The organism is Pseudomonas sp. S1_E05 (assembly GCF_056337105.1).
In genome coordinates this window covers 5,418,222-5,475,162 of record NZ_JBFRHM010000001.1, presented here as the reverse complement: position 1 = coordinate 5,475,162, position 56,941 = coordinate 5,418,222, and the positions used below count along the sequence as shown (strand labels likewise).

Sequence of the window (56,941 nt, the reverse complement as noted above, 5' to 3'; positions counted from 1 at the left end):
TCAACAGGATCGCCAAGTTCGGGTTCAGCAAGACGTCAATCGTGCTGTCCAGCGCCATCGAGAAGCGTGTGCCGTTGGGGCATATCGAAGGCAACGGCAAAGCCTGAAGCGACACAGTAACGGTGGGAGCCGTGTTGCGGTCAGAAACCCCGGTGCCGCTTCAGATGCTCATTGATCTTCGCCGCCGGCACTTTCTGCAATTTGCACAGCAAATCGTGGGACAGTTCGCGCAGCCCATGCTTGCCCCGCAACTCATCCGCCAGGTGCGCAGTGAGGTTCGCCGCCATCTCGGCGTCGGCCATGGCCCGGTGGGCCTTGCCGGTGTGGGGCAGGTTGGCGTAGGTGTTGAGGGTGCCGAGCTTGTGGTTGGGCGCCGCGGGCATCAGGCGGCGGGCCAGCAGCAGCGAGCAGGCAAAGTTCTGCAACCGGGTGCGTTTGATCCGCCCCAGTTCAAAGTCCCAGAACTTCTGGTCGAACGCGGCGTTGTGCGCCAGCAGCGGTGTGATGCCAACAAACTCGTTGACCTCGTTCATGACCTGTTCAGCCGACGGTGCGCTGCGCAGCATGGCATTGCTGATTCCGGTGAGTTGTTCGATGAAGGCCGGGACGCGCACGCCGGCATTCATCAGGCTTTGGTAACGCTCGACGATACGCCCCCGTTCAAGGATAACCACGGCAATTTCCGTGGCCCGGCAACTGCTGCTCGGGGAGATACCCGTGGTTTCAAAGTCGATGACTGCGATGCGTTCCAACCTGTTTCAGCTCCGTATTGATCAATTCTTGAGCAGCAAGGCGCCTTCGATGGGCACGTAGCGGGTGGCGGCGCGAATCAGCGAGTTGGCCGTCAGGCCCGGTACGCCATAAGCCACCGCTTGCACCCCGTGCTTGCTGATGATGCGCTCGAGCAGCATGTCGAAATCACCGTCACCGGAAGCCAGCACCACTTCGTCAACGTGATCGGCCGCGTCCATGATGTCCAGGGTGATGCCCACGTCCCAGTCGCCCTTGGCCGAGCCGTCGCTGCGCTGGATGTAGGGTTTGAGCTTCACGGTGAACCCGAGATTGCGCAGGATCTGCTGGAATTGCTGCTGCTTGCTGTCGCCCCGGTCGATCGCATAGGCATAGGCCTCGACGATCTCACCCTGTTTGCTGACATCAGCCCACAGCGCGGCGTAGTTGAAGTGGCAACCATAGGCCTGACGCACGGTGTAATAGAGGTTTTGAACGTCGGCGAACACCGCAATTTTTTTCACCGGTTGTCCTCAAGGCTGAATCAGCCACCTGGCACTAAAAGTTGCCCAGTATGCCAGCCTGAAGGAATGTTCCGCGAATAATCAGCCTGGAGCGCCGCAGCGCTCCAGACGAATGGCGTTTCAGACGTAGGAATCGTCGTCGCCAAAAGAATCGTCACCGCTGTAATCAGCGTCGGAATAACCACCCTGATCGTAGGCATTGTCAGCCACACGCTGATCATCGCCCCAACCCCCGCTGTCGCGCTGGTCGTTGACCTGAGCAGGCTCCTCGCGGATCACTTCGACCACGTCCGGCTGCTGGTTGTGGTGGAAAAGGCTGCTGATGCCCTGCGCCAGCATTACACCACCCGCGACACCGGCGGCCGTTTTAAGCGCGCCACCGAGAAAACCACTGCCCGCGGGCGCTTGCGGCGCGTAGTTGGAGGGCGGAGCTGCGTAGGTCTGTTGAGGCGGTGGCGGGTTGAACGACGAACGCCCTGGCTCACGCCAGCCGCCGCTGGAGGGCGGAGCACTGGGTGCCGGTGCTTCCCGGGAGCTGCCCCCAAAGATACTCGACAGGAAGCCTCCCCCACTCGACGGCGTAGCAGGTGCCTGCGCCTTGGCCGATTGCAGCTCAGCTTGCAATTGCCGGACTTGTTCCTCGAGTTGCTTGTTCTGCCCGTCGAGGCTTTTGATCGCCGCTTCCTGTACCAGGATCGCCTGGGTCATGAAATAACCCGCCGTCGGTTGGCGAGTCAGGTGCTCCTTGATCCGCGCCTCGGCCTGAGCATCGCGCGGGGCTGCGTCCGCTTCGGCTTGTTGCAGCCGGGAAAACAGTCCATCGATCAGGGTTTGTTCTTCGCTGTTCATGGCGACCTCTTAGATTGCCTGGGAAATCAGTGCCCTTCTCCTGAGAGGATACGGTGCCTGACCTTAATGGAGGCTGAAACAACTTGATTCAATATCCTTTACCGAACGTTTACGTATGCGCCCCAAGCGCTCGCATCGGTTAAAGTGGGCCACTGCTTCCCACCTGCGATACCGACTGATGAATCCGTTCGACGTACTGCGCGACTCTTTGTATTTCTTCAAACGCAATCTGAAACAGATCGTGCAGCTGTGCCTGCCACTGGTGATTTTCGAGGCACTGCTGCAACAGGTGGTTGATCGCTCCACCGAGCCAGACAGCTTCCCGGGCATCAGCGTGATCGTCGGCTTGCTGGTGTATCCGCTGTACACCGCCGCACTGATCCTGTTTCTCGATGCTCGCAGCCGTGGTGAATCACCGCGCAACCGCGATTTGCTGGCGATGTCGGCGAGCCTGTGGCCGCGCTTTGCCCTGCTGACGGCGCTCAATACCCTGCTGATTCTGCTCGGCTTGTCCCTGTATTTCCTGCCGGGTATCTGGCTGATGGTGGCACTCGCCTTTGGCGAGTATTTGCTGGTCCTGCGTGGCATGGCGCCTCTGGCGGCGATGAAAGCCAGCCTGCGGCTGACGCGCGGCCATTTCCTGCGCATCCTGGTGTGCATTCTGTGTGTGATGGGGCCGTTGTGGGTACTCAAGGGCGTGACCCTGCAGGTGTATCCGGAGCCGCAAAACCCGGTGATTTCCTTGCTGATCGACAGCGCTCACAGCTTTTTGCAGTTATTTACCAGTGTGGTGTTGTTTCGCCTGTTCATGTTGATCAGCGATGTTCCCGAGAAAGTCGACCGTCCGCTGTAAGCACTCGACGGATGGGCAGGCCGTTTTCCCTCGGTTATGCTCGGGCCTTCTTTTGTAACGCTATAAGCGAGCCATGACCCGTCTACTGCGCTACACCCTGCTGGTCCTGCTGGTTGCCAGCGGCCTGATCGCCCTGCTGATCTACAGCCTGACCTGGCGCCCCGAGGCCCGGGAAATACTGCCGGTCAGTTGCAACGCCAAGGCGCCGACACTGGTGCCCGGCCAAGCGTTGAAAGTCATGACCTGGAACGTCCAGTACCTGGCTGGCAAGCGCTATGTCTTCTGGAATGACCTGGCGGCCGGCCCCGACGAACGCCCGACGGACGCCGACATGGCCTTCAGCCTCGATGAGGTGGCACGTGTGGTGCGTGACGAGCAGCCCGACATCGTGCTGTTGCAGGAACTCGACGATGGCGCCAAGGCCAGCGATTACCAGAACCAGCTCAAACTGCTTCAGGAGCGGGTCGCCGACCTGTACCCATGCAGCACCCATGCCTTCGATTGGAAAGCCGATTTCGTGCCGTTGCCACCCATCTTCGGCAGTGTCGGCCGGCAACTGGCCACACTCAGCCGCTATCAGATCGAGCATGCCGAACGCTTGCAATTGCCGGTAGCTCCCGCCAATTTCATCAGCCGCCAGTTCAATCCGAGGAATGCCCTTCAGGTGAATTACCTGCCGCAGAGCGACGGCAGCCAGCTGGCGGTACTCAACACTCATCTGGATCGCACCCGGCAGCCTGACGACACGCTGCAAAAACAGGTTGCTTCAGTGGCCAAGGTCCTCGACAAGCTCGAAAGCCGTGGCACACCGTGGTTGATTGGCGGCGACTTCAACCTGCTGCCGCTGGGCCAGTATCGACGCCTGCCCAGCGAACAACGCACGCCCTACTCCGCCGACAGCGCCTTGCACTTGCTGTGGGACAAGTACCCGATGATCCCGACCAACAACGAAGCCGGCGGGATCGACCGGGCGCGATGGCTGACGCATTACCCCAATGACCCGGGGTTGAGCGGCCCGGACCGCACCGTTGACTACCTGTTCTACAGCCCGCGGATCAAACGAGTCGCGGCGACGGTGCGGCAGGACGATACCCTGCGCATATCCGATCACCTACCGGTGATCGGGCGGTTTCTGTTGCCAGCGGCACCGTAGTGGAACTCCACAAAGGCCCTGTGGGAGCGGGCTTGCCCGCGATGGCGGCAGTAGTTTCAACATTGATGTGACTGAACCACCGCTATCGCGGGCAAGCCCGCTCCCACAAGGGAAGGCCTGTGGATCTGGAAATCAATGCACCTCCTCCAGGTCATCATGCAGCAGGCCGAAAATGTTGCGTTTCATCTCGATGAATGAGCGCTCCATGACCATGTCCAGGGTTCGCGGACGCTCGATCGGCACGTCGAGGATCTGCTTGATCCGCCCCGGGCGCGCGCCCATCACATAGACGCGGTCACCCAGCAAAATGGCCTCGTCGATGTCATGGGTGACAAACAGCACGGTCTTTTTGCTGTTGCCCCAGACCCGCAACAACAGCTGCTGCATTTGCAGGCGTGTCTGGCTGTCGAGAGCGCCGAAGGGCTCGTCCATCAGCAGAATCTGCGGGTCGTTGGCCAACGCCCGGGCAATCGCCACCCGTTGCATCATCCCGCCGGAAAGTTGCTTGGCATAGTTGTCGGCGAAGCCGGTGAGGCCAACTTCATTGACGTAGTAATCCACGATTTCCTTGCGCCGGGCCGCCGGCATGCCCCGCCGCTTGAGGCCAAACTCGACGTTCTGACGCACAGTCAGCCACGGGAACAGCGTGTAGCTCTGGAACACCATGCCACGGTCCGCACCGGGGCCGTGCACTTGCTGGCCACCGACGTAGATCTCGCCTTCGGTAGGCTCGTTCAGGCCGGCGGTGAGATACAGCAGACTCGATTTCCCACACCCCGAAGGTCCCACCAGCACGGCGAACTGCTGGTCCGGGACCTCGAACGACACTTGATCCAACGCGGTGAACACGCCACCGCCGGGTTTCTGGTATCGCAGGCTGACCTTGTCCACCTGCAAGCGCGGCGCGCCGTGCGAGGGCGTCGCCATCGGCGTGACGAGTCGTGGGTTGACGGCGGTTACTGAGCCCATGCGGTAATCCTCAGGCGAAGGAATCGGAACAGTTGATCGGTGACCAGGCCCAACAAGCCGATGATCGCGATGGCGAGGAAAATCACGTCCACCTGGAAACCGCGCATGGCTTTGAGACTCAGGTAGCCCAGGCCACTGGAAGCTGCTACCAGCTCGGCGACCACCAGGTAGGTCCAGGCCCAGCCCATGGTCACGCGCAGGGTATCGAGCACGCCCGGCAACGACGCAGGGGCGATCACGTGCAACACCGCATCACGACGGTTGGAGCCCAGGGTGTAAGAAGCGTTGATCAGGTCTTTGGAGATGCCCTTCGACACGTCCGCAATCATCACCAGTTGCTGGAAGAACACCCCGAAGATGATCACCGACACCCGCTGTTCCAGGCCGATGCCGATCCACAGAATGAACAGCGGCACGAACGAGGTGACTGGCAGGTAGCGGATGAAATTCACCAGCGGCTCGAGGAACGCCTGGACGATGCGGAAACTGCCCATCAGCAAGCCCACCGGCACCGCCACCAGCGACGAGATGATGAAACCGACCATGACCACTTCGACGCTCGCCCATACATGCTGGCCGAGCGTGCCATCGCGGCCCAGGCGGAAGGCGGCCTCGACCACCGCGCCGGGGGTCGGCAGGAACATGCCGGGCACCACGCCACCATACGACAAGCCGGCCCACAGCCCCACCAACAGCACCCAGGCCAACCCGCTCGCGCTCCAGACCACCGACACCGGCAGACCGGTCTTGGGCGTAATACAGCGGCTCAACCACGATTTGCGCTTGAACATGGGAACCTCCTACAGCGGACTGACGAAGCGGTTGTCGACCAGATCGTCATTGCTGACGTTGTAGGGTTTGCCCTGCAACTCACTCGCGGTCTCATTGGCCAGTTTGATCAGGGGTGCGCTGTCGCCCGGTTTACCCGGTGAGCCGAGGAGTTTTTCACTCATGGCTTGATCGTAGAAACGCACGCCCTGGGCGGCGGCTTCCAGCTCCTTCGGATCGGCGAGGTAACCACCGACACCCTTGGCCATGATTTTGTAGGCTTCCTGCGGATGGTCCTTGGTGTATTGCACCGCCTTGTAAAGCCCAGCCACCAGCGCCTTGACGTCTTCGGGCTGCTTCTCGATCACTGTGCAGTTGAGCGCAACGACGTCAACGATCACCCCCGGCGTACTGCTGCTGTCGATCAGCACCTTGCCCTGCTGCTTGTCACGCACCATCGACAGGTGCGGCTCCCAGGTCACGGCGGCCGGCACGCGACCGGCGATGAACGCGGTGGCGGCGTCGTCAGCGGTCATGTTCTGCACGGTGATGTCACTCATGCTCATGCCCTGTTTCTTCAGCAGGTACGACAGCCAGAACTGCGAGGTCGACCCCTCGTTCACCGCCACAGACTTGCCCTTGAGCTCTTGCAGGCTCTTGACGTCCTTGCCTACGAGCACGCCGTCGCCGCCATGGCTGTCGTCCAGTGCGGCCACGGCCTTGAAGCAGAACTGCGGACGGTACTTGAGCACTTCATCGATGGTCGACGCCGAGCCGGACAATTCACCGGACGCTTGCGCGGCCATGTACATCGACGCCTCTTCCACCACAGGCAATTCGACGGTCAGGCCGGCTTCCTTGAAATAGCCCAGATCCCGGGCCAGGTAGAGCGTGCCGTAGCCAACCCAAGTGGTATGACCGATGGACAGGGTGCCGGCCTGGGCGCCGCTCGCGACCGTGGCAGCAAGGGCGGTGACCGCCAGTGGACGGGCAACGCCGGTAAGCAAGGACTTGATCATGGAGCACTCCCAAAGCTGTTGATTTAGTTTTGTCATGGGCAGTACGACCAGCAGCGTCGGGTTGCGCTGTCGCCTGGGGTCTCTGCTGGACTTGAGGGCGTACAGCATTCGGCTGACTGGCGAGATCGATGTTGGACCAAGGGCGGGCGCAGGAAAATTAGGAAATATGTCGGTGGGAGTGATGAAAAAACTGGGTAGTGTGCGCGGGAATGGGGCGGGGTGATTGGGGATGCACAGGGTGGGGGCAAAAAGCTGAAAAATGTGCTGAATCGACTACCTTATCGCGAGCAAGCTGAACTGGCCTAATGATTTTGGACACTTCAATCGGGCGCTATGATAGCGCCCAAATCTGAGGTGTTTGGATATGCGTAAATCCTATTCGAGTGAGTTCAAGCTCAAGGCTGCCAGCATGGTGTTGGATGAAGGTCAGCCGGTTACCGAAGTCTGTGCCAGCCTGGATATCGGCCCCACAGCCCTGCGCCGTTGGGTTGATCAAGTGCAAAAAGAGCGCTTGGGCTCGACTCCGGTGGGGGCCAAGGCGATTACCGCTGATCAACGAGAAATCCAGAGACTCAAAGCTCTGCTCAGAGAGAAAGACCTGGATATCGAAATCCTAAAAAAGGCCAGTGCTCTCCTGCTTTTGGACGCCAAAGATCATTCACGCTGATCGATGAGCTGGGCGAGCAGTACGGCGTTAAAAAGTGTTGCCGGGCGTTTGGGGGCAACCGCAGTAGCTTTTACGCCTGGCGCCAGCGCCAAGGCAGAGCAAATCCTGAACGGGACAAGCTCAAAGCCGCGCTGGTCAGGCACCACAAGGCGTCCAGAGAGTCGGCCGGCGCACGTACTTTGTCCAAGGAGCTACAAGCCAAAGGGCATCGTATCGGGCGTTATATGGCTCGCAGTTTGATGCGCGAAGCTGGCATCGCTAGTCGTCAGCGCCGGCGCCATAAGTACAAGTCGCCGGGTGTGGAGGCCTTGGTGGCGCCGCACGTGCTCAAGCGAAAATTTGATGTGACGGCGGTTAATCAGGTGTGGTGTGGCGACGTGACATACATCAAGGTCGGCAAGCGGTGGATGTACTTCGCCGCCGTTTTGGATCTGTACGCTCGCAGGATCGTAGGGTGGTCGTTTTCGATGATTTCTGATGCCAACCTGACCTGCGAAGCGCTACGCATGGCGGTTGAGCTGCGCGGCCATCCCCAGGATGTGTTGTTTCATTCTGATCAAGGTTGCCAGTACACCAGCCATAAATTCCGAAATGCGCTTGTGAAACATCGGTTCAGGCAAAGTATGAGCCGTAAAGGCGAGTGCTGGGACAATGCCCCGATGGAGCGTTTCTTTGGTAGTTTGAAGTCCGAGTGGGTGCCTGAAACGGGCTACAAACTGGAGCATGAGGCCCGGGCAGATGTGCAGCGCTATGTCTCGCGCTACAACATCAGCAGGCCTCACAGCTATAACGACTACAGGTCGCCGGTCGTGAAGGAAAGATTGGCGGCGTGAACCGTAATCAGTGTCCAAGATTACTTGACCAGTTCAAGCCCGCTCCCACATTGGAACTGTGGGAGCGGGCTTGCTCGCGATAAGGTCCGCAGGACCTTCCTGCTATCTCAGAGCCGACCATACTCCTGCGCGGTGCGATCCACCGCCTTCAGCGTCTTGCCGACCAGCTCGTCGATCTCCTCGCGGCTGGCGATCAGGGCCGGCGCCATGATCATCCGTCCCAGTGTCGAGCGAATGATCACCCCCTCCTCGAAGCCGATGGTGCGGCAGCGCCAGGCAATGTCATTCTCGTTGGCGAAGCGCTTGCGGCTGGCTTTGTCTTCGGCCAGTTGCAACGCTGCAACCAGGCCCGTGCCCTGGATATCGCCCACCAGCGGGTGGTTGCCGAACACCTCGCGCAGGCACTGTTGCAGGTAGGGGCCGATGTCGTCCTTGACCCGCGTCACCACGCCTTCGTCGCGCAATGCCTTGAGATTGGCAATGGCCACCGCCGCCGCAACCGGGTGCCCGGAATAGGTCAAGCCGTGAGCGAATACGCCGCCCCGCTCCACCAGCACCTCCGCCATTTTCTTCGACAGGATCAGGCCGCCCATGGGGATGTAGCCGGAGGTCAGGCCCTTGGCGATCGACAGGGTGTCCGGCTCGAACCCGAAGTATTCGTGGGCGAACCATTCGCCGGTACGACCAAAACCACCGATCACTTCATCGGCACAGAGCAGCACGTCGTACTTGCGGCAGATCCGCTGGATTTCCGGCCAGTAGCTTTCTGGCGGGAAGATCATCCCGCCCGCACCCTGGAACGGTTCGGCGATGAAGCCGGCCACCTTGTCCGCGCCCAGTTCCAGGATCTTCGCTTCCAGTTGCTGCGCCGCCCGCAGACCGAACTCGGCGGGCGTGAGGTTGCCTTCGTGAGCGAAGAAGTAAGGTTCATCGATGTGCTCGATGTCCGGCAACATGCCACCCATTTCGTGCATGAACTTCATGCCACCAAGCGCCGTCGCGGCCAGGGTGGAGCCGTGGTAACCGTTCCAGCGCCCGATCATGATTTTCTTCTCGGGCTTGCCGAGGATTGTCCAGTAGCGGCGCACGGTGCGGATCAGCACCTCGTTGGCCTCGGAGCCGGAGTTGGTGTAGATCGCGTGGCTGTAGTGCCCCGGCAGCAGGCTGAACAAAAGCTCGGAGAGCTCGATCACCTGCGGGTGGGTGGTGTGGAAAAACATGTTGTAGTACGGCAACTGCTCAAGCTGCCGGGCGGCCGCTGCCGCCAGGTCCTGGCGACCGTAGCCAAGGTTGGTGCACCACAGCCCGGACATGCCATCGAGGTAACGTCGACCATCGTTGTCCCACAGGTGCAGGCGTTCGCCTCGGACCATTACGCGGGGTCCCTCGTCGTTGAGGGCCTTCTGGTCGACGAAGGCGTGGATGTGATGCGCGGCATCGGCAGCCTGGTAATCGCGGGTTTCACGTGGGGTGGTCATCGCCAGTTCTCCGTTCTTGTCAGCGAAGTTGAAACCAGGTGGTCTTCAACTGGGTGTATTTATCGAATGAGTGCAACGACAGGTCACGGCCGAACCCGGACTGTTTGCCGCCACCGAAAGGCACGGTCACGTCCAGGGCATCGACGCAGTTCACCGACACCGTACCTGCGCGCAATTGCCGGGCCACACGGTGTGCGCGATTGAGGTTGTCGGTCCACAACGAGGCGGCCAGGCCATAAACGCTGTCGTTGGCCAATTGCAAGGCGTGTGCCTCGTCATCGAACGGCGTAATGGCCAGCACTGGGCCGAACACCTCCTCTCGAAACAGCGCCATGTCCGGGCTGACGTGGGTAAAGATGGTCGGCTGGATGAAGTTGTCGCAGCCGTTGAACATCGCCTGTCGACCGCCGCACACCCGGGTGGCGCCCTGGCGTTCGGCCTGCTCGATGAACTGCATGATGCGTGCAGTCTGGCGGCTGTCGACGATGGCGCCAGCGCGACTCGACGGATCCAGCGGATCGCCCGGTAACCAGCTCTCGGCCTTGGCCTTGAGGCGTTCCACGAACGCGTCGTGGATCGAGCGCTCTACCAGCAAGCGCGAGTTGGCCGAGCAGACTTCGCCCTGATTGAAGAAGATGCCAAACGCAGCTTTCTCTGCCGCAAGGTCCAGGTCCTGGCAATCGGCGAACACCAGGTTGGCGCTCTTGCCGCCGCATTCGAGCCACACCTGCTTGAGGTTCGACTGCGCGGAATACTGCATGAAATACTTGCCGACCTCGGTGGAGCCGGTGAACACCAGGCAGTCGACGTCAGGGTGCAGACCCAGGGCTTTGCCCGCCTGCTCGCCCAGGCCCGGTAGAACGTTCAATACCCCAGGGGGCAACCCGGCTTCCAGCGCCAGTTCGCCCAGGCGCAGGGCGGAGAACGGTGATTGCTCGGCGGGCTTGAGGATTACGGAGTTTCCAGCAGCCAAGGCCGGGGCGAGTTTCCACGCAGCCATGTCCAGCGGAAAATTCCACGGCACCACGGCGGCGACCACACCCAGCGCTTCGCGGGTGATGGTGGCCAATACGTTCTGCGCACTCGGCGCGACCTGGTCGTAGAGTTTGTCGAGGCTTTCGGCATACCAGCGAAATACACCGGCGGCGCCCGGCACGTCGATGTTGTAGGCGTCCATCACCGGCTTGCCCATGCTCAGCGAGTCCAGCAGTGCCAGCTCTTCGCGATGTTCCAGGATAAGCTCGGCCAAGCGCAGCAGCACTTGCTTGCGTTCAGCCGGCGAGCACGCCGCCCAGGTGCCCGCCTCGAACGCCTGCCGCGCGTTGCTCACTGCAATGTCTGCGTCCTCAAACCCGCAGGCCGCCACATCGGCCAAGCGTTGCCCCGTGGCGGGATTGATCGCCGCGAAAGTCTGGCCGGACTGCGCCGCACGCAGTTTGCCTTCGATCAGGGCCTGGTAGGGAAACGCCAGTGTCGCGGCTTTCTTTTGCCAATATGCAAGCTCGAACACGTTCAAATGCTCCATGGGCTTTGATGTGCATCGATAGTCGCTCAGGCCCGAGTCAAGCAAAAATAGTAAAAATGTCTTCCCAGACCATGAAAATACTGGGCAGGTCATCTCCACCCACGTGCACGATGTGGTTATTGTTCAGGCACAACAAATACCGTCGTCAAAACGGATTCAGTCGGCGCAAAAATTGCCTGGATGTTGTGTCCATCCACCCAGAGGTTTGCCGTGGCTGCCTACAACCTGCGTCAACTGAAGTACTTCATCACCACCGTCGAATGCGGCAGCGTTGCCGAGGCCTCGCGCAAGCTGTACATCGCCCAGCCGGCGATATCCACGGCGATCAAGGGCCTGGAAGACAGCTTCGGCGTGCAACTGCTGATCCGTCATCATGCCCAGGGCGTATCCCTCACCCCCAGCGGCGCGCGTTTCTATCGCAAGGCCCAGGAACTGCTGCGCATGGCCAAGGAGTTCGAACAGAACGCACTGGCCGACAACGACGTGGTGGCCGGTCAGATCGATATCGGCTGCTTCGAAACCGTTGCGCCCTTGTACCTGCCGCAGCTGATTGCCGGTTTCTCGGCGCTGTACCCCGGCGTGAAAATCCGCATCCGCGACGGTGAACAACAGGAGCTGGTGCAGGGCCTGACCTCGGGTAGCTTCGACTTGGCGATTCTGTATGAACACGACCTCGACGCCACCATCGAAACCGAGCCGCTGATGCCGGCGCAGCGCCCTTACGCGCTGCTGCCGGCCGATCACCGCTTTGCCCAGCTCAAGCAGGTTTCACTGCGCGACCTGTGCCTGGAGCCGATGATCCTGCTGGACGTGCAACCGAGCCGCACCTACTTTGTCAGCCTGTTCGAAGAGCTGGGCCTGCAACCGCAGATCGCCTTCAGCTCACCGTCGATCGAAATGGTGCGGGGCATGGTGGGGCAAGGGTTCGGTTTCTCGATCCTGGTCACGCGCCCACATTCAGAGTGCACCTATGACGGCAAGAAAGTGGTGTGCGTGGACATCATCGAAGACGTCACCGGCTCCGGACTGGTGGCGGCGTGGCTCAAGCGCGGGCAACTGACCAAGCCGGCGCAGCTGTTCGCCGATTACTGCCGGGAGCAGTTGACGGCAAAAATCGTGCGTTGAGTTCTCTGTAGGAGCGAGCATGCTCGCGATGGAAGCTCAAGCGACGCTGGCTATCTGATGCCCAGCGTTATCGTTGACGACCATCGCGACGGTTCGACGCCTCGACATGCTCGCTCCTACAGGGGAAAGTCCGGCGAGGAGGTTACTTACGCGGCTTGGCCCGCGCCGTCGCCTCCGCCACCAGCGGATCATCCGGCCAGTAGTGCTTGGGGTAGCGTCCCTTCAAATCCTTCTTCACTTCGGCATAAGTGCTGCGCCAGAAGTTCGCCAGGTCCTGGGTCACCTGCACCGGTCGGCGCGCCGGGGACAGCAGGTGCAACTTCACCACTTGACGTCCGCCGGCAATGCGCGGGGTGTCGGCGAGGCCGAACAGTTCCTGCAGGCGCACCGCCAGAATCGGCGGTTGCTCGCTGTAGTCCAGGCGAATCGACGACCCCGACGGCACGCTCAAATGATGCGGCGCCAACTCGTCCAGGCGTTGCGGCAGTGGCCACGGCAACAGGTTGCGAACGATGCTGGACAGGTCGAGGTTGGCGAAATGACTGAGCCGCGACACTTTGCCCAGGTACGGCAGCAACCAATGTTCCAGGCCTTTGAGTAACGCTGGGTCGCTGACATCCGGCCACTCGGTTTCGTCCTTGGCGTCGAGGTCCAACTGACGCAGCAACGCGACACGCGCCTGCCACTGACGCAGCTCCGGCGACCACGGCAGCAACTCAAGCCCCTTGCGCCGCACCAGGTTGACCAGCGCCTGGCTGCGCGCAGCCTCGTCCAGCCCGGTCAAGGGTTCACGGCTGAGCACCAGCTCGCCAACCTTGCGCTGACGCTCGGCGCGCAACACGCCTTCGCGCTCATCCCAGTCGAGTTGATCGACCACCCGCACCTGTTCAGCGAGAACCGATTCGAACAGCGCCGGATCAAAATCCGCCGCCAGATAGATGCGCTCTTCACGCTGGCCCTGGCGACTGCCGAGATCGGCGATCACCAGCCACGCCTGCTTCATCAGGCTGTCCGCTTCGGCGAACAGCGCGGCGCGGCCGTTGGCGAGCCGATACTCCGCGCCCCCCGCCCGCCGTTGCTGAGCCACGCGGTCGGGGTAGGCCAGCGCCAGCAAGGCGCCCAACCAGCGCGGATGGTCTGGATCGCTCACCGGGTCGCACGCCTTGCCGCGCAGGTAACCGCGATACTGCCGAGCCAGTTGTCGGGCGCGCTGCACCCCGCCTTGGGCGCCACGGGCCGCCCGCTCTTCGCCGGACAATAGCGTCAGCCGACTGTGCAGATCGGCACCGGCACCGCGCAGAATGTCCCGTTCACCCAGCAATGCTGCGACGTCACAGGCCATCTCGGCCAGGCCCAACGCCTGGCCACGCAACAGCAAATGGGCGATACGCGGATGTGCCGGCAGTTCGGCCATGGCCTGGCCGTGGCGACTCAGAGCTTCACCATCCAGTGCGCCAAGGCGTTCGAGCAAGTCCTGCGCCTGTGCATAAGCCGCCGCGGGCGGTACGTCGAGCCACACCAACTGTTCCGGGGTCACCCCCCAGCGCCCCAATTGCAGCGCGAGACCGGCCAGGTCCGCCGAAACGATTTCAGCACTGGCATAGGCGGCCAGTTGTTCATGTTGATCTTGCGACCATAGACGATAACACACGCCGGGCTCCAGACGCCCGGCTCGGCCGGCACGCTGCGTGGCACTGGCGCGGGAGATGCGCTGGGTGTCCAGGCGCGTCATGCCGCTGCCCGGATCGAAACGCGGTACCCGCGCCAGCCCGGCGTCGATCACCACACGCACACCGTCGATGGTCAAGCTGGTTTCGGCAATGTTGGTGGCCAGCACCACTTTGCGCTTGCCGGCCGGGGCCGGGTCGATCGCAGCACGTTGCGCGGCCAGGTCCAGTTCGCCGTGTAACGGGCAGAGCAGCACCTTGGAGTCCGTGCCCAATGCGTCGGCCAATTGTTGATGCACACGACGGATCTCCGCCTGCCCGGGCAAGAACACCAGCAGACTGCCGGTTTCATCATTGAGCGCTTCGAGAACGGTCTGCACCACACGCGGCTCGATGAACTCCCCTGGCTGGAACGGTCGCCCCCAGCGCATCGCCACCGGGTACATGCGCCCTTGGCTGCGCAGGATCGGTGCGTCGTCGAGTAACCCTGCCAGTCGCTCGCCCTCGAGGGTGGCAGACATCAGCAGGATTTTCAGCGGCTGGTCGTCCCGAAACAGCGCGCGACCATTGAGGCTCAAGGCCAGCGCCAGATCGGCATCGAGGCTGCGTTCATGGAATTCATCGAAGATCAGCAGGCCCACGCCATCCAGTGCGGGGTCATCCTGCAAGCGCCGGGTCAGGATGCCTTCGGTGACCACTTCGATGCGCGTGCGGGGGCCGACCTTGCTGTCGAGCCGGATCCGATAGCCCACCGTTTCACCGACTTTTTCACCCAGCTCGCTGGCCAGCCTCTCCGCCGCAGCCCGCGCGGCCAAGCGTCTTGGCTCGAGCATCAGGATGGTCTGCCCCGCCAGCCACGCCTCATCGAGCAAGGCCAGCGGAACCCGAGTGGTCTTGCCCGCACCGGGCGGCGCTTCGAGCACAGCTTCGTGGCGTGTCGCCAACGCTTCACGCAGGGCGGGTAAAACTTCATCAATCGGCAAAGAAATCATGCTGGCTCCCAGGCAGGCCAGGCAGTATACCGGGAAGCGATCACCTTGCTGGCGAAGTGAGAGTTGTGGGAACAGCGCGCGTCAGACGTTGGGCATCAACAGGAACAGAACCATCGAAATTCTATGCAATTCCCGATCGCCAGAAACGAAGAAGCCCCGCGAACGGGGCTACAACTCAACCTGATCTCATCACCGTTTCTACTGTACGGGAGTGGAGGTTTCAGGGCGGCGACTTCAATCTACCACACAATCAAATCTGGTCAATTCCAGACTTGGCCCGCGCGACTCGCATCCATCTGCTCCATCTCCTGGTTCCACTCTATTTTCCAGCTCGCCTGCTTGGATAGGGTGGTGAGACCGGATGCGAATAAAAACAAGCAGGACCGTGCGGTCCAGGCGTATGTCCACAACATGAAAATCGCCGAGTCTCTGGTGTCGATTTTCCATGTGCTCGAAGTCGCACTCCGCAATGGCATTCAGAAAGAGATGGCAATCGAATACAAGCGAGCCGACTGGTATGAAGAATGGAGTAATACCGGCAACGCAGACCTCCAAAAACTCTACGACAAAATCGCCGGCGCCAAGCAAGAACTGCGAATACGCAAAGTCACGATCACACCTGACAACATCGTAGCGGAACTCAGCTTCGGGTTCTGGACTTCCCTCTTCAACCGCGCAACCAGCATGAGGCTTTCCAAGCCGCTGATGCGGGTTTTCTACTATTGTCCGAAGCACATGCGACAGCCGGACAACATACGAACTCGCCTGAATAAAGGCCGCAACCTGCGCAATCGATGTTTCCACCATGAGCCACTGCTTTGGCTGCCGCTGAAGGAACTCCACCGAGACACCCTCGAGGTCATCAAATGGATCGACCCCGCCTTGCACGCCTGGATCCGGTGTCATGACAGGGTGACCAACACCGTTCACGATTGGACAACCTGGAGAGATGCGCCTGATGCCGCAGCGCCGTTCTAATTAATTTTGGATGGAGCAAGACCCGGACGTAATTTACTGTGGGCATACCTTGCCGCGCCCGGTATAACGGCGAACTGCCAGGCGTTTATCACGGTCCTAACTCATACCGACGACGCTTTGTTTACCGATGACAGGAGTTTTCCCATGCGTATTCCTTTTCGCCTGATTGGCGGTGTACTGGTGGCCACCCTGCTGACCCAGGTGACGGCCTGCGGTTCGATTTTCTACCCCGACCGCCGTGGCCAGATCGACGGCAAGATCGACCCGGCGATTGCCGCGCTCGATGCCGTGGGGCTGCTGTTCTACATTATTCCCGGGCTCATCGCGTTTGCCGTGGACTTCGCCACCGGCGCGATCTATTACGCGCCAGGCGAAACCGCGCACGTGGCTCCGCAAAAGCTCCAGGAAGCCATCGGCGCCGACGGCAAGGTCGACACCCATAAGTTGCAGACCATTCTGGAATCCGAATTGGGCCGCAGCTTCCCGCTGGACGATCCACGCCTGATCCAGCACAAGGGCAGCACTCAGCAACTGGCCACGCTGGGCCTGCAACCTGCCGCGTGACACTCCCCTGAAAGGACAAGCCACTCTTATGGTTTCCAGTTCCGAACACGCCCGCCTGCTGCGGCTCGCCACTCGCGCCTCGGTGGCAGTGGCGTGCACCCTGGTCGTGACCAAAGCCATCGCGTGGTGGTTGAGCGGTTCGGTGAGCATGCTCGCCGGACTGACCGACTCGGCCCTCGACGGCGTCACGTCGCTACTCAATCTTCTTGCCGTGCATTATGCGTTGCGCCCCGCTGACGACGATCACCGCTACGGGCATGGCAAGGCTGAGTCGCTGGCGGGCATGGCGCAGGCCCTGTTCATTGGGGGCAGTGCGGTGCTGATTGCGTTGCAGGCGTTCGAGCGGATCAAGCATCCAGAACCAGTGGGCGCGCCATGGCTCAGCATCGGCGTCATCGTGCTTTCACTGGTCCTTACGCTGGCGCTGCTGGTGTTGCAACACCGGGTGGTCAAAGCCACCGGCTCCAACGCGGTGCGCGCCGACTCCCTGCATTACCGTTCAGACATGCTGCTCAATGGCAGCATCCTGGTCGCATTGGTGCTGGCCGGCTTTGGCTGGCATCAGGTGGACGCCTGGTTCGGTCTGGGGATCGCCGCGTACATTCTGTGGAGCGCAATCCAGATCGCCCGCGAAAGCTTCACCGTGCTGATGGATCAGGAGCTGCCGCCGGACGTCAGCCAGCACATGCTTGAGCTGGCATGCAGCGTGCCGGGTGTGTTGGGCGCGCATGACCTGCGCACGCGAATCTCCGGCAACCAGTGGTTTGTGCAATTGCACCTGGAGTTGCCGGGGGAGCTGACTCTGTCAGTCGCCCACGGCATCAGCGACCAGGCCGCCGCCGCAATCCACGCCGCCTATCCACGGGCTGAAGTGCTGGTGCACGCCGACCCGACAGAAGTCGTTACCAGCTCCAGGCGCTAAGCGACAAGCGTGCGCAGATTGCTTGCGGCTTACGCTTGTAGCTTTCAGCTACTCGACCCGATAACCGCGACTGCTCAAACAGTCGCCCTGGGCCTGACGGTAGGTTTGCACCACTGAAGGGGCCGGCTGGTAGGTGGCGGTGCGCGGGTCGAACCCGCTCTGCTGCACCGCGTACTGGTAGCACTCGTATCCGTCCCGGTTGACCTGCTCCGGCGACTGGCCGCTAGCCGGATAGGCCACGACGTCATAACCGTTGCCGGCCGGTTGTGGCTGCGGTTGCACGGGGGGCTCGACCACTACGTAGTCCTGGGTGTTTTCCTGATAGGCGTAATACGAACCGGCCGCGAGGAACAGCAACGCACCGCCGACCCACACTTCACGGGCGTAATCGGGCAGGTAGCTGATACGGATCCCGCGAGGCGGCTGCACCACCACATAACGCGGCCCCAGCGGGCGATACCAGTAACCGTTCGAGAAGAAGTAATCCTGACCACGATACGGCACCCGGTAGTCGCGGTCCGGGAACCGGTCGATCACGTGTCCGGGACGGTACTGCGGGCCAGGCCCCCAACCATTGCCGTGACCACTCGGGCGACCGGCCCAGGAATGATCATCGGGGCGGGGGCCGTTGTTCTGCCAGTGCTGGTTGTAATCGTTGCGCCGAGGCACGTCCTGGTAGTAGCCGCGTTGTGGCGGCTGGGTCTGGCGCACGCTGTCGGGCCGGCCCTGGATCGGCAGGTCATTGGCCGGTAACTGGGGTGGCGGCGGTGGCGGCCGAACCGGGTTGTTGTAATCGCGCGGCGGATTGTTTTGCCACTGACCACCGTTGTGCGGCTGGCCGTTGTTCTCGAACTGACGACTGTTGTCGCCTCGAATGATCTCGTTGTTCTGCGGCCGCGGTGGGTTGTGCTGCGGGTTATTCTGCGGGCGCGGTTGATTGTTGCCGCCATTGCCCTGATTGTTGCCCTGATGCCCCTCGCCGCGCTGCCCATTATCCGGGCCACGGTTCTGCGGCTCATCGGCCAGCGATTGCGCAGTGACACTGATACACAACACACCAACACCGGCCATACGCCAGATGCGCGACTTCATGCTTATCCTCACTGCGGTTAGGGCTTGTACGTAAGACTGGGAAAGCACAGGCCGGTTCTGCAACAGGTTATCAGTCGTGAAACATATTTATTGAGCGCTCCGCCAATAAATCGCGGGCAAAAGAAAAGGGAGACCCGTCGGCCTCCCTTTGAGAACTTCGTCCGTGCTCGACGCTTTTGACGTCGGCTCACCTCACGCCGTCTTCTGGACAGTGTGCAGCTCGGGGGCCGGCACATCCCCGGTGGGGTGGCGGCCGCGACTGGCCTGATTGGGCGAGTCGCCGTGGACTGTGTGTCCGAGCAGTGATTCTGGTGATAAGGATAGGCCAGCGGCCTCGACAAAAGATTGCGAAGATTGCTCAAACAAACATGACTTGCGCAATTTTTAACCCTGGATAGATAATCTGCCGCAATTGATAGAACAAAGGCCTGATTGATGAGCAAACTCGACCGATACGACCTGAGCATTTTGGCGGAATTGCAGCGCGACGCGCGTATTTCCAACCAGGAGCTGGCCGAACGCATCGGCCTGTCGCCCTCGCCCTGTTCGCGCCGGGTCAAACAACTGGAGGATGACGGCTACATCTCCCGCCAGGTGGCGCTGCTGGACCGCAAGATGCTCGGCCTGAGCCTGACCGCCTACGTGCTGATCGGCATGGACCGGCACACGCCGGAACGTTTCGAGAACTTCGAAGCGGCGATTCGCACCCTGCCACAGGTGCTGGAATGCAGCCTGGTGACCGGTATGGATGCCGACTATCAGCTCAAGGTGGTGGTGCCCGACATGGATCACTACCAGAAACTCTTGCTGGGCCATCTGACCCGCATCGACGGGGTGACCAGCGTGCGCTCCAGTTTCGTGCTCAACCAAGTGCTCAACAGCACCGAATTGCCGCTCACGCATCTGCGCAGCTGACACTCCCCCCTGTAGGAGCGGACTTGTCCGCGATGGTGGCTCAGACACCGCTGGCATTCAGACAGCCAGCGTTATCGTTGACGACCATCGCGGACAAGTCCGCTCCTACAGAAGTTGCGGCGACTGTCTGCAATGGTGGTCCAGACACCGCTGGCATTCAGACAGCCAGCGTTATCGTTGACGACCATCGTCGGAACGCCGCCCGGGACAAGTCCGCTCCTACAGGGATTGCGGCGGTCACGGACGCGCATGCGACACACCGACGCAGGTCCATGCTGCGCCAATCGCGCATGGCGTATAATCGCCCCCGCCTTTTTAGCCCCACCCGCGCTGGAGATGTTTGATGGATCCTGCACTGTTCGAAGAGTGGATGATGACTGGACTTGTCAGCATCCTGATCATTTTCATGGGTTTCATCGTCTGGGATCTGGCGAAAAAATCCAAGGCCGGGCGCTTCGGCTCGTTCATCCTGTTCTTCGTGCTGGGCTTGGGCGTCGCGGCGTTCATCATCAAAAGCGTGGTGATCGGCCTGATCGAATCCGGCGCTTTATAAGCGCGCCGGCACTTCCTTCCACTGGCCCTGATCGAGCCCTTCGATCGACCAATCACCGATCCTGACCCGCACCAGCCGTAGCGTCGGCAAGCCGACGGCCGCCGTCATGCGCCGCACCTGGCGGTTACGACCCTCGCGAATGACCAACTCCAGCCAACTGGTGGGCACGCTTTTGCGAAAACGCACTGGAGGGTCGCGCGGCCATAGCTGCGGTTCATCCAATTGCCGCGCCTCGGCGGGCAGGGTCATGCCGTCGTTCAGTTCCACGCCCTCACGCAGACGCTGCAACTGCTCGGCACTCGGTTCGCCCTCGACTTGCACCCAATAGGTCTTGGCCAGTTTGTGTTTCGGGTCGGCGATCCGCGCCTGCAACTGGCCATCGTTGGTCAACAGCAGCAGCCCTTCACTGTCGCGGTCCAGCCGCCCGGCCGGGTAGATCCCTGGAATGGCGATGAAATCCTTGAGCGTCGCCCGCCCTTCACCGTCGCTGAATTGCGTCAGCACATCGAAAGGTTTGTTGAACAGGACCAGTTTCGGCTCGGCCGGTGGTGCCTTGGCGACGCGACGCGGGCCGGATGACGGGACATTCGCGCCGGGGCGGCGGGACGCAGGACGTTGAGGACGGGACATGAGCAAAGGAACATCTGACGGTCAGGGCTGCCAATGCTAGTGCCCTGACCGACAAATGACCATGACTGTCAGCGGAACGGCGGCTCGTCGAAGCTGCGCAGTTTGCGCGAGTGCAACGAGTTCAGCTCGGTGCGCAGCAGGTCCACCGCCTCGATCCCGATCTGCAAGTGCTGGTTGACTGCCCGCTGGTAAAACGCGTTGGCCGAGCCCGGCAGCTTGATTTCGCTGTGCAGCGGTTTGTCCGAGACACAGAGCAACGTGCCGTAAGGCACCCGCAGGCGATACCCCTGGGCGGCGATGGTGCCGCTTTCCATGTCCACCGCCACGGCGCGGGAGAGATTGATCAGCGGCCGTTCCTGGGCCCAGCGCAATTCCCAGTTACGATCGTCGTAGGTCAGGACGGTGCCAGTGCGCAGGCGTTTTTTCAGCTCATCGCCCTTCTCGCCCGTGACATTGGCAGCCGCTTGCTGCAAGGCCAGTTGCACCTCGGCCAGCGCCGGAATCGGAATGTTCGGCGGAACCACCCGGTCCAGAATCCCGTCACGACGCATGTAGGCGTGGGCCAGGACGTAATCACCGATGGTTTGCGACTGACGCAGGCCGCCACAGTGGCCGATCATCAGCCAGCAATGCGGCCGCAATACCGCCAGGTGGTCGGTGATGTTTTTTGCGTTGGACGGGCCGACGCCTATGTTGACCAGGGTCACGCCATGTCCGTCGCTGGCGATCAGGTGATAAGCCGGCATCTGGTAGCGGTGCCAGACCACGCCCGCGGCAATGGCCGAGGCTTCGCCATGATCCATGCTCTTTTCGATGATCACGTTGCCCGGTAATACCATGCGCACGAAGCGCGGGTCGCTGCGCAACTGTTCCAGGCCATGCACGATGAACTGGTCCACATAACGGTGATAGTTGGTCAGCAGAATCCACGGCTGTACATGACGCCAGTCGCTGCCTGTGTAGTGCACCAGGCGGCGCAGGGAGAAGTCCACCCGCGCGGCATCGAACAGTGCCAGCGGCAACGGATCAGTGTTCTCCCAATCGTACAGGCCATCGGCAATGCCGTCGGTGGCGGCCGACAGGTCGGTACTGGGGAATACTCGCGCCAGCACCGCGGCAGTCACGCCGGAACCGGCCAACTCATCGCCCTGCTCAACCACGTACGGATACGGAATGTTCTGCTGGCTGACGCCGACTTCCACGGTCACGGTGAAGTCGTGCATCAACGGCACCAGCTGTTCCAGCAGGTATTTGCGGAAAGCGGCCGGATGGGTAACGGTGACGCTATAGGTGCCCGGTAACTGAACCTTGGCGTAGGCCCGCGTGGTTTGCGGGACCTCGCCCTGGCAGTGGTAGGTCAGACGCAATTCTGGATAACGAAACATCGCTCGCTGTTCAGCGTCCGGCTCGACACGGTCCTTGAGGTAACGCAACAGCGCCTGGTTCAATGCGGTGGTTGCACGATTGTGCAAGAAGGCAAGCCGATCCACGGCTTGCTCGGCAGTTTGGACGACAACAAAAGCTTCGGTCACGATCAGCATCCTGTGTTCTGACTTGCAGGCTTTCATCTTGCCTGCATCGTGGTCCGACGGAAACAGTGGCGTGTCGGATGTGCCTCATTCCATGAGCCACACAGCCCCCCTGTAGGAGCAGCCGGTCGACGCTCGATTGCTCGCGATTGCGGTGGATCAGACACACCGCTATCGCGAGCAAGCTCGCTCCTAAAGGGGTTATCTGTGCGGCTTAGAGAGGCGGAGTCGCCCGCGCCACGATCGCCTCGACATCCAACCCCCGTGGCAGCGCGCCATACACGCGACCCGCCCCGTCATCCAGGCGACTGGCAATGAACGCATCACTCACCGACGCATTGCCCGCCTCGAGCAACAATTTGGCCTGCAAGCCCAGGGCGATGTCTTCGGTCAATTGGCGTGCGCGGTACTGGATGTCGCTGGTGTCCTTGAACGCCGCGTGCAACTGGTTGATATGCGCGGCCAGGCGCTTGTCGCCGTGGCCGTCACCCAACTCGCTGAACAGCACGTCCAGCACACCCGGCTCCTTGGAAAGCGCCCGCAGCACGTCCAGGCATTGCACGTTACCAGAACCTTCCCACGTCGAATTGACCGGTGCCTCGCGGTAAAGTCGCGGCAGGATGCTGTCTTCGACATAGCCGGCACCGCCCATGCATTCCGCCGCTTCATTGATCATCGCCGGCGCCCGCTTGCAGATCCAGTACTTGCCCACCGCCGTCACCAGACGGGCGAATTTTGCTTCGTGCGTATGGTTCAGGTGATCCAGCGCCTTGCCCATGCGCAGGCTCAACGCCAGGGCCGCCTCGCTTTCAAGGGCAAGATCGGCAAGCACGTTCTGCATCAACGGTTGCTCGTTCAGGGTTTTGCCACCGACCTGACGGTGGGCACAGTGGTGGCTTGCCTGGGTCAATGCCTGTCGCATCAGCGCACTTGAGCCCACCATGCAATCGAAGCGGGTCATGGCGACCATTTCGATGATCGTGGGTACGCCGCGCCCCTCCTCGCCGACCATCCACGCCAACGCCCCACGGAACTCGACTTCGCTGGAAGCGTTGGAGCAATTGCCAAGTTTGTTTTTCAAACGCTGGATGTAGAACTGATTGCGCGAGTCATCCGGGCGGTGGCGCGGCAGCAGGAAACAGGTCAGCCCCTTTTCGGTCTGGGCCAGGGTCAGGAAGGCGTCACACATCGGTGCCGAGCAAAACCACTTGTGGCCGACCAGTTCGTACGCCTGGCCCGGGCCGCTGGCACCTACCGGATAGGCTTTGGTGGTATTGGCCCGCACGTCGGTGCCCCCCTGCTTCTCGGTCATGGCCATGCCGATGGTGACACCCGCCTTGTGCGCCATGCCGACGTTGCGCGGGTCATATTCGGTGGCGAGGACTTTCGGCAGCCACTGTTCAGCCAAATCGGGTTGCAAGCGCAACGCCGGCACACTGGCGAAGGTCATGGTCAGCGGGCAACCGCTGCCAGCTTCAGCCTGGCTGTGCAGGTAGGTCATGGCGGCGCGGGCGACATGGGCCCCGGACTGCGGGCGCGCCCACGGCAAGGAGGTCAGGCCGTGCTCGATCGCCGTGCGCATCAGCTCATGATAAGCCGGGTGAAACTCCACCAGATCGATACGATGACCAAAACGGTCATGGCTGACGAACACGGGCTTGTTTTGATTGGCCAGGAACCCCGCTTCCATCAGCGGACCGCCGGCCAGCGCACCGTAGGCATCGATTCGTGATTGGGCCCAGTCAGCGCCGAACCGCCGCGACCACTCCTGCAAAGGCAGATCAATGCGATACAGGTTGGTGCCGTCCAGCGACGGCGGCTGGTTGGTCACTTCGTGGGTTTCAGCGAACTGATGCAGGTTCATGAAGGGGCTCCTCGGTCAGCCAGAAGGTTCAGTTAAGCACTGCCCCGAAGCCGAACAAAGTGGCATATCCGCCTAACTGTCAGCGCTTTCACCCTGTTGCGGGCACAGCACGCGCCGGTACATCGCTGCCTGCAGGTCTTCGAACTTCACTGGTTTGCTCAGCGCCTCGATCAAGTCACCCGTCACGCAACGCTCGCGGTCGCCGTTGAGGACCATCATGAACACAGGCACCTGCTCGCAACCGGGCAACGCATGTATCTGGCAGCACAGCGACACACCGTTCATCTGCGGCAATTCACTGTCGAGCAAAACAGCGTCGAACGTTTCGCGCTGAAGGAAATCCAGGGCGGCGACGCCGTCGTCAGCCGTACGCACGCGAAAGCCGAGCTTGAGCAACATGCCGCGCATCTGTAACTGGTTGATATCGTTTTCATCCACCAACAGCACGGTGCAGTCCTGTGGCAAGCGCAAGTGAGGCAGATCCCGAGTCGCTGGCGTCGCAACACACGACATCACCGGCACCCCGAATTCGACATCGAGCTGGAAGCGACTGCCGCGCCCCGGTTCGGATCGGTGAGTCAACTGGCCACCTAGCAACTCCACCAGTTGCCGGCAGATCGCCAAGCCGACACCCAGGCCACCATGCTCACGGGTCATTGAGCCGTCGAGCTGGAAGAAGCGCTGGTACAACGTGGCTTCGCCCAGATCCGTAAAGCCGATGCCGGTGTCGATTACCGCAAACGACAACGCCAGCCGCCCCGACGCCACGGGTTTGCCCGTAACCCTGAGCGCCACGCCGCCGACACGGGTGAACTTGATCGCGTTGTCCAACAGGCATTCCAGGCATTGCGCCAGCTTGCTGCTGTCACCTTGCACCCGATCCGGCAGGCCCGGTGCGACATCGACCTTGAAGTCCAGCGACTTGCCCGACGCATTGCCTTCGAACTGCAGGCGCAAGGCATCGATCACGCTGCGCAAGCTGAACGTCGATTCATTGGCCTTGAGCTTGCCCGCCTGGAGTTCGGTCAGGGTGAGAATGCCATTGACCATGCGCATCATGTCCCGCGCCGAACCGGAGGCGGTTTGCTGATACTGCTCGAGCTCGGGGTCCATCTCGACCGTTTGCATCAACTCCAGCGAACCGATCACACCATTCATCGGCGTACGCAGCTCATGGGTCAGCGTGGCAAGGAACTCGTCCTTGAGCTTGTTGCTGTGCGCCAGCTGCTGGTTGAGCACTTCAAGTTTTTGCCCGGCATCGAGCAAGGTCTGCGCCTGCTGTTCGCGCATGGCGTTGATGCGGTCCGCCAGCGCCAGGGACAACAGCGCCACTTCGATGGCCGAGCCGATCTGGCTGGAGTACATGGTCAGGAACACGTTGGGCAGATAACCCAGCACCATCAGCGTGTTGACGATGCCCCCCAGCAGGAACGCCGACCAGGCGATGATGAAGTAGCGGGCCACCCGCAGGCCGCGCCACCATGAAAAAATTCCCGCTGCGAAAATCACCACGGTGAAGCTCAGCGCCAGCGCGGTGGCCAGGCGCAGGGCCAGGGCGTAACTGGTCATCAGCGACAACCCGACCACCAACGCGCCAAACGCAATCAGCGCCATCAACAAGCGATCCAGCCAACGGTTGAGGTTGGCGGTTTGCAGGAAGCTGCGTGCGAACTGGCTGCCGAACAGCCCGGCGCAACCGATGAAGAACGGTGTGGCAGCGTTGGCCCACCAGGGATTGTTCGGCCAGAAATACTGGACGGCCGCGCCGTTCACCGACAGCTGATACATGCCAAACGAAGCGATGTAGAAAATGTAATAGAGGTAACTGGTGTCGCGCACGCTGAGGTAGATGAAGAGGTTGTAGACCAGCATGCCCAGCAAGACGCCATAGATCAGGCCCAGTACATAGAGACGAACCGGCTGCTCCTCGAGAAATGCGGTGCTCGACCACAAGGTGACTGGCGCCTGGATCGAGCCTTCGCTTTGCAGGCGCAGGTACAGGGTTTGTGCCTGATCGGCCTTGAAGCTCAGTTCAAACAGGTAATTGTTCTGGCGGATTTCGCGACTGTCGAAGGGCAAGGCATCGCCCGTCTGACGCACCAGCCGATAGGCACCGCCAGCGTCGGGTGCATACAGGTCAAGACGGTCAAGCGGTGGATAAGCCAGTTCCAGCAACCAGGTGCGCTGGGCGCCAGGGTTGGTCGGGCGATAGTGCAGGTCGATTTTCAGCCAGAACACCGAACGCGAGTATCCGGCGTTCAGGGTGGCCTTGTGGTGGCGCTTGAAATGTCCGTTGGCGGCTTGTGCACGAATATCGTCGATGGTCGCCTGGCCACCCGCATCTTCGAAGACTTGCAGGGTTTGGCCCAGGGGCAGGCTCTGAGTGAACTCATCGAACTCGACTGCGCTGGCCAGAAGGGGCAAGCAGAACAGCAACATCAGCAAATAGCGCATTGAAGCCCCAGCATGGTTTGTCCGGTTAATCTCAAAAAGCCCCTCATTCCCTTTGAGCAGACGTAAAACCGGCGTGACCTGTTATTGGTTTGGATCCACTCTAGCATAGCCGTTGATGGCCATTGAACACCATTGAAACATTTCCTGAAAAGGCTCTAGTACGGGCATTCCAGGGCCACGCAGAGCGCCAGAACTGTTTAAACGGTCAACTCGTGTCAGTGCATCGGCTGTCAGGCGCATTCCTGTAGGCTCAGGTGCGGTCGCTCCCATGACTCACCGGACGACTGGTGGTAAGCTCGCGCACCATGAATATCTACAGCTCTCGCCCCGTTGTCCTTTGTCTCTCCGGCCATGATCCCAGTGGTGGCGCCGGCTTGCAGGCAGATATCGAAGCCCTGCTCGCACAGGGTTGCCATGCGGCTCCGGCCGTCACCGCCCTGACCGTGCAAGACACGGTCAACGTCACTGACTTCCGTGTCCTCGATCGTGAGTGGGTATTGGCCCAGGCCAATGCCGTACTCAACGACTCCGAAGTCGCGGCGGTCAAGCTGGGCATGCTCGGTTCTCTGGAAATGGTCGACACCGTGGTCGAATTGCTCCAGGCGCACCCGCATTTGCCGATGGTCTGCGATCCGGTGTTGCGTGCCGGCGGCGGCGGGCGACTGGGCAAGGATGAGGTCGGTTACGCCATGCGCGAACGTCTGTTGCCCCTGTCGATCATCGCCACGCCCAACCTGCCCGAAGCGCGCATCCTGGCCGAACTGCCCGAGGGCAGCGCCGACGAGTGCGCGGAAAAACTCCTGCCTTTCGTCAAACACCTGCTGATCACCGGCGGGCATGGCGAAGAGAGCGAAATCCACAACCGCCTGTACAGCCGCGACGGTCACCGCGAAACCTTCGTCTGCCAACGCCTGCCGGGCAGCTACCACGGCTCGGGCTGCACTCTGGCCAGCGCCCTCGCCGGCCGTCTGGCCCAGGGCGAAAACCTCGCCAGCGCCGTGCAGACTGCACTTAACTACACGTGGCGCACCCTGCGCGACGCCGAGCAACTGGGCAAAGGCCAGTTCGTCCCGCGTCGCCTGCCACTGGATTTCTGCTCGTAACACCATGGGGCTTGTCCGATGAAACTACGCGGCCTTTACGCGATTACCGACAGCCAGTTACTGGCCGGCAAATTCCTCTCGTACGTGGAGGCGGCGCTTGAAGGCGGCGTCACCCTGCTGCAATACCGCGACAAGAGCGATGACCAGGCCCGTCGCCTGCGTGAGGCCGAGAAGTTGCGTGATTTGTGCGAACGCTACAAGACCCAACTCATCATCAACGACGATGCCGAGCTGGCGGCACGCCTGAATGTCGGCGTGCACCTGGGCCAGACCGACGGCCCTCTGTCACCGACCCGCGCCCTGCTTGGTTCCAAAGCGATCATCGGCTCGACCTGCCATGCACAGCTCGAACTGGCCGAACAGGCGGCCAGGGAAGGCGCCAGTTATGTCGCCTTTGGTCGCTTCTTCAATTCCACCACCAAACCCGGCGCGCCGAGCTGCAGCCTCGAACTGCTTGACCAGGCCCGACGCCAGCTGCACCTGCCGATCTGTGCGATCGGCGGCATCACTCTGGATAACGCTGCGTCACTGGTGGCGCACGGAGTCGACCTGTTGGCGGTGGTCCACGGCCTGTTTGGCGCGCAGAACACCGCCGAAGTGACTCGCCGCGCCCGCGCCTTCAACGAATTACTGAAAGTCTGATATTGAGAGCCCGATCATGTCTCGTTCCGAAACGTTGTTTGCCAATGCCCAGAAACACATTCCCGGTGGCGTGAACTCGCCTGTCCGTGCCTTCAAGAGCGTGGGCGGCACACCGCTGTTCTTCAAGCATGCAGAAGGTGCGTACGTCACCGACGAAGACGACAAACGCTATGTCGACTACGTCGGTTCCTGGGGCCCGATGATTCTCGGCCACAGCCACCCGGACGTGCTGGACGCGGTACGCAAGCAGTTGGAACACGGCCTGTCCTACGGCGCCCCGACCGCAATGGAAACCGAGATGGCGGATCTGGTCTGCTCGATCGTGCCGTCGATGGAAATGGTGCGCATGGTCAGCTCCGGCACCGAAGCCACCATGAGTGCGATTCGCCTGGCCCGTGGATTCACCGGTCGCGACAGCATCATCAAGTTCGAAGGCTGCTACCACGGGCATTCCGACAGCCTGCTGGTCAAGGCTGGTTCCGGTCTGCTGACCCAGGGTGTACCGAGCTCGGCTGGCGTCCCGGCGGCGTTCGCCAAACACACCCTGACCCTGCCGTTCAACGACATCGACGCCGTGCAAGCAATGCTCGCCGAAGTCGGCCAGGACGTGGCGTGCATCATTGTCGAGCCCGTGGCCGGCAACATGAACTGCGTGCCTCCGGCACCCGGTTTCCTGGAAGGCCTGCGCAGCCTGTGCGACAAGCACGGCGTGGTGCTGATCTTCGACGAAGTGATGACCGGTTTCCGTGTTGCGCTCGGCGGCGCCCAGGCGCACTACGGCGTCACCCCGGACCTGAGCACCTTCGGCAAGATCATCGGTGGCGGCATGCCGGTCGGCTGCTTCGGCGGTAAACGCGAAATCATGTCGCACATCGCGCCACTGGGGCCGGTCTACCAGGCAGGCACCCTGTCGGGTAACCCACTGGCGATGGCTGCCGGCCTGACCACCCTGCGCCTGATCAGCCGCCCGGGCTTCCATGACGAGCTGAGCGACTACACCAGCCGCCTGCTCGACGGCCTCCAACAACGCGCCGATGCTGCCGGCATTCCGTTCGTGACCACCCAGGCCGGTGGCATGTTCGGCCTGTACTTCAGCGGTGCCGACGACATCGTGACATTCGATGACGTGATGGCCAGCGATGCCAACCTGTTCAAGCGCTTCTTCCACCTGATGCTTGACGGTGGCGTGTACCTGGCACCTAGCGCGTTCGAAGCCGGCTTCACTTCGATCGCCCACGGCGAAGCCGAGCTGAAACTGACCCTGGATGCCGCGGAGCGTGCATTTGCCGCGTTGAAATAAGTGCTGCAAGGCTGACGTTGGCGATCGCCAGCGTCAGCTTTCACCTACACGCACGCGTATTTTCCTACCGATCTGTCGATAATCCCCCGTAAACCGGGAGATATATTCCCCGCGCAGCAGAAAAACGAGTAAAGACTTTGTAAGGATGGCCCTGCTTATTTCATAATGCGCGCTTATTGGATCCCCTCGACGGGTCCGCGTGCCCTTCAGAGGTAAGTCGATTCCCATGAACCGCACCGGCCGCATCCTCGCACTGGGCTGCCTGTTGCTCCTTCAACCCCTGCTCGCGCTCGCACAAGCAGGCGGTAACTCGTTGTTGATCCCAGCGATGGGTCGCTGCACCCTCAATACCCAGCCGCAAGATCTGGAACAGGCGCTCGCTGCCTGCCAGAAAGCCTCGGATGAAGGCGATGCGCAGGCGCAATACGAACTGGGCGAGTTTTACTACGCGGGTAAAAACACCCCGCGTGACCTCGACAAAGCCCTGAGCTACTTCGAAAAGGCCTCCCTGCAAGGCCACGCCCAGGCACAGTTCAAACTCGGCACCATGTTCTTCCACGGCGAAGGCGTACAGGCCAACAACATCCAGGCCTACATCGTGCTGAAAATGGCCGCGGTCAATGGCGCCGAAGATGCGCTGGACACCGCGGACGAAGTCGCCGAGAAGATGCCCCGCGAAGAACTGGAAATCGCCACCCAGGTGCTGGGGCAGATTTTCCGCAAATACCTGATGGAACTGCAGAGCGCCGATGGGCGTACGCCTTTTTCGCCGTTGCCCTGATTCAGTACCGACCTTCCCGGCCCCATCGCGGGCAAGCCCGCTCCCACAGGTTTCACCGATCTCACAACGGTGTTGATCCTGTGGGAGCGGGCTTGTCGAGGCGTCGAACCGTCGCGATAGGCGCGACTCGGTCTTAAGCCTACTTTTCAGGCACCGGCATCGGAAACGGCATCACATTGCCAACGCCTGCGCGCGCTTCGCTGATTTTCGGCGTACCCAGGCGCTCGACTTCATCGATGCGCACAATCGAATGCATCGGTACAAAGCTGCGCACGACACCTTCGAACTGCGCCTTGAGTTTCTCTTCGCTCGGGTCGACCACCACCTGCGTGCGCTCGCCAAAGACGAATTCTTCCACTTCCAGGAACCCCCACAGATCACTCTGATAGATCTGCTTGGCGTACATTTCGAACACCTGGCCCTGGTTGAGGAAAATCACCTTGTAGATTGGAGCTTCACGTTTGGTCATGGCGGGCGAGGAACACATCGGGGATAAAATGAGGGCGCAAACTATAGCATAGCCACCGGACGCACAGCGGTAGGAACCTGGGGGCTTGTTCCCTATAATGCGCGGTTCTTTGAATCACGTGATGACTGTATCCATGGCCAAGAAGCTTTACATCGAAACCCACGGTTGCCAGATGAACGAGTACGACAGCTCGCGCATGGTCGATCTGCTGGGTGAACACCAGGCCCTGGAAGTCACCGCTCGCGCCGAAGATGCCGACGTGATTCTGCTTAACACCTGTTCGATCCGCGAACGCGCCCAGGATCGGGTGTATTCCCAACTCGGCCGCTGGCGCGAACTGAAACTGGCCAATCCAGACATGGTCATCGCTGTCGGCGGTTGCGTGGCCAGTCAGGAAGGCGCCGCGATCCGCGACCGTGCTCCCTACGTAGACGTGGTGTTCGGCCCACAGACCTTGCACCGCCTGCCGGAAATGATCGACGCCGCGCGCATCAGTAAACTGCCGCAAGTCGACGTGTCGTTCCCGGAAATCGAAAAATTCGACCACCTGCCCGAACCACGCATCGATGGCCCGAGTGCCTACGTGTCGGTCATGGAAGGTTGCAGCAAGTACTGTACGTTCTGCGTGGTGCCCTACACCCGTGGCGAGGAAGTCAGCCGGCCGTTCGATGACGTGATCGCCGAAATCATTCACCTGGCCGAAAACGGCGTGCGTGAAGTGACCTTGCTGGGCCAGAACGTCAACGGTTATCGCGGAACCACCCACGACGGGCGTCTGGCGGACCTGGCAGAACTGATTCGTGTGGTGGCCGCTGTCGATGGCATCGACCGCATTCGCTACACCACTTCCCATCCGCTGGAGTTTTCCGACAGCCTGATCCAGGCCCACGCCGAAGTGCCGGAACTGGTGAAGCACCTGCACCTGCCGGTGCAATCGGGCTCGGACCGGATCCTGGCCGCGATGAAACGCAATCACACGGCGCTGGAATACAAGTCCAAGCTGCGCAAGCTGCGCGCCGCCGTGCCGGGCATTTGCATCAGCTCGGACTTCATTGTGGGTTTCCCGGGGGAAACAGAGAAAGACTTCGAACAGACCATGAAACTGATCGAAGACGTCGGTTTCGACTTCTCCTATTCATTCGTCTACAGCCAGCGTCCGGGCACGCCGGCGGCCGATCTGGCAGACGAGACCCCGGAAGAACTGAAAAAGGAACGCCTGAACGCCCTGCAACATCGCCTGAACCAGCAGGGTTTCGAGATCAGCCGACAAATGGTCGGCTCTGTCCAGCGCATCCTGGTGACCGATTACTCGAAAAAAGACCCCGGCGAGCTGCAAGGCCGGACCGAAAATAATCGTATCGTCAACTTTCGCTGCGACAATCCAACCCTGATCGGACAGTTCGCCGACGTGCACATCGATGCCGCACAACCGCACTCATTGCGGGGTTCGCTGATCCAATAACGGCCTGTAGGAGCGGGCTTGCCCGCCATTGCGGGGTGTCAGATGGCAAATCTCTGAATGACACACCGCAATCGCGGGCAAGCCCGCTCCTACAGTGTTAGTGGCGACCTTACTTTTTTGAGCTTTCGCACCCGCGCCGCTGGCGTTATCCTTGATTTCAACTTAATTGCCCCAGGGCGGCTAAATACGACCTTGAACGCACCCATAGAACCACATCGTTTTATTCTCGAGCCCTTTGAGGCTCGCCGCTTCGCCAATCTGTGCGGGCAATTCGACGAGCACCTGCGCTTGATCGAACAGCGCCTGAGCATCGAGATCCGCAACCGCGGCAATCAGTTCGAGCTGATCGGCGACCCCAAGCACACCACCTCCGCGGAAAACCTCCTGCGCCGCCTGTATCGTGAAACCAAGGGGACCGACCTGTCTCCGGACATGGTTCACCTGTTCCTGCAGGAATCGGCCGTCGAACAGCTGGACAACGTGTCTGCATCCGAACCTTCCGTGGCCCTGCGCACCAAGAAAGGCATGATTCGCCCACGCGGCTTGAATCAGCTGCGCTACGTGAAGGAAATCCTCGGCAACGATATCAATTTCGGCATCGGCCCAGCCGGTACCGGCAAGACCTATCTGGCCGTTGCCTGTGCGGTAGACGCGCTGGAACGCGAACAGGTGCGTCGCATCCTGCTGGTTCGTCCGGCGGTTGAAGCCGGTGAGAAGCTGGGCTTCCTGCCGGGCGACCTGTCGCAGAAAATCGACCCGTACCTTCGCCCGCTCTACGATGCACTCTATGAAATGCTCGGTTTCGAATACGTGGCCAAGCTGATCGAGCGCCAGGTGATCGAAGTTGCGCCGCTGGCCTACATGCGCGGCCGTACGCTGAATAACAGCTTCATCATCCTCGACGAAAGCCAGAACACCACCGTCGAGCAGATGAAGATGTTCCTGACCCGGATCGGGTTCGGCTCGACCGCAGTCATCACCGGTGACATCACCCAGGTCGATTTGCCACGCGGCACCAAATCCGGGCTGCACCACGTGATCGAAGTGCTCAAGGACGTGCCGGGCATCAGCTTCACGCACTTCCAGCCCAAGGACGTCGTGCGCCATCCGCTGGTTCAGCGCATTGTCGAAGCCTATGAGCGCTTCGAAACCCGCGCAGCCGAAGATGCAGCCGCCAAGGATAGCCGTCGCGATGCTTGAGCTTGACGTGCAAATCGCGACCCAAGCGTGCGCCCCCGCCGAAGCCGAGTTCCGCCAATGGTGCGAGCTGGCCCTGCGCCAGCGGACCGCCGACTCGGAGATGACCATTCGCCTGGTCGATGAACCCGAGGGTCGTGAACTCAATAACACCTGGCGGCAAAAGGACTATGCCACCAACGTCCTGTCGTTTCCTGCCGATGTGCCCGACGAATTTCTCGATATCCCCTTGCTGGGCGATCTGGTGATCTGCGTGGCAGTGGTTGAGCGTGAAGCCGCCGAACAAGGCAAGGAACTCAAGGCCCATTGGGCACATCTGGTGATCCACGGCTGCTTGCATCTGCTCGGTTATGACCATATAGATGACGACGAAGCCGAAGAAATGGAAGCACTGGAACGTACCTTGCTTGCAGAGTTGGGCTACCCCGATCCGTACGCGGACGACGAAACATCCACTATCGTAACAACCAAGGATTCAGAGTAATCGCTATGAGCGAAGATCGATCGAGCAACGGGCAGAAGTCATGGCTGGGTAAGCTCACCCAGGCTTTTGCCCACGAGCCGAAAAACCGCCAGGAGCTGCTGGAGCTGCTGCGCGACGCGCACCAAAACAAGTTGCTGGACAGCGAAGCGCTGGCCATCGTCGAAGGCGCCATCCAGGTTGCAGACCTGCAAGTCAGGGACATCATGGTTCCCCGCTCGCAGATGGTCAGCATCAAGGCGACCCAGACACCCCGCGAGTTCCTGCCCGCCGTGGTCGACTCCGCCCACTCGCGCTATCCGGTCATCGGCGAAAGCCACGATGATGTGATGGGCGTGCTGCTGGCCAAGGACTTGCTGCCGTTGATCCTCAAGGAAAACGGCGACAGCTTCAACATCAAGGACCTGCTGCGCCCGGCCACTTTCGTGCCCGAGTCCAAGCGCCTGAACGTACTGCTGCGCGAATTCCGCGCCAACCATAACCACATGGCCATCGTCATCGACGAATACGGCGGTGTGGCGGGTCTGGTGACCATCGAAGACGTGCTGGAACAGATTGTCGGCGACATCGAAGACGAGCATGACGTTGAAGAGGACAGCTACATCAAGCCCCTGCCCAGCGGTGACTTCCTGGTCAAGGCGCTGACGCCGATCGAGAACTTCAACGAGTTCTTCGACAGCGAGTTTTCCAACGATGAATTCGATACCGTCGGTGGCCTGGTGATGAGCGCATTCGGACATTTGCCCAAACGCAATGAAATCACCGAAATCGGTCCTTACCGCTTCCGCATCCTGAACGCCGACAGCCGTCGGATTCACTTGCTACGCCTGACCCCTATCGCTCGCTGAATCCAAGGATTGAAATGCGTCGTATGACCCGCCCCGGCTGGCCCGGTAACCTGCTGGCCGTGGCGGCCGGTGCAATCACCACCCTGGCCCTGGCCCCGTTCGATATCTGGCCACTGGCATTGCTGGCGGTCGGCCTCTTTTACGTGGGCCTGCGTGAGTTGAGCCCCCGCCAGGCACTGGGCCGAGGCTGGTGCTTCGGTTTCGGCCTGTTTGGCGCCGGCACCAGTTGGATCTATTACAGCATCCACAACTTCGGCGGTGCCTCGGTGTTGCTGGCCGGTTTCCTGATGCTGCTGTTCACCGCTGCGATTGCCTGGTTCTTCGCCCTGCCTGCCTGGGTCTGGGCACGCTGGCTGCGCCGCAACGAGGCGCCTCTGGCCGATGCCATGGCATTTGCCGCCTTGTGGGTCGGCCAGGAAGCGTTTCGCGGCTGGTTCCTCACCGGTTTCCCATGGCTGTATTCCGGTTACAGCCAACTTGACGGCCCGTTGGCTGGCCTTGCCCCCGTGGGTGGCATGTGGCTGGTGTCTTTCACCCTGGCGCTGACGGCTGCCCTGATCGTGAACGCGCCACGACTGATCAGCAATGGTCGCAAGGGCTTCGTGGCAGCGGGAGCGTTGCTGTTGATCGGCCCCTGGATAGCCGGCATCGCGCTCAAGCACCATGCCTGGACCAGCCCATCGGGGGCGCCGCTGACCGTGGCCGCGATCCAGGGCAATATCGAACAAAGCATGAAATGGGACCCGGCACAGCTCAACTCGCAATTGGCGCTGTACCGCGACATGAGCTTTCGCTCCAAGCCGGTCGACCTGCTGATCTGGCCGGAAACGGCGGTGCCGGTGCTCAAGGAGTCCGCCGAGGGCTACCTGAGCATGATGGGAAATTTCGCCGCCGAGCGTAAGAGCGCACTGATCACCGGTGTCCCGATTCGCCAGGAAGTCCATCACCAGAAGCGTTTCTTCAACGGCATCACCGTGGTGGGCGAAGGCGATGGCACCTACCTCAAGCAGAAGCTGGTGCCGTTCGGCGAATACGTACCACTACAGGATGTGCTGCGTGGGCTGATCGCATTCTTCGACCTGCCAATGTCGGACTTCGCCCGTGGCCCCGCCGATCAGGCCATGCTCCAGGCCAAGGGCTACCAGATTGCACCGTTCATCTGCTACGAAGTGGTTTATCCAGAGTTCGCCGCCGGCCTGTCCGCCCGCAGTGATCTGTTGCTGACCATCAGCAACGACACCTGGTTCGGCACTTCCATCGGGCCGTTGCAACACTTGCAGATGGCGCAGATGCGCGCGCTCGAGGCGGGCCGCTGGATGATCCGTGCCACCAACAACGGCGTGACCGGACTGATCAACCCGTTCGGCCAGATTACCGAGCAGATCCCGCAGTTCGAACGCGGTGTCCTGTACGGCGAAGTGGTGCCAATGCACAACCTCACGCCCTACCTGCAATGGCGTTCGTGGCCGCTGATCACTGTCTGTGTGCTGCTGTTTGGTTGGGCGCTAGTGGCGAGCCGGATGGCCAAGACGGTCTAGGGCTGCGACGATCGTTCCCCTCGGGGAACGATCCAGCTTCAGCGATAAAACAACGAATACCCGACCTGCCCCACCGCTTCGTTCATCAACTGCCCGCTCTGCCAGATCGACTTGAGCTCCGGCATCCAGCCGCCCAAAGGGCGGGCATTGTCAACGCCCAGAAAACCCACCGGTGCCGGCACCACTTCAAACCCCGCGCGCTCGAAGCTCCAGACCGAGCGCGGCATGTGCCAGGCGTGAGTTACGACCACCACGCGCTTGATTCCCTGTGGCAGCAACACCTCGGCGCTGAACTGCGCGTTTTCCCAGGTGGTGCGGCTGCGCTCTTCCTGCCAGCGCACGGTGACGCCGAAGTCGTCTCGCAGGGAGTCCGCCATCAACCTGGCTTCCGAAGGTGGCGTGCCGTAATGCAACCCACCCGTGGTCAGTACTGGCAAGCCCGAAGCCTTGGCCAGCCTCGCGGCATAACGCTCTCGCTCGAGGCCCACACCGGTTGGCTGGTCAGCCCCCCAGGCAGGGTCGCCACGTTCACGCCCCGACCCCAGCACCACAATGGCGTCGGCATGCTGCCCGAGCGTTGCCCATTCATCGCGAGCCAGCGGCGGGATGCGCTCAAGGGCACCGGCGCTCCATTGCACCACCACCGGCAGGCTCATCAACCACAACCCACCCAGACCGAGCGCGAAGCACGCACCGGCCAAGCGTGGCCTGGAACGACGAAACCACCAGGCGAGCGCAAGCAATAGCAACAAGATGCCGGGGGGCAGCAGCAGTTGTTTGATGAAATAACGAAAGGCATCGAGCATCTCCATAAGATGCCCGAAGCCTAAGTGGGTTGGCGCAATGCGACAACAGATGTGCAAGGACCAGGCTTTAAAAAACCCTGCGTCATGACTTCAAGTGCCCTCACTTGAACTGCAGAGACCGGACCTTTACCGCGTCCCTGTCAGGTGCCTTGCCCTTGAGCCAGATGATCTTGGCCGAACGTGGTGCGTCGAGTTGCTTCACTGCTTCTGACAGGCATCCGTGTGTTTCACGTTCACTGCGATCCAGATAAGCCTTGACCAATGCAAACTCTGCGGGGCTCAGGCCACGCAGTTCCAGCTCCAGGGGACGCTCATCGCGCAGCCGACCAGCCGTTTTTGCGGCGTCCAGGGCGATTCCCAGACGATCGATCAATTTTTCGTAAAGCTCGGGTTTTGTCGCTTTTTGCTGTAACTCAACCATCCCTCACCTCATTGAAGATAAGACTCACTCCCCATTTAGAGCTTAGCTTCGATGGGCAAACCGGCTGAATGCCGCGACCAACGGACCTCGCAGCGTTTTTTGCAGGACGCGCGGCCGCAATCAGCGTTTCCCTCGGTAGAGTGCGGTCATGTATGCTACGGCGCTTCCTGTAACTCCACTTCCAGCTCGCCTGGACAGCGAAACGCCGATTTGGCGTGATCAGCGTCCAGCGTTGCATTGAAGAGGATTAGGCCACCCCTATTCAGTTCAAAAGTAGCCATGCACGAACAATATCAGCCCCGTGAAATCGAAGCCGCCGCCCAGTCGTTCTGGGACGAGCAAAAGTCCTTTGAAGTCAGTGAACAGCCAGGCAAGGAGACTTACTACTGCCTGTCGATGTTCCCTTACCCCAGCGGCAAGCTGCACATGGGGCACGTGCGCAACTACACCATCGGCGACGTGATCTCCCGCTATCAGCGCATGCAAGGCAAGAACGTCCTGCAACCCATGGGTTGGGACGCTTTTGGCATGCCGGCGGAAAACGCCGCGATGAAGAACAACGTAGCGCCCGCCAAATGGACCTACGAAAACATCTCCTACATGAAATCCCAGCTGCGCAGCCTGGGCCTGGCCGTGGACTGGTCCCGTGAGGTGACCACCTGCAAGCCCGATTACTACCGCTGGGAACAATGGCTGTTCACCCGCCTGTTCGAAAAGGGTGTGATCTATCGCAAGAACGGAACCGTGAACTGGGACCCGATCGACCAGACCGTACTGGCCAACGAGCAGGTGATCGATGGTCGCGGCTGGCGTTCCGGCGCGCTGATCGAAAAGCGCGAAATCCCGATGTACTACTTCAAGATCACTGCCTACGCGGATGAACTGCTGGAGAGCCTCGACGAACTGACCGGCTGGCCTGAACAGGTCAAGACCATGCAGCGCAACTGGATCGGCAAGTCACGCGGCATGGAAGTGCAGTTCCCGTACGACGTCGATTCCATCGGCGAAGCCGGCGCGTTGAAAGTCTTCACCACCCGTCCGGACACCCTGATGGGCGCGACCTATGTGGCCGTGGCCGCCGAGCACCCGCTGGCTGCCCTGGCCGCGCAAAACAACCCTGAGCTGCAAGCGTTCATCGCCGAATGCAAGGGCGGCAGCGTCGCTGAAGCCGACGTCGCCACGCAGGAGAAAAAAGGCCTGCCGACCTCGCTGTTCGTCGAGCACCCGCTCACCGGTGAAAAACTGCCGGTGTGGGTCGCCAACTACGTGCTGATGCATTACGGCGACGGCGCCGTCATGGCCGTACCGGCTCACGACGAGCGCGATTTCGAATTCGCCACCAAGTACAGCCTGCCGATCAAGTCGGTGGTACGCACCAGTTCCGGCGACACCAACCCGGCACCGTGGCAGGACGCCTACGGCGAACACGGCACCCTGATCAACTCCGGCGAATTCGACGGTCTGGATTTCCCTGGCGCCTTCGACGCCATCGAAGTGGCGCTGATCAAGAAAAACCTCGGTGCCTCGCGCACCCAGTTCCGCCTGCGCGACTGGGGCATCAGCCGCCAGCGCTACTGGGGCTGCCCGATCCCGATCATCCACTGCACCCAATGCGGCGACGTGCCGGTGCCGGAAGATCAACTGCCGGTCGTACTGCCTGAAGATGTCGTACCCGATGGCGCTGGTTCGCCATTGGCGCGCATGCCCGAGTTCTACGAGTGCAGTTGCCCGAAATGCGGCCAGCCTGCCAAGCGTGAAACCGACACCATGGACACCTTCGTCGAGTCTTCGTGGTACTACGCCCGTTACGCCTCGCCGCACTTCGAGGGTGGCCTGGTGGAAAAATCCGCAGCCGACCACTGGTTGCCGGTGGATCAGTACATCGGCGGCATCGAACACGCCATTCTTCACCTGCTCTATGCGCGCTTCTTCCATAAGCTGATGCGTGACGAAGGCCTGGTGAGCTCCAATGAGCCATTCAAGAACCTGCTGACCCAGGGCATGGTGGTCGCCGAGACTTATTATCGTCGCGAAGCCAACGGTGCCTACACCTGGTTCAACCCGGCGGACGTCGAACTCGAGCGTGACAGTAAAGCCAAGGTCATCAGCGCGAAATTGATCGCCGACGGTCTGCCGGTGGAAATCGGCGGCACCGAAAAGATGGCCAAGTCGAAGAACAACGGCGTCGACCCGCAATCGATGATCGATCAGTTCGGCGCCGACACCTGCCGCCTGTTCATGATGTTCGCCTCGCCACCTGACATGAGCGCCGAGTGGTCCGACTCCGGCGTTGAAGGCTCGCACCGTTTCCTCAAGCGCGTATGGCGCCTGGCGCAGGCCCATGTCACCCAGGGCCTGCCGGGCAAGCTGGATGTCACCCGCCTGAATGACGAGCAGAAAGCCGTTCGCCGCTCGATCCACCTGGCCATCAAGCAAGCCAGCCACGACGTCGGCCAGAACCACAAATTCAACACGGCCATCGCCCAGGTGATGACGCTGATGAACGTGCTGGAAAAAGCCGCACAAGGCACTGAGCAGGATCGCGCCCTGGTCCAGGAAGGACTGGAAGCCGTGACCCTGCTGCTGGCCCCGATCACCCCGCACATCAGCCACGAGCTGTGGACTCGTCTGGGTCACTCCGGCGCGGTCATCGACGCCCAATGGCCAGTTCAGGATGAAAGCGCCCTGGTTCAGGACAGCCTGCAACTGGTCATTCAGGTCAATGGCAAGCTGCGTGGCCAGATCGAAATGCCGGCCAGCGCAACCCGCGAAGAAGTCGAAGCCGCTGCACGTGCCAATGAAAACGTGCTGCGCTTCGTCGACGGCCTGACTATTCGTAAAGTGATCGTGGTGCCTGGGAAACTGGTCAACATCGTCGCCAGCTAATTGGATCAGGCGCCGGGCAAGCCTGGCGCCGAGTAAAACCTTTCGGGTCGTACAAGCGGCCCACCTGGTTTCAAGGGGAGCAACAAGATGATCAAACGCAATTTGCTGGTGATGGGCCTTGCGGTCCTGTTGAGCGCCTGCGGTTTTCAGCTGCGCGGCACCGGCACCACCGAACTGACGATCAAGGAACTCGACGTCAGCGCGCGCAATGCCTATGGCGAAACCGTCACGCAATTGCGCCAGGTATTGGAAAGCAGCGGCGTCAAGGTATCGACTGGTGCGCCTTACAAGCTGATCCTGACCGATGAGCAGGACTCCCAGCGCATCCTCAGCTACGCGGGCGCCGGTCGTACGGGCGAGTACCAGGTCACCAAAGTGCTCAGCTACGACATCCGTGATCACGGCAACCTGCCGCTGCTGAGCGACAAACTGGAAGTGCAAAAGGTCTTCATCCACGACGGCAACAACCTGGTCGGCTCCGACCAGGAAGCCAACGATGCTCGCCAGGAAATGCGCCGCGAACTGGTACAGCGCATGATGTTGCGCCTGCAACAACTGACACCGACCCAACTGGATCAGCTGCAACAGACCGCCGATGCCAAGGCCAAGGCGGAAGCCGCAGCACTGGAAGCCGCACGCAAGGCTGAAGCGGAAACCCCGCGTCAGTCGCCTCTCGAAATCCCGCAGCAATAAGACTGGCGGGGCGCCCAGGCGCCCCGCTCGCCGCCGCCTATGAAACTCGCCCCCGCTCAACTCGCCAAACACCTGCAAGGCTCGCTCGCGCCTGTCTACATCATCAGCGGCGATGACCCGCTGCTGTGCCAGGAAGCGGCTGACGCCATCCGTGCCGCCGCCCGCCAACAGGGTTTCGACGAGCGCCAGGTATTCGCTGCTGACGCCAATTTCGATTGGGGCACCTTGCTTCTGGCCGGTGCCAGCATGTCGCTGTTCGCGGAAAAACGCCTGCTGGAGTTACGCCTGCCTTCAGGCAAGCCTGGCGACAAAGGGGCGGCGGCACTGATCGAGTATTGCTCGCGTCCGGCCGAAGACACGGTGCTGCTGATCAGCCTGCCAAAGCTGGATGGCAGCGCGCAGAAAACCAAGTGGGGCAAGGCACTGGTCGAAGGCCAGCAGACCCAGTTCGTGCAGATCTGGCCGGTGGATGCCAGCCAGTTACCGAGCTGGATCCGTCAGCGCCTGTCCCAGGCCGGGCTCTCCGCCAGCCAGGACGCGGTGGAACTGATCGCGGCGCGAGTCGAAGGCAACCTGCTGGCCGCTGCCCAGGAAATCGAAAAGCTCAAGCTGATGGCCGAAGCCGGGCAGATCACCGTCGAAACCGTTCAGGCAGCGGTGGCCGACAGTGCCCGCTTCGATGTCTTCGGCTTGACCGATGCGATTCTCAACGGCGAAGCGGCCCACGCGCTGCGCATGCTTGAAGGGCTGCGCGGAGAGGGTGTCGAGCCACCGGTGATTCTCTGGGCCCTGGCCCGCGAACTGCGTCTGCTGGCTAACCTGTCCTTGCAATACAGCCAGGGCGTGCCGTTGGACAAGGCATTCAGTTCGGCCCGACCGCCGGTCTGGGACAAGCGCAAACCGCTGATGAGCAAAGCGCTGCAACGCTATTCGGCGCAACGCTGGGCGCAGTTGTTACTCGAGGCACAGCGCATTGACGCGCAGATCAAGGGCCAGGCTGCGGGCTCGCCGTGGATGAGCCTGAGCCGCCTGTCGCTGCTGATGGCTGGCCAACGTCTTCCGCTGCCTGCTGAATAAGCGCCTTTCGTCGCCGAAAACTCCTACGCATTGCAGGGGCTGGACAGACCCCCCACTTCGGCAGATTATTGCGCGCGTAAAACCCCTCATTCGAGAGATCCGCTCATGAGCAAAAAGCCATCGCGTAATGGCCATAACAAGGCCAAATCCATCGTCGCCCAGCCCCTGTTCCGCAGCCGTCAGGAACGAGCCGGCAAGGGCAAAGGCAGCTACCGCCGCGAAGCCTTCCAGTCTGACAACTGGGAGGCTTCTTACTTTCTGGCCGCCTGAAAGGCAAGCCACCGCTCAACATGTTAAGGTCTGCACCTGATTCGTATTCCCTGGACCCGTGCATGCCCTTTTGTATTACTCGTCGTTGGCATCTGCGCCAATTGATCGCTGCCTCCAGCCTCATTCTGCTTGTCGCCTGTGCGGAAAAACCCACCGCCGCCGACGCCCAGCCGCTTCAGACCGTTCCCGTCTCGTCAGCTCCCGCGGTGATTGCTCCCGTTGTGCCGACCGGCGAAAACCTCGACATCCAGCCGACCCAGACCTTCGCGCAATGGCAAGCCGGTTTCCGCAAGGATGCCCTGGCCGCCGGTATTCGCGCCGACCTGTTCGACCGCGCCTTCGCCAACGTCAGCCTGGACACCAGCGTGATCCGCGCCGACCGCAGCCAGCCGGAGTTTTCCCGCCCGGTGTGGGAATACCTTGACGGTGCTCTGTCGCCGCTGCGTGTGCGCAAGGGCCAGGCGTTGCTCAGCCAGTATTCGGACATCCTGCAAAGCATCGAACAGCGCTACGGCGTCGATCGCCGCGCCCTGGTCGCGGTGTGGGGCATGGAGAGCAACTTCGGCCAGTTCCAGGGCAGCAAATCGGTCATCAACTCCCTGGCGACCCTGGCCTACGAGGGGCGGCGCCCCGGTTTCGCCCATGCCCAATTGATCGCAGCGCTGCAGATCCTGCAACAGGGCGACATCGCGCCGGAAAAAATGCTCGGTTCCTGGGCCGGCGCCATGGGCCAGACCCAGTTCATCCCAACCACCTACAACACCCACGCCGTGGACTTCGATGGCGACGGGCGCCGCGACATCTGGGGCAGCGCCACCGACGCGCTGGCCTCGACCGCGCACTACCTGCAAAGCTCCGGTTGGCAGCAAGGTCAACCGTGGGGTTTTGAAGTCCAGCTCCCGGGCAATTTCGACTACGTGCTGGCCGACGGCTCGATTCGCAAGAGCGTCGCCGAGTGGCAGCAACTGGGCGTCAAACTGCCGAACGGCGGACGGGCTCCAGCGGGCGCGGAACAGTTGTCGGCTGCGCTATTGCTGCCAGCCGGCTATCGCGGCCCGGCGTTTCTGGTGCTCGATAACTTTCGCGCGATCCTCAAATACAACAACTCCTCGTCTTATGCACTGGCCGTCAGCCTGCTGTCCGAGCGCTTTGATGGCGCCGGCCTGATCGCTGGATCCTGGCCCAAGGATGACCTGCCGCTGAGCCGCACCGAGCGGATCGAGCTGCAGAATCTGCTAAGCGCGCAAAAGTACGACGCAGGGGCTGCGGACGGGATCATTGGCGCCAACACCCGCAAGGCGATCCGCAGTGCCCAGCAGTCGTTCGGCTGGCCGGCGGATGGGTATCCGACGCATAAGTTGCTTGAAGGGCTGCGCAACCGCTAAAAGCATCGCGGGCAAGCCCGCACCCACAGGGTTCCAGGGTGTACGCAAATTTTTGTGTTCACCACAAAACACTGTGGGAGCGGGCTTGCTCGCGAAGACTGACTGACAGGCGCCTAAGATTCAGCGCCCGACCACCACATCCTGCTCCAACACCAACTCCTGCCGCCCCGCATCCAGCCGCACCAGTGCCCCCATTGGCAAGGTCAGGTTCGGATCGCAGTGTCCACTGCGCCAGCCACTCAGCACCGGAATCCGCAACGGTTCGAAGGTCTGCTTGAGCAAGCGCTCCAGAGCTGCCGCATCCACCCCCGCGACATCCCCGCAGATCACCCCGCGCAACCGGGCAAGTGTGCCGGCCAGGCGCAGGTGGGTCAGCAGCCGATCGATGCGATACAACGGCTCGTTGATGTCTTCGATGAACAGGATGATGCCCTCGGCATCGATTTCGTAGGGTGTGCCCATCGTTGCGGCGATCATCGAGAGATTACCGCCCAGCAAGCGTCCGTGTGCGACACCTGGCTCAACAGTGGCCAACGGATAATCCTGCGGGTGCGCCAGGGTACTCCCCGCCCTCACCTGCCCCCTGAGCATGTTGAAAAAGGACGCCTCGGTGGGTTGGCGCTTGTCGCCCAGCAGGTCGGCATTGAGCAACGGACCATGAAAGGTGACAAACCCGGCATATCGGTTGATCGCCAGGTGCAACGCCGTGATGTCGCTGTAGCCGATGAACGGTTTGGCGTGGCTTTTCAACAGCTCGAAATCAATGCGATCGAGCAGGCGCGGCGTGCCGTATCCGCCCCGTAGGCAGATAATGGCATCTACCTCGTCGTCGGCGAATGCCGCGTGCAGGTCATTGAGTCGTACGTCATCAGTGCCCGCCAGGTAGCCATCCTGTTCATAGACACCGGGAAAGATGCGCATCGCATAACCGCGAGCGCGCATCCAGGCGAGGGCCTTATCGGTGTCCAGCGTCGCTGGACCTGCCGGCGCGATCACGCCGATCAGCCCGTGCGTCGGCAATGCCGGCACCGGTGTATGAGGAAACAGTGTAGGGGTCGGTCGAACGGTCATCCATGAATCTCCCTGCGCAATACATCAACACAGTAGTCAGGAACGGGGATAAACAGAAGAGGAAGACGCGCCAGACAAAAAAATACCCGCGAGACCGGTCAGGCCCCGCGGGTATTTCGACTGGATCAGGACGACATCAGCTCGGCCTTGACCAGCTTCGCCTGCTCATCGGCGTGGTACGAGGAGCGTACCAGCGGGCCGGAGGCGACGTTCTTGAAGCCCATCTTGTAACCTTCTTCGGCGAACCAGGCGAAAGTATCCGGGTGCACGAAGCGTTGCACCGGCAAGTGGCTACGGGACGGTTGCAGGTACTGGCCCAGGGTCAGCATGTCGATATCGTGTTCACGCATGCGCTTCATGACTTCGATGACCTCCTCGTCCGTCTCGCCCAGGCCGAGCATCAGGCCGGACTTGGTCGGAATATGCGGCATCATCTGCTTGAAGCGTTGCAGCAGTGTCAACGACCACTGGTAGTCCGAACCCGGGCGCGCAGCCTTGTACAGGCGCGGCACGGTTTCCAGGTTGTGGTTGAACACATCCGGCGGCTCGGCAGCGGTGATTTCCAGTGCGATGTCCATACGGCCACGGTAGTCCGGAACCAGCGTTTCGAGCTGCACGTTCGGCGACAGCTTGCGGATCTCGCGGATGCAGTCGGCAAAGTGCTGGGCACCGCCGTCACGCAGGTCGTCGCGATCCACCGAGGTGATCACCACGTATTTGAGCTTCAGGTCAGCGATGGCGATGGCCAGGCTTTCCGGCTCGTTGACGTCCAATGGCTTCGGACGACCGTGGCCCACGTCGCAGAATGGGCAACGACGGGTGCAGATGTCGCCCATGATCATGAAGGTCGCGGTGCCGCCGGAGAAGCACTCACCCAGGTTAGGGCAGGAGGCTTCTTCGCAGACGCTGTGCAGCTTGTGTTTGCGCAGCAGGGCCTTGATGCGATCGACTTCCGGGGAAACCGGAATCCGCACACGGATCCAGTCGGGCTTCTTTGGCAATTCGGTGGTCGGAATGATCTTCACCGGGATGCGTGCAACCTTCTCGGCGCCGCGCAGCTTGACGCCGGCTTCTACCTTGGCACGCGGGGCCGGACGCTCGGTGACATCTTGCGTCGGGATGATGGTTTGCACTGCATCAGTAGTCATATCAGTCGATTCCGCCCGTTAGGGTCGTCTGCTCAGCATAGTCGAGGTGTTTGACGAGCTGCGCGCGCAGCCGGGCACTTACCTCGGCAAATTCAATCGATCCTGCATGGTCGCTCAGCTGGGTCATCGCCAGCCCGGCGTAGCCGCAGGGATTAATCCGTCGAAACGGCTCCAGGTTCATGTCCACGTTCAGGGCCAGGCCATGAAAAGAGCAACCATGGCGGATTCGCAAACCCAGTGAGGCAATTTTCGCCCCGCTGACATAGACGCCCGGCGCATCCGGCTTGGCCACGGCAGTGACGCCGTAACTGGCCAGCAACTCGATCAGGCAGCGCTCCATGCGAGTGACCAGATCACGCACGCCAAAGCCCAGCTTGCGCACGTCGAGCAACAGATAAGCCACCAATTGGCCAGGACCGTGATAGGTCACCTGGCCACCGCGATCGACCTGCACCACCGGTATGTCACCAGGTAGCAATAGATGCTCGGCCTTGCCGGCCTGCCCCTGAGTGAACACCGGCGGATGCTCCACCAGCCAGATTTCGTCGGCAGCATCGCTGCCACGTTCGTTGGTGAAGCGTTGCATGGCATGCCAGACCGGCTCATAAGCCATCTGGCCGAGCTCGCGAAAGCCGAGCGTGTCAGACATCACAGCACCATGTGCACGAAGCCGGTGGCCCGCAGTTCGCTGTTGATGTTGTACAGCTGATCTTGATCGGTGGCGACGATGTGCAACTGGATGGTGGTGTACTTGCCATTGCTGCTTTGACGTTCGTCCACACGCTGATCATTGATCTTGGCGTGTTTCTTGACGATGTCGATGATCTTGTCCCTGTTGCCCACACCCGTGTCGCTGATCACTTTAACCGGGTAGTCGACCTGGGGGAATTCGATCTTTGGCGCCTTTACTTCGGTATCGCTCATGGCGTAACGGCCTCGTAAGCCGTGCCAACGAGCATGGCCCCGCTCCGGGTAGGGGCAGGGCCATGCAGGTCAACACTGAATCAGTTGAACAAGCCGTAGAAGAATAGACGGATGCTATCCCACATGCGGCGGAAGATACCACCCTCTTCGACGCCGTCCAGAGCGATCAGGTCGGCGCTGTGCACCACCTTGTCGTCCAGTTTGACTTCGACTTTACCGATCACGTCACCCTTGGCGATGGGGGCAACCAGTTGCGGGTTCATGGTCATGCTGGCGGCAAGCTTTTTCAGCTGGCCTTTAGGCAGGGTCATGGTCAGGTCTTCAGCCAGGCCGGCCTTGACCTGGTTGGTCGCGCCCTTCCAGACAGGAGCCTGAGCCAGCTCAGTGCCTTTCTGGTAGAAAGTCTGGGTTTCGAAGAAACGGAAACCGTAGGTCAACAGCTTCTGGGTCTCGGAAGCACGGGCCACTTCGCTGTTGGTGCCGAACACCACGGCGATCAGGCGCATGCCATCACGTACGGCCGAAGACACCATGCAGTAGCCGGCTTCTTCGGTGTGGCCGGTTTTCAGACCGTCGACGGTCTTGTCGCGCCACAGCAGCAGGTTGCGGTTGGGTTGCTTGATGCCGTTCCAGAAGAACTCTTTCTGCGAGTAGATCGCGTAGTGAGCCGGGTCTTCGTGAATGATCGCGCGAGCCAGCACGGCCATGTCGTGAGCCGACGAGTAGTGCTCAGGATTCGGCAGACCGGTCGGGTTCATGAAGTGGCTGTTGGTCATGCCCAGGTCGGCCACGGTTTTGTTCATCATGTCGGCAAATGCATCTTCGCTGCCGGCGATGTGTTCGGAAAGCGCCACGCTGGCGTCGTTACCCGACTGGATGATGATGCCGTGCAGCAGGTCGCTGACGGTCACTTGTGAACCCACCTTGATGAACATCCGTGAACCACCGGTGCGCCACGCGTTCTCGCTGACGGTCACCGGATCGTTCTCGCCGATCTGGCCACGACGGATTTCCAGGGTGGCGATGTACGCGGTCATCAGCTTGGTCAGGCTGGCAGGCGGCAGGCGCTGGTCACCGTTGTTTTCGACCAGCACGTTACCGCTGCTGGCGTCCATCAGCACATAGGCCTTGGCGGCCAGTTGTGGTGGCGAAGGCATCATCTCGACCGCGAAGGCGGCTGGCGAAAGTAGCAGCGGGACTAGAAGGCACAGGCGTTTGGCAAAGGTGGTGATGTTCATCCGTCTCTCGAAATCGCTAATGGAAACTGCCCTAGGGCAAAACTAATCTGACAACCCTTGGGTCATCGCGTATTCAGTCGTTCACTCAGTAACCCTTGCCGGGCTTTTGTTCTTCAAGAGCCAACAACCTGGTCCACCCCCCGTACAGCAAGTGAACCGTCAATCAAGAACTACGTATTACTCGGCGGTGACCACGCTCGGCGAACCGAGATTGGCCAATCGCACACTGTTCTGCACTTGCTGGATTTCACCCGGCGAACCGATCGGCCCCAGGCGCACCCGATGCAGTGTTTGTTGGTTGCGCACGATCGAGCTGATGAACACCGGAGCGCTCACCATCCCGCTGAGCTTCGACCTCAGCAGTTCTGCAGCGTCCGGGTTGGCGAACGCGCCCACCTGAAGATACTGGCCAGACGCTGGTGCAGAAGCGTTTTTTTGCATCGATCTGCACGGGCACAACGGCCGCGGCGTGTTGCTGCGGCGGCGGTGTCCATTGCTCGACAGTGCCGGCGGACGCGGTAATGGCCGGCGCATTATTTTGCGCGACCTGCGGCTCGTTGAGCATCAACGGTGCCGGGCGACCTCTTTGTGCCCACCAGGTTTGAGGGTCGATGCCTTCGACCTTGACCCGGGCGGTACCGGTTTCGGCGTAACCGAGCTTCTTGGCGGCCGCGTAGGACAAATCGATGATGCGGTCCGAGTAGAACGGGCCACGGTCGTTGACCCGCAGGATCACCGTCTTGTTGTTGTCCAGGTTGGTCACCCGAACGTAACTGGGCAGTGGCAAGGTCTTGTGGGCGGCACTCATGCCGTACAGGTCATACACCTCGCCATTGGCGGTGTTCTGGCCGTGGAACTTGGTGCCATACCACGACGCCGTGCCCGAGGCGACGTAGGACTTGGATTCCTGGATCGGGAAATAGGTCTTGCCCAGCACTGTGTAGGGATTGGCCTTGTACGGGCCAGTGTGCAGGGTCGGCGTGGCATCCGGGATGCGCGAAACATCGACGTCCCACCACGGCGCGCCATCCTTGTGGGCGCGGTTGATGTCCAGCCCCGGCGCCGAACGCACCGCCGTGGAGGAAGACTTCTGGGACGGTGCGCGGCTGGTCGAGCAACTGGCGAGCAGCACCGCCAGGGCGGCGAATGCCATCAGCTTCAGGGGTTTATTCATAGGCAATGCCTGCATTACTTGACGCCCCGTGCTTGGACCAACTGCTCAGACAGTTGATGTACGGCCATGGCGTACATCACGCTGCGGTTATAACGCGTGATCGCGTAAAAATTCTTCAGGCCCATCCAGTATTCAGGACCTTTGTCACCTTCCAGGCGAAATGCCGTGACCGGCATATCATCGCGCAGCGCATCATGACTTGACCACCCCAGCGCTCGCAACTCCCCAACGGTTTTCGTCGGTTCGATGCCCGTGGTCAGTCCTTCGTCGACCTGCTCGCCCCGCACATCGGCACGGCTGACCACTGGCTCACCGGCTACCCAGCCGTGACGCTTGAAATAACTGGCGACACTACCGATGGCGTCGTCGGGGTTGGTCCAGATATTGATGTGGCCGTCACCGTCGAAATCCACCGCGTAAGCGCGAAAGCTGCTCGGCATGAACTGCGGCAAGCCCATCGCCCCGGCGTAGGAGCCTTTGAGGGTCAACGGGTCGACCTGCTCTTCCCGGGCCAACAACAGGAACTCACGCAACTCCTTGCGAAAGAATTCGGCACGAGGAGGATAGTCGAAACCCAGTGTCGACAAGGCATCAATTACGCGGAAATTGCCAGTATTGCGACCGAAAAAGGTCTCAACGCCGATGATCGAGACAATAACCTGTGCCGGAACGCCATATTCCTGCTCAGCGCGGGCCAGTACGGCCTCGTGCTGCCGCCAGAAATCCACACCACGGGCAATGCGCGCGTCGGTGATGAACATCGGGCGATATTCACTCCACTGCTTAACACGTTCAGCGGGTTTTGAAATCGCGTCGAGAATCGATTGCTTGCGCTCGGCTTCGCGGAACACGCCCATCAGCTGTTCACCGGCGAAACCGTAGTCGCGGGTCATTTCACCGACGAATTCGGCCACCTGTGGCGTGCCTTCGTAATCGCCGGCGCAGGCGTCCTGCGCGGTGCCGAGCAAGCCCACCAGGCCAAGCCATGGTGCATATCGAGCCGCCCAGCCATGCATTGCATGCATTGAAATCTTCACCTTATTCAAACTTGTGCGATCCACTTGCGATGGGTATGGATCGACATCAAAACCCCAAACGCTGACAGCAGCGTCACCAGCGAAGTTCCTCCGTAGCTAATGAACGGCAACGGCACCCCCACCACCGGCAGCAGGCCACTGACCATACCGATATTGACGAAAACATAAACAAAAAAGGTCATGGTCAAGGCGCCCGCGAGCAACTTGCCGAACAGGGTCTGCGCCTGGGCGGTAATCACCAGTCCGCGGCCGATCAGCAACAGATAGATCAGCAGCAACGCACAGATGCCCACCAGGCCGAACTCCTCACCCAACACCGCGATGATGAAGTCGGTGTGGCTTTCCGGGAGAAAGTCCAGGTGCGACTGGGTGCCCAGCAGCCAACCCTTGCCGAATACACCGCCGGAACCGATGGCCGCCTTCGACTGAATGATGTTCCAGCCGGTGCCCAACGGATCGCTTTCCGGATCGAGGAAGGTCAGCACGCGCTGCTTCTGGTAGTCGTGCATGACGAAAAACCACATGGCGACCGCTACTGGCACCGTCGCCGCGAGTACGCTGAGAATCCAGCGCCAGCGCAGCCCGCCCATGAACAACACGAACGCACCGCCCGCCAGAATCAACAGGGACGTGCCAAGGTCTGGCTGGCGCACGATCAGGATGAACGGCACACCGATCAACATCAGGCTCACCCCCACATGCTTGAGCTGCGGCGGTAAAGTGCGCTTGGACAAGTACCAGGCAATCGTTGCCGGCATCAGGATCTTCATGAATTCGGAAGGCTGGAAGCGGATCACCCCGGGGATGTTGATCCAGCGAGTCGCACCCATGGCGTTGTGCCCCATGATGTCCACCACCAGCAGCAGCAATACGCCGGCGACATAACCCAGCGGCACCCAGCGCGCCATGAAGCGCGGTTCGAACTGGGCGATGATGATCATGGAGGTGAGGCCGATACCGAACGAAGTCGCCTGCTTGGCCAGCAGGTCCCAACTCTTGCCGCTGGCCGAATACAGCACAAACAGGCTGCCGGCAGCCAGGGTCAGCAGCAAAATCAGCAACGGGCCATCGATGTGCATGCGTTGCAACAGCGTCGCACGGCGACGCATCACATCCTCGCTGGAGAGGATGCGGTCGAAATTACTCTTCACGGGCCGTAGCCTCCGCACTGATAGGGCTGGCGTATTCGGCTTTCAACCGACCGTCCTGGTCCAGCAGCCACGCGTCCATCACTTGACGCACCACGGGAGCGGCGACGCCGGAACCGGACTCGCCGTTCTCGACCATCACCGACACCACGATTTTGGGGTTATCCGCCGGGGCGAAGCCTACGAACAGGGCGTGGTCGCGATGGCGCTCCTGAACCTTGGAACGGTCATATTTTTCGCCCTGTTTGATCGCGACCACCTGGGCCGTACCACTCTTGCCGGCAATCCGGTATTGCGCGCCGATCGAAGCCTTGCGCGCCGTCCCGCGGGCGCCGTGCATCACCTGTTGCATGCCGTGATTGACCTTGGTCCAGTCGGACGGGTCGCGCAGGATGATGTCCGGCATCGGGTTGTCATCCTTGGGCCTTTCACCTTCCACGGTCTTGGCCAGGTGCGGACGGTTCCATACGCCTTTGTTGGCCACCAGCGCCGTGGCCTGGGCCAGTTGTAGCGGTGTGGACTGCATGTAGCCCTGGCCGATTCCGAGAATCAGTGTTTCGCCCGGGAACCAGGCCTGACGACGGGTTGCACGCTTCCACTCGCGGGAAGGCATCAACCCCGGCGACTCTTCAAACATGTCCAGCGAGACTTTCTGGCCGATGCCGAACTTGGTCATGTACGCCGACAGGCGATCGATCCCAAGCTTGTGTGCCAGGTCATAGAAGTAGGTGTCGTTGGACCGCATGATCGCGGTATCCAAGTCGACATAGCCATCACCGGTGCGGTTCCAGTTACGGTATTTGTGGTCGTAATTGGGCAACTGGTAATAACCCGGATCGAAAACCCGGGACGATGCGGTGACCACGCCCGCGTCCAGGCCAGCAATGGCTACCGCCGGCTTGATGGTCGAACCCGGCGGATACAGACCGCGCAGCACCCGATTGAACAGCGGCCGGTCGATGGAATCGCGCAGCTCGGCGTAGGCCTTGAAGCTGATGCCAGTGACAAACAGGTTGGGGTCGAAACTCGGTTGGCTGACCATCGCCAGCACTTCACCCGTGGCCGGGTCCAGCGCCACCACCGCACCACGGCGACCGCCGAGGGCCGCCTCGGCCGCTTCCTGCAATTTGATGTCCAGGCTCAGGACGATGTCTTTGCCAGGAATCGGATCGGTACGCTTGAGCACCCGCAAGACGCGGCCCCGGGCGTTGGTCTCGACTTCCTCGTAACCCACCTGGCCGTGCAGCTCCGGCTCGTAGAAACGCTCGATGCCAGTCTTGCCGATGTGATGGGTACCACTGTAGTTGACCGGATCGAGGGACTTGAGCTCTTTCTCGTTGATCCGGCCCATGTAACCCACCGAATGCGCAAAATGTGCGCCCTGCGGGTAATGCCGGACCAGTTGTGCAACCACCTCAACACCCGGCAGGCGGAACTGGTTCACGGCGATGCGGGCAATCTGCTCCTCGGTCAGCTCGAACAGGATCGGCACCGGCTCGAATGGCCGACGCCCCTGGCGCATGCGTTTCTCGAAGATCACCCGGTCCTCGGGTGTCAGTTCCAGCACCTCGACGATCACATCGAGCACTTGCTGCCAGTCGCCGGACCGCTCGCGGGTCATGCTCAGGCTGAAGCTGGGCCGGTTATCGGCGACCACCACGCCATTGCGGTCGAAGATCAACCCACGGGTAGGCGGAATCGGCTGCACATGGACGCGGTTGTTTTCCGACAGGGTCGAGTGGTAGTCGTACTGGATCACCTGAAGAAAATACAGGCGCGCAATCAGCACGCCGATCAGCGCCACCACCGCAATAGCCCCGAACACGACGCGGCCACGCACCAGACGGGCGTCTTTTTCGTGGTCCTTGATGCGGATCGGCTGGGACATGAGGCAGAACTACTTGTGGTAAGGGTGGCCGGACAGGACTGTCCAGGCACGGTACAGCTGTTCGCCAATCAGAATCCGCACCAGCGGGTGCGGCAACGTCAAGGGCGACAAAGACCAACGCTGATCCGCCCGCGCACAGACTTCCGGCGCCAGCCCTTCCGGGCCGCCGACCATGAAATTCACCGTGCGCGAGTCCAGCCGCCAGCGATCGAGTTCGACCGCCAACTGCTCGGTGCTCCAGGGCTTGCCATGGACTTCGAGGGTGACGATCCGCTCGTTCTGGCCGACCTTGGCCAGCATGGCTTCGCCTTCCTGACGGATGAAGCGCGCCACGTCGGCGTTCTTGCCGCGGGTGTTGAGCGGTATTTCCACCAGTTCCAGCGCCAGTTCGGACGGAAGCCGCTTGGCATATTCATGCCAGCCTTCTTCCACCCATTTGGGCATGCGTGAACCGACGGCGATCAGTCGCAGTCGCACAGCGGGCCCTTACTGCTGGTCTTTGTTGAGCTTGGTGAAGTGCTCGTGCGGATTTTCCGGGCTGTGGTGCGCGCCACTGGCCGAACGGCTCTGCTCGGCACCGGCCCACAGGCGCTCCAGGTCATAGAACTGGCGAGCCGAGGCAGTCATCATGTGTACGATCACGTCGTCCATATCCAGCAACACCCAGTCGCTGTCGCCCTTGCCTTCTTCGCCCAATGGCTTGACGCCCTGAGCCTTGACCGCTTCGCGGACCTTGTCCAGCATCGCGCCGATCTGGCGGTTGGAGGTACCGGTGGCGATGATCATGTAGTCGGTGATGCTCTGCTTGTCGCGAACGTCGATGACCTGGATGTCCTGGGCCTTCACGTCTTCCAGGGCTGCCACGGCAACCTTGACCAGTTCTGCACCGGCCAGCAATTCGCCAGTGTGAGCCTCTACCGGCAACGGAGCGCTTTTGAATGTGCCTTTGCGCTTAACTTTAGCTACGTCTTTGTCAGTCATATAAAACTCGTTTTGCTCGTATGTTCGGGCGTTTCACACGCATTCACGTGCCTTGAAACGCACCCTTTTTCAGTTCGACGCACGGTACAGACCGTGCGCATCGATGTAGGCCAGGACCGCGTCGGGCACCAGGAAACGTACCGACTTACCGCTGGCCAGCAGTTGACGGATCTGGGTGGCGGATACCGCAAGCGGCGTCTGCCAGACGAATGCAATCTGTCCGCTCGGCCCCTTCAGGGCCAGCGGGTCGCTCACCGAACGCGCCGCCAGCAGGTTGCGCAAGGCGTCCGGCGGTTCGCTGTCGGCATCCGGGCGTTGCAACACCAGGATGTGGCAATGCTGGAGCAATTCGTCCCAGCGATGCCAAGTGGGCAGTCCGCAAAAAGCGTCCCAGCCCAGAAGCAGAAAAACCTGGTCCTGCACGGCGAGCTCCGCCCGCATCAGTTCCAGGGTATCAATGGTGTAGGACGGTTTGTCCCGCTGCAATTCGCGGGCGTCCACCACCAGCGGCGCCACACCGGCCACCGCGCACTCGACCATCGCCAGACGGTCTTTCGCCGACACCTGCGGGGTGTCCCGATGAGGCGGCCTGGCACTGGGTGTCAGTCGCAACTCATCGAGCGCCAGCGATTCGGCGACTTCCAGCGCACCACGCAAGTGGCCGATATGCACCGGGTCAAATGTGCCGCCCAGTACGCCGATGCGTCGCGGCGCAGCGGCCGACGGTTTGAGGTTGCTCAAGTCAGGACGACGCCTGGCCGCGCAACTGGCCGTCACCGACCACGACGTACTTCTCGCAGGTCAGGCCTTCAAGACCGACCGGGCCGCGGGCGTGCAGCTTATCAGTAGAAATGCCAATCTCCGCACCCAATCCGTATTCGAAGCCATCGGCGAAGCAGGTCGGGGTGTTGATCATCACCGACGACGAGTCGACTTCAGCCACGAAACGGCGGGTGTCGCCCTGGTGTTCGCTGACAATCGAGTCAGTGTGGTGCGAGCCATAGTGGTTGATGTGCTCAATGGCCTGGTCCAGCCCGTCGACCACGCGGATCGAGAGGATCGGAGCCAGGTATTCGGTGTGCCAGTCTTCCTCGCTGGCCACAGCCGCATCGATGATCGTCCGGGTGCGTTCGCAGCCGCGCAGCTCCACGCCTTTTTCGCGGAACTGCGCCGCCATGGCCGGCAAGAAATCCCTGGCAATGGCTTGATCCACCAGCAAGGTTTCCATCGCGCCGCAAATGCCATAGCGATAAGTCTTGGCATTGAAGGCAATGCGCTGGGCTTTCGGCAGGTCGGCGTGGGCACTGACATAGACGTGGCAGATCCCATCCAGGTGCTTGATCACCGGAACACGGGCATCGCGACTGACGCGCTCGATCAGGCCACGGCCACCACGGGGCACGATGACGTCGACGTATTCAGGCATGCTGATCAGCGCGCCGACGGCGGCGCGGTCGGTGGTTTCGACCACTTGCACGACAGCCGCCGGCAAGTCGGCCTCGGCCAGGCCACGCTGGATGCAGGCGGCGATGGCACGATTGGAGTAAATGGCTTCGGAACCGCCACGCAGGATGGTGGCATTGCCAGATTTCAGGCAAAGGCTGGCGGCGTCGATGGTCACATTGGGCCGCGATTCGTAGATGATGCCAATCACACCCAGCGGCACGCGCATCTTGCCGACCTGGATCCCCGACGGACGGAAGCTCATGTCACGAATGGCCCCGACCGGGTCTGGCAATGCGGCGACCTGGCGCAAACCGACGATCATGCCGTCGATTCGCTCAGGGGTCAGCGCCAGCCGCTCCAGCAACGCAGGCTCAAGACCATTGGCACGCCCTGCCGCGAGATCCAGCTCATTGGCGGCCGCAAGCTCTGCACGGGCAGCGTCCAGCGCATTGGCGGCGGCCTGCAGGGCGCGGTTTTTCTGCGCGGTGCTGGCACGGCCGATGATGCGCGACGCTTCGCGGGCAGCGCGTCCCAGGCGGGTCATGTAGTCGAGAACGGACTCAGTCATGGTCGATGGCAGTCTTGGCAAAGGTCTTGGTAAAGAGAAAGCGGCAGATTATAGCTGTCGCGTCCACTGACTAACAGCGGTGACGGGCGGATGGTCAAAATCGAGGGCCATTTGCCGATGTTCAGCCGTGATTAAGCTGCAAATTGTTATCATCGCGGTTCACTCAGCCCTGGCAAACACCAAGATCATGTCCAACCTGACTGCTCGTGAGCCCACGGCGCGCCTGCCCATCGGGCTGCCAGACTCATTCTTCGACCGGGACGCGCAGACGCTCGCCCGAGACCTGCTCGGCAAAATCATTCGCCAC

General features: G+C 61.1%; 54 protein-coding genes and 1 pseudogene (2 of these 55 only partly in view). 25 read left to right on the top strand and 30 right to left on the bottom strand.

What is annotated here, in order from left to right; all coding sequences use genetic code 11:
- Positions 1–107, top strand: the 3' end of a protein-coding gene (locus AB4N33_RS25310) for an Lrp/AsnC family transcriptional regulator (RefSeq protein ID WP_460120639.1). It extends 349 nt beyond the left edge of the window; only the last 107 of its 456 coding nucleotides appear in the window; the start codon falls outside the window, past its left edge; its stop codon occupies positions 105–107.
- 33 nt (positions 108–140) lie between these two features.
- Here AB4N33_RS25310 and AB4N33_RS25305 read toward each other — a convergent pair whose 3' ends face one another.
- The 3 genes from AB4N33_RS25305 to AB4N33_RS25295 all read right to left on the bottom strand — a co-directional run bounded on the left by AB4N33_RS25305 (position 141) and on the right by AB4N33_RS25295 (position 2,102).
- Positions 141–752, bottom strand: coding sequence for a 3'-5' exonuclease (locus AB4N33_RS25305; protein ID WP_476458484.1), 612 nt, complete (start codon positions 750–752; stop codon positions 141–143).
- A gap of 21 nt (positions 753–773) precedes the next feature.
- Positions 774–1,253: a LabA-like NYN domain-containing protein gene (locus AB4N33_RS25300; protein WP_460120636.1), complete on the bottom strand. Its 480-nt coding sequence runs from the start codon at positions 1,251–1,253 to the stop codon at positions 774–776.
- A 120-nt stretch (positions 1,254–1,373) separates the two neighbouring features.
- Entirely contained in the window at positions 1,374–2,102 is a 729-nt protein-coding gene (locus tag AB4N33_RS25295; protein WP_476458483.1) for a DUF2076 domain-containing protein, read from the bottom strand.
- A 178-nt stretch (positions 2,103–2,280) separates the two neighbouring features.
- Between AB4N33_RS25295 and AB4N33_RS25290 the strand changes: the two genes are divergently transcribed.
- The gene (locus tag AB4N33_RS25290; RefSeq protein ID WP_460120632.1) at positions 2,281–2,955 is read left to right on the top strand and encodes a YciC family protein; all 675 of its coding nucleotides are present in this window, start codon (positions 2,281–2,283) and stop codon (positions 2,953–2,955) included.
- Positions 2,956–3,028: 73 nt separating this feature from the next.
- Complete coding sequence (locus tag AB4N33_RS25285; protein ID WP_460140865.1) at positions 3,029–4,108, top strand: endonuclease/exonuclease/phosphatase family protein; 1,080 nt, start codon at positions 3,029–3,031, stop codon at positions 4,106–4,108.
- Positions 4,109–4,240: 132 nt separating this feature from the next.
- On the opposite strand, the gene AB4N33_RS25280 is transcribed toward AB4N33_RS25285, so the two are convergent.
- The 3 genes from AB4N33_RS25280 to AB4N33_RS25270 are packed head-to-tail and all read right to left on the bottom strand — an operon-like array spanning position 4,241 to position 6,864.
- A complete protein-coding gene (locus AB4N33_RS25280; RefSeq protein ID WP_460120628.1) occupies positions 4,241–5,077 on the bottom strand; it encodes an ABC transporter ATP-binding protein in 837 nt (278 codons plus the stop codon).
- The gene (locus tag AB4N33_RS25275) at positions 5,065–5,868 is read right to left on the bottom strand and encodes an ABC transporter permease (RefSeq protein ID WP_460140864.1); all 804 of its coding nucleotides are present in this window, start codon (positions 5,866–5,868) and stop codon (positions 5,065–5,067) included. Before AB4N33_RS25275 ends, AB4N33_RS25280 begins: the two co-directional genes overlap by 13 nt.
- Before the next feature lie 9 nt (positions 5,869–5,877).
- Positions 5,878–6,864, bottom strand: coding sequence for an ABC transporter substrate-binding protein (locus AB4N33_RS25270; protein WP_460120624.1), 987 nt, complete (start codon positions 6,862–6,864; stop codon positions 5,878–5,880).
- Positions 6,865–7,228: 364 nt separating this feature from the next.
- On the opposite strand from AB4N33_RS25270, the gene AB4N33_RS25265 reads away from it, so the two are divergent.
- Positions 7,229–8,364 (top strand): IS3 family transposase gene (locus AB4N33_RS25265; RefSeq protein ID WP_460140388.1). Its coding sequence is split into 2 segments (ribosomal slippage): positions 7,229–7,478 and positions 7,478–8,364, totalling 1,137 coding nucleotides; the frame shifts between segments, so codons are not numbered across the junction.
- A gap of 107 nt (positions 8,365–8,471) precedes the next feature.
- Here the strand turns inward: AB4N33_RS25265 and AB4N33_RS25260 are convergent.
- Positions 8,472–9,842: an aspartate aminotransferase family protein gene (locus AB4N33_RS25260; RefSeq protein WP_476458482.1), complete on the bottom strand. Its 1,371-nt coding sequence runs from the start codon at positions 9,840–9,842 to the stop codon at positions 8,472–8,474.
- Between the two features lie 19 nt (positions 9,843–9,861).
- Positions 9,862–11,352: an aldehyde dehydrogenase gene (locus AB4N33_RS25255; protein WP_476458481.1), complete on the bottom strand. Its 1,491-nt coding sequence runs from the start codon at positions 11,350–11,352 to the stop codon at positions 9,862–9,864.
- A 225-nt stretch (positions 11,353–11,577) separates the two neighbouring features.
- On the opposite strand from AB4N33_RS25255, the gene AB4N33_RS25250 reads away from it, so the two are divergent.
- Positions 11,578–12,492, top strand: coding sequence for a LysR substrate-binding domain-containing protein (locus tag AB4N33_RS25250; RefSeq protein ID WP_460120618.1), 915 nt, complete (start codon positions 11,578–11,580; stop codon positions 12,490–12,492).
- 142 nt (positions 12,493–12,634) lie between these two features.
- Here AB4N33_RS25250 and hrpB read toward each other — a convergent pair whose 3' ends face one another.
- Entirely contained in the window at positions 12,635–15,151 is a 2,517-nt protein-coding gene (hrpB, locus tag AB4N33_RS25245) for an ATP-dependent helicase HrpB (RefSeq protein ID WP_476458480.1), read from the bottom strand.
- Positions 15,152–15,274: 123 nt separating this feature from the next.
- Between hrpB and AB4N33_RS25240 the strand changes: the two genes are divergently transcribed.
- From AB4N33_RS25240 to AB4N33_RS25230, 3 genes are all read left to right on the top strand, one after another.
- Positions 15,275–16,129 (top strand): Abi family protein, encoded by an 855-nt coding sequence (locus tag AB4N33_RS25240; protein ID WP_476458479.1) that lies wholly within the window; start codon positions 15,275–15,277, stop codon positions 16,127–16,129.
- A gap of 144 nt (positions 16,130–16,273) precedes the next feature.
- Complete coding sequence (locus tag AB4N33_RS25235; RefSeq protein ID WP_476458478.1) at positions 16,274–16,693, top strand: polyribonucleotide nucleotidyltransferase; 420 nt, start codon at positions 16,274–16,276, stop codon at positions 16,691–16,693.
- Positions 16,694–16,721: 28 nt separating this feature from the next.
- On the top strand, positions 16,722–17,615 hold the full coding sequence (locus tag AB4N33_RS25230) for a cation diffusion facilitator family transporter (protein WP_460120612.1): 894 nt from the start codon (positions 16,722–16,724) through the stop codon (positions 17,613–17,615).
- Between the two features lie 48 nt (positions 17,616–17,663).
- Here AB4N33_RS25230 and AB4N33_RS25225 read toward each other — a convergent pair whose 3' ends face one another.
- The gene (locus tag AB4N33_RS25225) at positions 17,664–18,707 is read right to left on the bottom strand and encodes a DUF6515 family protein (RefSeq protein ID WP_460120610.1); all 1,044 of its coding nucleotides are present in this window, start codon (positions 18,705–18,707) and stop codon (positions 17,664–17,666) included.
- 435 nt (positions 18,708–19,142) lie between these two features.
- Between AB4N33_RS25225 and AB4N33_RS25220 the strand changes: the two genes are divergently transcribed.
- Positions 19,143–19,622, top strand: a complete 480-nt coding sequence (locus tag AB4N33_RS25220; protein ID WP_150744035.1) for an Lrp/AsnC family transcriptional regulator — start codon at positions 19,143–19,145, stop codon at positions 19,620–19,622.
- Between the two features lie 343 nt (positions 19,623–19,965).
- Complete coding sequence (locus tag AB4N33_RS25215; RefSeq protein ID WP_016773053.1) at positions 19,966–20,175, top strand: DUF2788 domain-containing protein; 210 nt, start codon at positions 19,966–19,968, stop codon at positions 20,173–20,175.
- On the opposite strand, the gene AB4N33_RS25210 is transcribed toward AB4N33_RS25215, so the two are convergent.
- The 4 genes from AB4N33_RS25210 to AB4N33_RS25195 form a co-directional block, all read right to left on the bottom strand.
- On the bottom strand, positions 20,170–20,805 hold the full coding sequence (locus tag AB4N33_RS25210) for a pseudouridine synthase (protein WP_476458477.1): 636 nt from the start codon (positions 20,803–20,805) through the stop codon (positions 20,170–20,172). The two genes, AB4N33_RS25215 and AB4N33_RS25210, sit on opposite strands and share 6 nt — an antisense overlap.
- Before the next feature lie 68 nt (positions 20,806–20,873).
- On the bottom strand, positions 20,874–22,373 hold the full coding sequence (amn, locus tag AB4N33_RS25205) for an AMP nucleosidase (RefSeq protein ID WP_476458476.1): 1,500 nt from the start codon (positions 22,371–22,373) through the stop codon (positions 20,874–20,876).
- A 175-nt stretch (positions 22,374–22,548) separates the two neighbouring features.
- Positions 22,549–24,198: an acyl-CoA dehydrogenase family protein gene (locus AB4N33_RS25200; RefSeq protein WP_476458475.1), complete on the bottom strand. Its 1,650-nt coding sequence runs from the start codon at positions 24,196–24,198 to the stop codon at positions 22,549–22,551.
- A gap of 72 nt (positions 24,199–24,270) precedes the next feature.
- Positions 24,271–26,652, bottom strand: coding sequence for a 7TM diverse intracellular signaling domain-containing protein (locus tag AB4N33_RS25195; protein ID WP_476458474.1), 2,382 nt, complete (start codon positions 26,650–26,652; stop codon positions 24,271–24,273).
- Between the two features lie 305 nt (positions 26,653–26,957).
- Between AB4N33_RS25195 and AB4N33_RS25190 the strand changes: the two genes are divergently transcribed.
- The 4 genes from AB4N33_RS25190 (at position 26,958) to AB4N33_RS25175 (ending at position 30,478) form a co-directional block, all read left to right on the top strand.
- The gene (locus tag AB4N33_RS25190) at positions 26,958–27,755 is read left to right on the top strand and encodes a hydroxymethylpyrimidine/phosphomethylpyrimidine kinase (RefSeq protein WP_476458473.1); all 798 of its coding nucleotides are present in this window, start codon (positions 26,958–26,960) and stop codon (positions 27,753–27,755) included.
- An 18-nt stretch (positions 27,756–27,773) separates the two neighbouring features.
- A complete protein-coding gene (gene thiE, locus AB4N33_RS25185; protein ID WP_476458472.1) occupies positions 27,774–28,397 on the top strand; it encodes a thiamine phosphate synthase in 624 nt (207 codons plus the stop codon).
- Positions 28,398–28,413: 16 nt separating this feature from the next.
- Positions 28,414–29,697, top strand: coding sequence for a glutamate-1-semialdehyde 2,1-aminomutase (gene hemL, locus AB4N33_RS25180; RefSeq protein ID WP_460120596.1), 1,284 nt, complete (start codon positions 28,414–28,416; stop codon positions 29,695–29,697).
- Positions 29,698–29,923: 226 nt separating this feature from the next.
- On the top strand, positions 29,924–30,478 hold the full coding sequence (locus AB4N33_RS25175) for a tetratricopeptide repeat protein (protein ID WP_460120594.1): 555 nt from the start codon (positions 29,924–29,926) through the stop codon (positions 30,476–30,478).
- 139 nt (positions 30,479–30,617) lie between these two features.
- On the opposite strand, the gene AB4N33_RS25170 is transcribed toward AB4N33_RS25175, so the two are convergent.
- Positions 30,618–30,947 carry a DUF1820 family protein gene (locus AB4N33_RS25170; RefSeq protein WP_476458471.1) on the bottom strand — a complete coding sequence of 110 codons (330 nt, stop codon included), beginning with the start codon at positions 30,945–30,947 and terminating at the stop codon, positions 30,618–30,620.
- 133 nt (positions 30,948–31,080) lie between these two features.
- Here AB4N33_RS25170 and miaB point away from each other — a divergent pair, with 133 nt between their 5' ends.
- The 5 genes from miaB (at position 31,081) to lnt (ending at position 36,473) form a co-directional block, all read left to right on the top strand.
- Positions 31,081–32,409 (top strand): tRNA (N6-isopentenyl adenosine(37)-C2)-methylthiotransferase MiaB, encoded by a 1,329-nt coding sequence (miaB, locus tag AB4N33_RS25165; RefSeq protein ID WP_460120591.1) that lies wholly within the window; start codon positions 31,081–31,083, stop codon positions 32,407–32,409.
- Between the two features lie 192 nt (positions 32,410–32,601).
- Positions 32,602–33,609, top strand: a complete 1,008-nt coding sequence (locus AB4N33_RS25160) for a PhoH family protein (RefSeq protein ID WP_460120589.1) — start codon at positions 32,602–32,604, stop codon at positions 33,607–33,609.
- Positions 33,602–34,090: an rRNA maturation RNase YbeY gene (gene ybeY, locus AB4N33_RS25155; RefSeq protein WP_476458470.1), complete on the top strand. Its 489-nt coding sequence runs from the start codon at positions 33,602–33,604 to the stop codon at positions 34,088–34,090. The genes AB4N33_RS25160 and ybeY overlap by 8 nt, the downstream gene beginning before the upstream one ends.
- Positions 34,091–34,095: 5 nt before the next feature.
- The gene (locus AB4N33_RS25150) at positions 34,096–34,935 is read left to right on the top strand and encodes an HlyC/CorC family transporter (RefSeq protein WP_460120586.1); all 840 of its coding nucleotides are present in this window, start codon (positions 34,096–34,098) and stop codon (positions 34,933–34,935) included.
- A 14-nt stretch (positions 34,936–34,949) separates the two neighbouring features.
- Complete coding sequence (gene lnt / locus AB4N33_RS25145; RefSeq protein WP_476458469.1) at positions 34,950–36,473, top strand: apolipoprotein N-acyltransferase; 1,524 nt, start codon at positions 34,950–34,952, stop codon at positions 36,471–36,473.
- Positions 36,474–36,511: 38 nt separating this feature from the next.
- On the opposite strand, the gene AB4N33_RS25140 is transcribed toward lnt, so the two are convergent.
- Positions 36,512–37,279: a YdcF family protein gene (locus AB4N33_RS25140; protein ID WP_476458468.1), complete on the bottom strand. Its 768-nt coding sequence runs from the start codon at positions 37,277–37,279 to the stop codon at positions 36,512–36,514.
- 100 nt (positions 37,280–37,379) lie between these two features.
- Positions 37,380–37,700: a hypothetical protein gene (locus tag AB4N33_RS25135; protein ID WP_460120580.1), complete on the bottom strand. Its 321-nt coding sequence runs from the start codon at positions 37,698–37,700 to the stop codon at positions 37,380–37,382.
- A gap of 279 nt (positions 37,701–37,979) precedes the next feature.
- Here AB4N33_RS25135 and leuS point away from each other — a divergent pair, with 279 nt between their 5' ends.
- From leuS to AB4N33_RS25110, 5 genes are all read left to right on the top strand, one after another.
- A complete protein-coding gene (gene leuS / locus AB4N33_RS25130) occupies positions 37,980–40,586 on the top strand; it encodes a leucine--tRNA ligase (protein ID WP_476458467.1) in 2,607 nt (868 codons plus the stop codon).
- Between the two features lie 87 nt (positions 40,587–40,673).
- A complete protein-coding gene (locus AB4N33_RS25125) occupies positions 40,674–41,279 on the top strand; it encodes an LPS-assembly lipoprotein LptE (RefSeq protein ID WP_460120576.1) in 606 nt (201 codons plus the stop codon).
- 39 nt (positions 41,280–41,318) lie between these two features.
- A complete protein-coding gene (gene holA / locus AB4N33_RS25120) occupies positions 41,319–42,356 on the top strand; it encodes a DNA polymerase III subunit delta (protein WP_460140854.1) in 1,038 nt (345 codons plus the stop codon).
- A 105-nt stretch (positions 42,357–42,461) separates the two neighbouring features.
- The gene (gene arfA / locus AB4N33_RS25115) at positions 42,462–42,626 is read left to right on the top strand and encodes an alternative ribosome rescue factor ArfA (RefSeq protein ID WP_262164103.1); all 165 of its coding nucleotides are present in this window, start codon (positions 42,462–42,464) and stop codon (positions 42,624–42,626) included.
- A 62-nt stretch (positions 42,627–42,688) separates the two neighbouring features.
- Entirely contained in the window at positions 42,689–44,011 is a 1,323-nt protein-coding gene (locus tag AB4N33_RS25110) for a lytic murein transglycosylase (protein ID WP_476458466.1), read from the top strand.
- 120 nt (positions 44,012–44,131) lie between these two features.
- Here AB4N33_RS25110 and AB4N33_RS25105 read toward each other — a convergent pair whose 3' ends face one another.
- The 13 genes and pseudogenes from AB4N33_RS25105 to AB4N33_RS25045 all read right to left on the bottom strand — a co-directional run bounded on the left by AB4N33_RS25105 (position 44,132) and on the right by AB4N33_RS25045 (position 56,634).
- Positions 44,132–45,082 (bottom strand): S66 peptidase family protein, encoded by a 951-nt coding sequence (locus tag AB4N33_RS25105; RefSeq protein WP_476458465.1) that lies wholly within the window; start codon positions 45,080–45,082, stop codon positions 44,132–44,134.
- 125 nt (positions 45,083–45,207) lie between these two features.
- Complete coding sequence (gene lipA / locus AB4N33_RS25100) at positions 45,208–46,230, bottom strand: lipoyl synthase (RefSeq protein WP_460120569.1); 1,023 nt, start codon at positions 46,228–46,230, stop codon at positions 45,208–45,210.
- Position 46,231: 1 nt separating this feature from the next.
- Positions 46,232–46,879 (bottom strand): lipoyl(octanoyl) transferase LipB, encoded by a 648-nt coding sequence (gene lipB / locus AB4N33_RS25095; protein WP_476458464.1) that lies wholly within the window; start codon positions 46,877–46,879, stop codon positions 46,232–46,234.
- On the bottom strand, positions 46,879–47,154 hold the full coding sequence (locus tag AB4N33_RS25090) for a DUF493 domain-containing protein (protein ID WP_460120566.1): 276 nt from the start codon (positions 47,152–47,154) through the stop codon (positions 46,879–46,881). The genes lipB and AB4N33_RS25090 overlap by 1 nt, the downstream gene beginning before the upstream one ends.
- 80 nt (positions 47,155–47,234) lie before the next feature.
- Entirely contained in the window at positions 47,235–48,392 is a 1,158-nt protein-coding gene (locus tag AB4N33_RS25085) for a D-alanyl-D-alanine carboxypeptidase family protein (protein WP_460120564.1), read from the bottom strand.
- Positions 48,393–48,569: 177 nt separating this feature from the next.
- Positions 48,570–49,581 (bottom strand): annotated as a pseudogene (locus AB4N33_RS25080) (septal ring lytic transglycosylase RlpA family protein).
- The gene (mltB, locus tag AB4N33_RS25075; protein ID WP_460120562.1) at positions 49,581–50,591 is read right to left on the bottom strand and encodes a lytic murein transglycosylase B; all 1,011 of its coding nucleotides are present in this window, start codon (positions 50,589–50,591) and stop codon (positions 49,581–49,583) included. Before mltB ends, AB4N33_RS25080 begins: the two are co-directional and overlap by 1 nt.
- Before the next feature lie 17 nt (positions 50,592–50,608).
- A complete protein-coding gene (gene rodA, locus AB4N33_RS25070; RefSeq protein ID WP_460126885.1) occupies positions 50,609–51,712 on the bottom strand; it encodes a rod shape-determining protein RodA in 1,104 nt (367 codons plus the stop codon).
- A gap of 31 nt (positions 51,713–51,743) precedes the next feature.
- Positions 51,744–53,639, bottom strand: coding sequence for a penicillin-binding protein 2 (gene mrdA / locus AB4N33_RS25065; protein ID WP_460120560.1), 1,896 nt, complete (start codon positions 53,637–53,639; stop codon positions 51,744–51,746).
- 9 nt (positions 53,640–53,648) lie between these two features.
- Positions 53,649–54,116 (bottom strand): 23S rRNA (pseudouridine(1915)-N(3))-methyltransferase RlmH, encoded by a 468-nt coding sequence (gene rlmH / locus AB4N33_RS25060; protein ID WP_009051038.1) that lies wholly within the window; start codon positions 54,114–54,116, stop codon positions 53,649–53,651.
- A gap of 9 nt (positions 54,117–54,125) precedes the next feature.
- On the bottom strand, positions 54,126–54,620 hold the full coding sequence (gene rsfS, locus AB4N33_RS25055; protein ID WP_460120557.1) for a ribosome silencing factor: 495 nt from the start codon (positions 54,618–54,620) through the stop codon (positions 54,126–54,128).
- 69 nt (positions 54,621–54,689) lie between these two features.
- A complete protein-coding gene (gene nadD, locus AB4N33_RS25050; RefSeq protein WP_460120555.1) occupies positions 54,690–55,361 on the bottom strand; it encodes a nicotinate-nucleotide adenylyltransferase in 672 nt (223 codons plus the stop codon).
- A 1-nt stretch (position 55,362) separates the two neighbouring features.
- Complete coding sequence (locus tag AB4N33_RS25045) at positions 55,363–56,634, bottom strand: glutamate-5-semialdehyde dehydrogenase (protein ID WP_476458463.1); 1,272 nt, start codon at positions 56,632–56,634, stop codon at positions 55,363–55,365.
- Positions 56,635–56,821: 187 nt separating this feature from the next.
- Between AB4N33_RS25045 and AB4N33_RS25040 the strand changes: the two genes are divergently transcribed.
- On the top strand, positions 56,822–56,941 hold the start of the coding sequence (locus AB4N33_RS25040) for a DNA-3-methyladenine glycosylase (RefSeq protein WP_476458846.1). It continues 579 nt past the right edge of the window; the window shows 120 of its 699 coding nt (coding positions 1–120); its start codon is at positions 56,822–56,824; the stop codon falls past the right edge of the window.

Coding starts and splice junctions, on each gene's coding strand:
- AB4N33_RS25110 (WP_476458466.1), top strand. CDS start 42,689: ATGCCCTTTTGTATTACTCGTCGTTGGCATCTGCGCCAATTGATCGCT.
- AB4N33_RS25285 (WP_460140865.1), top strand. CDS start 3,029: ATGACCCGTCTACTGCGCTACACCCTGCTGGTCCTGCTGGTTGCCAGC.
- AB4N33_RS25210 (WP_476458477.1), bottom strand. CDS start 20,805: ATGTCCCGTCCTCAACGTCCTGCGTCCCGCCGCCCCGGCGCGAATGTC.
- AB4N33_RS25090 (WP_460120566.1), bottom strand. CDS start 47,154: ATGAGCGATACCGAAGTAAAGGCGCCAAAGATCGAATTCCCCCAGGTC.
- AB4N33_RS25190 (WP_476458473.1), top strand. CDS start 26,958: ATGAATATCTACAGCTCTCGCCCCGTTGTCCTTTGTCTCTCCGGCCAT.
- leuS (WP_476458467.1), top strand. CDS start 37,980: ATGCACGAACAATATCAGCCCCGTGAAATCGAAGCCGCCGCCCAGTCG.
- lnt (WP_476458469.1), top strand. CDS start 34,950: ATGCGTCGTATGACCCGCCCCGGCTGGCCCGGTAACCTGCTGGCCGTG.
- AB4N33_RS25225 (WP_460120610.1), bottom strand. CDS start 18,707: ATGAAGTCGCGCATCTGGCGTATGGCCGGTGTTGGTGTGTTGTGTATC.
- AB4N33_RS25260 (WP_476458482.1), bottom strand. CDS start 9,842: ATGACCACCCCACGTGAAACCCGCGATTACCAGGCTGCCGATGCCGCG.
- mrdA (WP_460120560.1), bottom strand. CDS start 53,639: ATGTCCCAGCCGATCCGCATCAAGGACCACGAAAAAGACGCCCGTCTG.
- arfA (WP_262164103.1), top strand. CDS start 42,462: ATGAGCAAAAAGCCATCGCGTAATGGCCATAACAAGGCCAAATCCATC.
- AB4N33_RS25195 (WP_476458474.1), bottom strand. CDS start 26,652: ATGCGCTATTTGCTGATGTTGCTGTTCTGCTTGCCCCTTCTGGCCAGC.
- AB4N33_RS25235 (WP_476458478.1), top strand. CDS start 16,274: ATGCGTATTCCTTTTCGCCTGATTGGCGGTGTACTGGTGGCCACCCTG.
- holA (WP_460140854.1), top strand. CDS start 41,319: ATGAAACTCGCCCCCGCTCAACTCGCCAAACACCTGCAAGGCTCGCTC.
- hemL (WP_460120596.1), top strand. CDS start 28,414: ATGTCTCGTTCCGAAACGTTGTTTGCCAATGCCCAGAAACACATTCCC.
- hrpB (WP_476458480.1), bottom strand. CDS start 15,151: ATGATTTCTTTGCCGATTGATGAAGTTTTACCCGCCCTGCGTGAAGCG.
- AB4N33_RS25200 (WP_476458475.1), bottom strand. CDS start 24,198: ATGAACCTGCATCAGTTCGCTGAAACCCACGAAGTGACCAACCAGCCG.
- AB4N33_RS25105 (WP_476458465.1), bottom strand. CDS start 45,082: ATGACCGTTCGACCGACCCCTACACTGTTTCCTCATACACCGGTGCCG.
- miaB (WP_460120591.1), top strand. CDS start 31,081: ATGGCCAAGAAGCTTTACATCGAAACCCACGGTTGCCAGATGAACGAG.
- AB4N33_RS25215 (WP_016773053.1), top strand. CDS start 19,966: ATGGATCCTGCACTGTTCGAAGAGTGGATGATGACTGGACTTGTCAGC.
- AB4N33_RS25125 (WP_460120576.1), top strand. CDS start 40,674: ATGATCAAACGCAATTTGCTGGTGATGGGCCTTGCGGTCCTGTTGAGC.
- AB4N33_RS25170 (WP_476458471.1), bottom strand. CDS start 30,947: ATGACCAAACGTGAAGCTCCAATCTACAAGGTGATTTTCCTCAACCAG.
- AB4N33_RS25290 (WP_460120632.1), top strand. CDS start 2,281: ATGAATCCGTTCGACGTACTGCGCGACTCTTTGTATTTCTTCAAACGC.
- AB4N33_RS25175 (WP_460120594.1), top strand. CDS start 29,924: ATGAACCGCACCGGCCGCATCCTCGCACTGGGCTGCCTGTTGCTCCTT.
- AB4N33_RS25295 (WP_476458483.1), bottom strand. CDS start 2,102: ATGAACAGCGAAGAACAAACCCTGATCGATGGACTGTTTTCCCGGCTG.
- AB4N33_RS25045 (WP_476458463.1), bottom strand. CDS start 56,634: ATGACTGAGTCCGTTCTCGACTACATGACCCGCCTGGGACGCGCTGCC.
- amn (WP_476458476.1), bottom strand. CDS start 22,373: ATGAAAGCCTGCAAGTCAGAACACAGGATGCTGATCGTGACCGAAGCT.
- AB4N33_RS25085 (WP_460120564.1), bottom strand. CDS start 48,392: ATGAACATCACCACCTTTGCCAAACGCCTGTGCCTTCTAGTCCCGCTG.
- lipB (WP_476458464.1), bottom strand. CDS start 46,879: ATGTCTGACACGCTCGGCTTTCGCGAGCTCGGCCAGATGGCTTATGAG.
- rsfS (WP_460120557.1), bottom strand. CDS start 54,620: ATGACTGACAAAGACGTAGCTAAAGTTAAGCGCAAAGGCACATTCAAA.
- lipA (WP_460120569.1), bottom strand. CDS start 46,230: ATGACTACTGATGCAGTGCAAACCATCATCCCGACGCAAGATGTCACC.
- rodA (WP_460126885.1), bottom strand. CDS start 51,712: ATGCGTCGCCGTGCGACGCTGTTGCAACGCATGCACATCGATGGCCCG.
- AB4N33_RS25270 (WP_460120624.1), bottom strand. CDS start 6,864: ATGATCAAGTCCTTGCTTACCGGCGTTGCCCGTCCACTGGCGGTCACC.
- AB4N33_RS25280 (WP_460120628.1), bottom strand. CDS start 5,077: ATGGGCTCAGTAACCGCCGTCAACCCACGACTCGTCACGCCGATGGCG.
- ybeY (WP_476458470.1), top strand. CDS start 33,602: ATGCTTGAGCTTGACGTGCAAATCGCGACCCAAGCGTGCGCCCCCGCC.
- AB4N33_RS25135 (WP_460120580.1), bottom strand. CDS start 37,700: ATGGTTGAGTTACAGCAAAAAGCGACAAAACCCGAGCTTTACGAAAAA.
- AB4N33_RS25275 (WP_460140864.1), bottom strand. CDS start 5,868: ATGTTCAAGCGCAAATCGTGGTTGAGCCGCTGTATTACGCCCAAGACC.
- AB4N33_RS25240 (WP_476458479.1), top strand. CDS start 15,275: ATGCAATTCCCGATCGCCAGAAACGAAGAAGCCCCGCGAACGGGGCTA.
- AB4N33_RS25230 (WP_460120612.1), top strand. CDS start 16,722: ATGGTTTCCAGTTCCGAACACGCCCGCCTGCTGCGGCTCGCCACTCGC.
- AB4N33_RS25150 (WP_460120586.1), top strand. CDS start 34,096: ATGAGCGAAGATCGATCGAGCAACGGGCAGAAGTCATGGCTGGGTAAG.
- AB4N33_RS25220 (WP_150744035.1), top strand. CDS start 19,143: ATGAGCAAACTCGACCGATACGACCTGAGCATTTTGGCGGAATTGCAG.
- thiE (WP_476458472.1), top strand. CDS start 27,774: ATGAAACTACGCGGCCTTTACGCGATTACCGACAGCCAGTTACTGGCC.
- AB4N33_RS25140 (WP_476458468.1), bottom strand. CDS start 37,279: ATGCTCGATGCCTTTCGTTATTTCATCAAACAACTGCTGCTGCCCCCC.
- mltB (WP_460120562.1), bottom strand. CDS start 50,591: ATGCATGCAATGCATGGCTGGGCGGCTCGATATGCACCATGGCTTGGC.